Source organism: Geofilum sp. OHC36d9 (genome assembly GCF_052400685.1).
In the GTDB taxonomy this organism is placed as follows: Bacteria; Bacteroidota; Bacteroidia; order Bacteroidales; family Marinilabiliaceae; genus CAZHHH01.
Window position 1 is genome coordinate 115,744 of record NZ_JBQTGJ010000005.1, and the last position, 57,671, is coordinate 173,414.

At 42.8% G+C, this 57,671-nt stretch carries 28 protein-coding genes (2 of these 28 only partly in view); 7 read left to right on the plus strand and 21 right to left on the minus strand.

Going from position 1 to position 57,671, the window contains the following annotated elements:
* Positions 1-971, minus strand: partial view of a LamG-like jellyroll fold domain-containing protein gene (locus ACT3CD_RS07790; protein ID WP_444644528.1) — the 5' portion only. The gene continues 622 nt to the left of window position 1, outside the view; 971 of the gene's 1,593 nt are visible here — the first part of the coding sequence; the start codon lies at positions 969-971; its stop codon lies off the left edge, out of view.
* A 230-nt stretch (positions 972-1,201) separates the two neighbouring features.
* Positions 1,202-5,482, minus strand: a complete 4,281-nt coding sequence (locus ACT3CD_RS07795) for an ATP-binding protein (protein WP_444644530.1) — start codon at positions 5,480-5,482, stop codon at positions 1,202-1,204.
* Positions 5,483-5,904: 422 nt separating this feature from the next.
* Here ACT3CD_RS07795 and ACT3CD_RS07800 point away from each other — a divergent pair, with 422 nt between their 5' ends.
* The 3 genes from ACT3CD_RS07800 to rlmN all read left to right on the plus strand — a co-directional run bounded on the left by ACT3CD_RS07800 (position 5,905) and on the right by rlmN (position 9,187).
* A complete protein-coding gene (locus ACT3CD_RS07800; RefSeq protein ID WP_444644532.1) occupies positions 5,905-7,404 on the plus strand; it encodes a glycoside hydrolase family 10 protein in 1,500 nt (499 codons plus the stop codon).
* Between the two features lie 64 nt (positions 7,405-7,468).
* A complete protein-coding gene (locus ACT3CD_RS07805) occupies positions 7,469-8,140 on the plus strand; it encodes an FAD-binding oxidoreductase (protein WP_444644534.1) in 672 nt (223 codons plus the stop codon).
* Positions 8,141-9,187 (plus strand): 23S rRNA (adenine(2503)-C(2))-methyltransferase RlmN, encoded by a 1,047-nt coding sequence (gene rlmN, locus ACT3CD_RS07810; protein WP_444644536.1) that lies wholly within the window; start codon positions 8,141-8,143, stop codon positions 9,185-9,187.
* Positions 9,188-9,283: 96 nt separating this feature from the next.
* Here the strand turns inward: rlmN and ACT3CD_RS07815 are convergent, their stop codons facing one another.
* Positions 9,284-11,263, minus strand: a complete 1,980-nt coding sequence (locus ACT3CD_RS07815; protein WP_444644538.1) for a glycoside hydrolase family 97 protein — start codon at positions 11,261-11,263, stop codon at positions 9,284-9,286.
* Positions 11,264-11,552: 289 nt separating this feature from the next.
* Between ACT3CD_RS07815 and ACT3CD_RS07820 the strand changes: the two genes are divergently transcribed.
* Together ACT3CD_RS07820 and ACT3CD_RS07825 are read left to right on the plus strand one after the other, a co-directional pair.
* The gene (locus ACT3CD_RS07820; protein ID WP_444644540.1) at positions 11,553-12,500 is read left to right on the plus strand and encodes a bile acid:sodium symporter family protein; all 948 of its coding nucleotides are present in this window, start codon (positions 11,553-11,555) and stop codon (positions 12,498-12,500) included.
* Positions 12,497-13,867, plus strand: a complete 1,371-nt coding sequence (locus tag ACT3CD_RS07825; RefSeq protein WP_444644541.1) for a 1-acyl-sn-glycerol-3-phosphate acyltransferase — start codon at positions 12,497-12,499, stop codon at positions 13,865-13,867. Before ACT3CD_RS07820 ends, ACT3CD_RS07825 begins: the two co-directional genes overlap by 4 nt.
* Positions 13,868-13,875: 8 nt before the next feature.
* Here the strand turns inward: ACT3CD_RS07825 and ACT3CD_RS07830 are convergent, their stop codons facing one another.
* The 11 genes from ACT3CD_RS07830 to ACT3CD_RS07880 form a co-directional block, all read right to left on the minus strand.
* Positions 13,876-14,379, minus strand: coding sequence for a 3'-5' exonuclease (locus tag ACT3CD_RS07830; protein WP_444644543.1), 504 nt, complete (start codon positions 14,377-14,379; stop codon positions 13,876-13,878).
* 232 nt (positions 14,380-14,611) lie between these two features.
* Complete coding sequence (locus tag ACT3CD_RS07835) at positions 14,612-14,968, minus strand: helix-turn-helix domain-containing protein (protein ID WP_444644545.1); 357 nt, start codon at positions 14,966-14,968, stop codon at positions 14,612-14,614.
* Between the two features lie 1,177 nt (positions 14,969-16,145).
* Positions 16,146-16,292, minus strand: coding sequence for a hypothetical protein (locus ACT3CD_RS07840; protein WP_444644547.1), 147 nt, complete (start codon positions 16,290-16,292; stop codon positions 16,146-16,148).
* A gap of 364 nt (positions 16,293-16,656) precedes the next feature.
* Positions 16,657-18,810 carry a glycoside hydrolase family 3 C-terminal domain-containing protein gene (locus tag ACT3CD_RS07845; protein WP_444644549.1) on the minus strand — a complete coding sequence of 718 codons (2,154 nt, stop codon included), beginning with the start codon at positions 18,808-18,810 and terminating at the stop codon, positions 16,657-16,659.
* Positions 18,811-18,957: 147 nt separating this feature from the next.
* Positions 18,958-21,798 (minus strand): beta-galactosidase GalA, encoded by a 2,841-nt coding sequence (gene galA, locus ACT3CD_RS07850; protein WP_444644551.1) that lies wholly within the window; start codon positions 21,796-21,798, stop codon positions 18,958-18,960.
* 188 nt (positions 21,799-21,986) lie between these two features.
* Positions 21,987-24,398, minus strand: a complete 2,412-nt coding sequence (locus tag ACT3CD_RS07855; RefSeq protein ID WP_444644552.1) for a glycosyl hydrolase family 95 catalytic domain-containing protein — start codon at positions 24,396-24,398, stop codon at positions 21,987-21,989.
* Positions 24,399-24,638: 240 nt separating this feature from the next.
* Positions 24,639-27,467 (minus strand): TIM-barrel domain-containing protein, encoded by a 2,829-nt coding sequence (locus ACT3CD_RS07860; protein WP_444644554.1) that lies wholly within the window; start codon positions 27,465-27,467, stop codon positions 24,639-24,641.
* Positions 27,468-27,934: 467 nt separating this feature from the next.
* Positions 27,935-29,455 carry a cellulase family glycosylhydrolase gene (locus tag ACT3CD_RS07865; protein WP_444644556.1) on the minus strand — a complete coding sequence of 507 codons (1,521 nt, stop codon included), beginning with the start codon at positions 29,453-29,455 and terminating at the stop codon, positions 27,935-27,937.
* 83 nt (positions 29,456-29,538) lie between these two features.
* Positions 29,539-31,551, minus strand: coding sequence for a hypothetical protein (locus ACT3CD_RS07870; RefSeq protein WP_444644558.1), 2,013 nt, complete (start codon positions 31,549-31,551; stop codon positions 29,539-29,541).
* A 24-nt stretch (positions 31,552-31,575) separates the two neighbouring features.
* Positions 31,576-33,291, minus strand: a complete 1,716-nt coding sequence (locus ACT3CD_RS07875) for a RagB/SusD family nutrient uptake outer membrane protein (RefSeq protein ID WP_444644560.1) — start codon at positions 33,289-33,291, stop codon at positions 31,576-31,578.
* A gap of 10 nt (positions 33,292-33,301) precedes the next feature.
* A complete protein-coding gene (locus ACT3CD_RS07880; protein ID WP_444644562.1) occupies positions 33,302-36,409 on the minus strand; it encodes a SusC/RagA family TonB-linked outer membrane protein in 3,108 nt (1,035 codons plus the stop codon).
* Positions 36,410-37,162: 753 nt separating this feature from the next.
* Between ACT3CD_RS07880 and ACT3CD_RS07885 the strand changes: the two genes are divergently transcribed.
* Entirely contained in the window at positions 37,163-37,939 is a 777-nt protein-coding gene (locus ACT3CD_RS07885) for a hypothetical protein (RefSeq protein WP_444644564.1), read from the plus strand.
* 18 nt (positions 37,940-37,957) lie between these two features.
* On the opposite strand, the gene ACT3CD_RS07890 is transcribed toward ACT3CD_RS07885, so the two are convergent.
* Positions 37,958-42,088 (minus strand): two-component regulator propeller domain-containing protein, encoded by a 4,131-nt coding sequence (locus ACT3CD_RS07890; protein WP_444644565.1) that lies wholly within the window; start codon positions 42,086-42,088, stop codon positions 37,958-37,960.
* 228 nt (positions 42,089-42,316) lie between these two features.
* Here ACT3CD_RS07890 and ACT3CD_RS07895 point away from each other — a divergent pair, with 228 nt between their 5' ends.
* Positions 42,317-45,784 (plus strand): ligand-binding sensor domain-containing protein, encoded by a 3,468-nt coding sequence (locus ACT3CD_RS07895; protein WP_444644567.1) that lies wholly within the window; start codon positions 42,317-42,319, stop codon positions 45,782-45,784.
* Positions 45,785-46,057: 273 nt separating this feature from the next.
* On the opposite strand, the gene ACT3CD_RS07900 is transcribed toward ACT3CD_RS07895, so the two are convergent.
* From ACT3CD_RS07900 to ACT3CD_RS07925, 6 genes are all read right to left on the minus strand, one after another.
* Positions 46,058-47,629 (minus strand): RagB/SusD family nutrient uptake outer membrane protein, encoded by a 1,572-nt coding sequence (locus ACT3CD_RS07900; RefSeq protein WP_444644568.1) that lies wholly within the window; start codon positions 47,627-47,629, stop codon positions 46,058-46,060.
* A 21-nt stretch (positions 47,630-47,650) separates the two neighbouring features.
* The gene (locus ACT3CD_RS07905) at positions 47,651-50,722 is read right to left on the minus strand and encodes a SusC/RagA family TonB-linked outer membrane protein (protein ID WP_444644570.1); all 3,072 of its coding nucleotides are present in this window, start codon (positions 50,720-50,722) and stop codon (positions 47,651-47,653) included.
* A gap of 101 nt (positions 50,723-50,823) precedes the next feature.
* The gene (locus ACT3CD_RS07910) at positions 50,824-52,524 is read right to left on the minus strand and encodes a glycoside hydrolase family 9 protein (protein ID WP_444644572.1); all 1,701 of its coding nucleotides are present in this window, start codon (positions 52,522-52,524) and stop codon (positions 50,824-50,826) included.
* 32 nt (positions 52,525-52,556) lie between these two features.
* The gene (locus ACT3CD_RS07915) at positions 52,557-54,989 is read right to left on the minus strand and encodes a GH36-type glycosyl hydrolase domain-containing protein (protein WP_444644573.1); all 2,433 of its coding nucleotides are present in this window, start codon (positions 54,987-54,989) and stop codon (positions 52,557-52,559) included.
* A gap of 36 nt (positions 54,990-55,025) precedes the next feature.
* A complete protein-coding gene (locus tag ACT3CD_RS07920) occupies positions 55,026-56,645 on the minus strand; it encodes an MFS transporter (protein WP_444644575.1) in 1,620 nt (539 codons plus the stop codon).
* A 264-nt stretch (positions 56,646-56,909) separates the two neighbouring features.
* Positions 56,910-57,671: the 3' portion of an NUDIX hydrolase gene (locus ACT3CD_RS07925; protein ID WP_444644577.1), read on the minus strand. Its footprint extends 3 nt past the window's final position; only the last 762 of its 765 coding nucleotides appear in the window; its start codon lies beyond the right edge, outside the window — the gene reads right to left on this strand; the stop codon is at positions 56,910-56,912.

Genomic DNA, 57,671 nt, shown 5'->3' on the forward strand with positions numbered 1-57,671 from the left:
ATGTAAAAATAAAACCCTAATAAATCAGCGATCAAAGGGCCTGACAATCCGCCCTCCTGAATGGAAACCAAATCAGCACCACTATCACGTATAATATCGGCCACTCGTACGGGGCCAACATATTTACCTTCACGTGTTCCTCCATCCCAAATATTCCATGTCATCACCGTAATTGAATCCGCCATTACAGGCGATGTCATCGATTTATTGCCCAGGTCTTCCGCATAAACCGACTTTACCTGCAAAGGTGTCAGCACCCGGCTCCAAACAACAAATTCATCCATTTTGCCATTCCACACATCCACAATCGGATTAACAGAAAAAGGATCGCGTCCCAAATAAATATCAGATGAAGAGATAGCCAGGTTAAGATCTCCAACACTATAAGTGGCAACATTAAGACCATCATAAAAAAGCCGCACTTCACGATCTGCAAAATTCAAAGAAAAGCCAATTTGATGCCACGAGTCATCGCGAACTGGCTGCCTCACTGCAGTCGGCTGATAGGTGACAGAATTCACGCCGTCGGTCATTGCCCAACGCCAGGTTCCACAAGCCGTATTTTCCACAGACCAGCCCAACCAACCAAAGGTGTCGTCGCGGGTCATCTGCGAAACAATCGTATATTCGTTGGGATCATCAGGTTTCATCTTGATCCATGTTAAAACCGTCATCCCCGGATAGTCGCTCCAACGAAACTCTTCGTCACGGGTAAGAATCAATGGTTTACGGAACTTCGCCGACGCAGACAAATCCAAAGCACGCCCCTCAACGCCATCGCTGGCATAACTGACATTTTCACGTCCTCTAACCGATAGGGACAACGCGCCACTATTAGCAATCTCATTTTCGAAGCTAAACTTTATTAGAGGCGAAGTAGGAACATCCACCAGTTTGTCGATATGATAATTGCAGCTATAAAGACAGCCACAAAAAAACAGACCCAGCAGTAAATATTTTAGAGATTTCATAGGCACCAGAAAAGTAATAATATCACAAACTAATAAGTCACACCAATCTGCAAGGATGATAAATAAAGTCTATATGAAGTTCGTCTACAAAGTTTAACTACGACGTTACGCCTACTCTCAAAAGAGCTTCAAAGATCACACATTCTTATCGGCAACAGAAGCTTCCGGGCAGGCACTAAATATAGAATTTTCACAACCGTGATCCAACCACTGCACCTATGAGTAACAGACTAGAATCCCAGAAAATCTTTTCCGGTAAGAACAGTAATCATTGTCTGCACCGCCAGTTTCAACTGCTTTGACAAAGCCTCAAATTTAGGATCCCCCGACTTAAATGCCGTCTCGGCATCGATGGTCAGATGATATAAATCCAGTGCCTCCATGGTACCAACAATACCCTTTAAGGAGTGCAGCACACGTGCAATTGTCTCTTTATCGTTGGCATTGGTAAGCTCAGCAAGATAATTATCGAAGTAGCGGTAATCATGGCAAAAACCTTTTAAAAGCCTTTTATACAAATCGACACGTCCGCCCATGCGTCGAATGCCAGCCTGCACATCAAGACCTTCAATGTCCGGGAAATCAACATGCGAAACCTCGCTTTCAGATATACGCACCGCTGTCTTCTCTTCATATTCGCCAAACAGCAGACGATAAATCACCCCAAACAACTCTTCCGGATCGATGGGTTTACCTACCATAGCCAGCATTCCGGCCTGCAGGCACAAAGCTTCCACATCGCCAAAAGCTTCAGCTGTCATGGCTGCCACAGGCACCTTCTCCCACCCTTTTACAAGCTTTAGTGCTTTTGTTGTGGCGTAACCGTCCATTCCCGGCATATTAATGTCCATCAATATCACATCGTATGGACAAACACCATCAGACAGCTCTGCTTTTTCAATGGTTTCGGCACCACTGGCTGAAACATCCGTGACTATATTGGCCATATCAAGCAATTCAACCGCCAGACTACGATTGCTGGCTGTATCATCCACCACAAGCACCTTAATTTCGGGTTTAAGTTTTAAAAGTTCCCGGTAACTAACTTTTCCCGGCAATGCGCTGTCATCAATAACTTCTCCTCCCAGCACATCCATCAAACAATCGAAAATAAGGGAATAATTGGCCGGTTTATTTAAAAAGACAGGCCGCTGATTGTCTTTATTAAGCTGTTCTCTCAAATTGGCCTCATCAAAAGGCGTGGTCAACATCACCAGATGTTCAAAGGCGCCTGACGCATTCAATTCAGCCACCATTTCATCCACTGGTTTTCGAAAAATATTTTTATCCACGAACAAAATCCCAAAAGGCTCTGTCCCGGAAACTCTCTCCATCTCTTTTTTCAGCGCTTTATAAGAAGTAACGCGATGAACCGTAAATCCAAAATCCTTGAGCATGTGATGCAGGCTTTTGGCCGCCGACGCATTGGCATCAGCCACCAGAACCAACTCTCCTGTACCTTCAAAGGCATCTCGCATCTGCACCTTTTTCTGTACCTGCTGCTTACCCATTTGTGCCGTAAAGAAGAAAGACGAGCCTGAGCCATATTCACTTTCAACCCATATTTCGCCACCCATCAAACTCGTCAGTCGTTTACAGATAGCCAGACCCAATCCGGTTCCTCCATAACGACGCGTGATGGATACATCGGCCTGGGTAAAAGCCTTAAACAAATTAATGCGTTGTTCTTCCTTCAGACCAATACCGGTGTCGCGTATCGAAAACAACAATTCAACGTTATCCTCACGTTCCGATTTCACTCGTACCTTAACAACCACCTCTCCCTTATCGGTAAATTTAATGGCATTATTAACCAGATTGACCAACACCTGTTCCAAACGCAAAGCATCGCCCACCAAACTCAATGGCACATTGGCCGAATAATCGAAAACCAGATTCAAGCCCTTTTCATTGGCTCTAAACAACACAATATCGGCGAGATTTTGCATCACCGACTCCAGGTCGAAGTCTATAATCTCAAGTTCCAACCGCCCGGCTTCAATTTTCGAGAAATCCAGAATATCATTAATAATACCCAGCAAAGAGCGAGAGGAGGACTGAATACGCTTAAGATAATCAGCATGCTCAGGAACATTGATCTTCTCCATACCCAAATGCGTCCAGCCGATAATAGCGTTAAGGGGAGTCCGAATTTCGTGACTCATACGGGCCAGAAAATCACTCTTAGCACGAGTGGCAGCCTCGGCAGCATCCTTCGCTTTTTGTAATTCAACGGCACCTTCGTTACGGGCAATAACAATTCCAAGTGTTACCGAGAAGGCATTAAACAAAGTACGATGTGTCTCATTCCATCCCGATGGACGAACCGATTGACCGAAGCCGATAAAACCCCACAAACGTTTGTGGACAAACACGGGAACCATCATTACCGACGCCAGTTTCATCTGCAAAAGGAACTTTTCCTCACCGGGCTCAGCATGTTTCTGCAACAGCGTGACGTCTTTGTGATCGTTAAAACGGTAGAACCATGCCGGCGACAAAGCCTCATAGGTCAGGTCGCTCATTTCTTCGCGTGTCACGGGTTCCAGTCTGGAACGATCCCACTCCACAAAATGATTTACCACCATTTTGCCGGTAACAGGCGATAAAGCCTGTACAAAAGCAAACGCCCTGTCCACGCCGGCACCTTCGCCCATTATTCGAAGCGCACGCAATACGGCCTCCTTCTGATTTGGCGACACTATAAGTTCTTTAACAGCTTCCGACACCCCCTCCAGCAACCGGTCACGAATCATTAACTCACTCATGGCCTCTTTTTGGGCCGTAATATCAATAATTACACCTTGCAAAGTAACGCGTGTGGAATCGGCCTCATAAACCGGCATACCCTTTTCGTAAACCCACTTACGATGGCCGTACAAATCCTGAATACGGTATTCTATTTCATATGGTCGCTGACGCAATACCGCCTTGCCAATCACCTCTTTCAATTTGGGCAAATCGTCGCTCTCAACGAACGGCAAAATGGATTGACCCTCCTGTATAAATGCGTCAATACCCAAACCAATTAATTTTTCTACACCACCACTAACAAACAGCATGGTACGACGGGCATCGTTCATACAATTATAAACCACGCCCGGAACATTGGTGACGATGTTACGATAATTTTCACGACTCTTTTCAAAATCGGATAACATCTTACGCATCAACGTAATGTCGGTAGAAACACATCCCATTGCCACCACATCGCCTTCGGCATTATGAATCGGAAATTTATTTGAAAGAAAAGTGCGACGCCCCGATACCGAAGGATAAAACTCTTCAACCTGCACCGGTTCACGCTTAATTAATACATCACGATCGTTCTGTTCATTGACAGTCGCATATTCTGACGGAAGGAAATCGGCATCTCTTTTACCTATAATCCGATGGGCTTCTAAACCTAAGATCTCTTCCATCGGTTGATTTATCAAGGTATAGCGCCCCTCCAAATCCTTTACGTAAATAATTGAAGCACTATTATTTATAATATCATTGAGCAATTTACGATTTTCACGCAAAAGCAAATCCTTGGCAGCCTGCGACTCTTCATCCTTTCGCACTCTGCGCATATACACATAAGCCAGTGAGACTCCCATTACAAGGGCTAAAAACATAATGATCCCCAAAACATAAAGGCTAAATAAAGCCCACCGCTCCAGCGCCATGTTTTGATGGCGGTTTGCCAGTTCGCCCGACTGCTGAATGCTGATGGCACTCTGCTCCATCATCATCTGGGCATTCCCCAGTTCCGAGAGCGCGTTCACCAGCTCAATCATAACATCATGGTAACTGTTTAAGTCCCGCTTAAGCGACCGCAATACCTCTCCCTGTTTCGAATCCGGATTAACAAGATCGTCGGGTGGCAACAACAGACCTATCCGCGAAAAAATAAGATCCACTGTATCGGGATTAACTTGCTCCACCGGAAAGTTCCACATACGTTGCTCAGCCTCTTTCAACATCCACAACTGGTACAGCAAATCATTTCTGGCATCCGTTTCAGAGGCCCTTTTACCATTCACCAGTAAGGGCTTAGGCAGAGGATGACGTGCGTTAAAAAAGATGCGTTTAAAAAGCAAATTCATCTTATCCTGCGACAAATCCTTCTGCTTTTTTAAGTCGATAAATAGAACCCAATAACGATTAAATTCAGACATCCACCCCCCGACATTGGATAACTCATGCCTACTTTTGGAAAACAATTTACTCTGCCGGGCATCAATCAGGGCACTGTTAATTTCGAATGTTAAACTATCAACCCTATCAGCGTGTCTTACATCGCTGTTAAGCGAAAAATTACGAATCTCAATACGGGCCAGATATATTTTATGTAATAAATTATCTACCCGTTCGGTGCTTTCAATCCATCTGTTCAACTGCACCACTCCTGTAACCGTAGCACCCGCCACAATAACCAAAAGCATCAGGTTAAAAAGATAGCCTCTGAATACCTTAACACTTATAGAACCGCGATCGGATAAAAAGGATAAAAATGAGTGTTGCATGAAAATTCTATGTAACCTAGTTTAAAGTACAAACATCGGAAAAAAATAAGAAAGTGTTAAAACGAAAGCTCCCTAATTGTAAAAAAAGGCACGCCACATCGCAAAAAACGCCCTCAAAACAGTTTATAATTACACTATGTCTATAAAAACCTATTCTATGTTATGCTCGCCCGCAAAATGTTCATTTACACCGGTAAACTCATATTTGTCGGGCAACAAAAAAATCAATACATCCATATTACGATAATTTTCACAAAAAGCTTCAAAAAAAACGCTTTTATATTCAAACTATCTAATAACATGATTGCAAAATATTTAAGCCAAAAACACGCCAACAACAGAAAACATTTGACATTGTGCAGCAGCGCTAAAATTACAGGAAAAAGATTAAATTAGCTGAATTTAAAGCCAGTTAATAAATCATGAAAAACAGAACCCGCCTACTACTCATATCTTATTTGTTAATAACAGCCGTTATGAACGGACAGTCACCAACAAAACCCGAAGAAGAATTCAGAGGGGTTTGGGTGGCCACCGTAACCAATATTGACTGGCCCTCGGCCAGAGGTCTTCCGGTTAAGGCCTTAAAAAAAGAGGCTCTTGTCATACTTGATCTTCAAAAAGAGCTGGGCATAAATACCGTTATTCTGCAAGTACGACCGTCAGGTGATGCCATGTACCCATCCCAACTGGAGCCCTGGTCACGCTATTTGAGTGGCGAACAGGGCCAGTCACCGGGTCCCCATTTCGACCCTCTTCAGTTTTGGCTCAGCGAAGCCCATAAACGTGGGATGGAACTACACGCATGGATAAATCCATTCAGGGCTGCGCTCAACCTCACCGATTCATTGTGTGCCACCCATCCGGCCGTGTTGAATCCCGACTGGGTTGTTCCTTACGGCCCCAGGCTAAACTACAATCCAGGACTGGCTGAAGTGCAAAATTTTACACTCAGCGTAATTAAAGACCTACTCATACGCTACGATATAGATGGCCTTCACATGGACGACTATTTTTATCCCTACCCCATTAGGGGTGAAGTATTCAACGACTCAGCAGCTTATCTTAAAAGCCTTGATTTTGACGATCCCATGAGCATTCATGACTGGCGACGCGATAACATCAATCGTTTTATCGCTGCGACAGCCGAGCTGATCAAAGAAGTCAACCCACGGGTAAAATTTGGCATCAGTCCATTTGGGGTATGGCGAAACCAAAAGGACGACCCGCGTGGCAGCGACACCCATGCCGGCGTTACCTGCTACGATGACTTATATGCCGACGTTTTGAAATGGACCCGCGAAGGCTGGATTGATTATGTCATACCTCAGGTGTACTGGTCAACACGTGATGATATTGTGAACTACAACAAACTGGTGCAATGGTGGAACAACAATGCCAATAACCGACATGTATATATAGGACACAGCATTTACAAAATAAATAACTCGCAACCCAATTGGGACAATCCTTTGGAAATAGGCGAGCAAATAAATGTGTCGCGTCGACTTCCAAATATAAAAGGAAATGCCTTTTACAGCCACAAACATTTTATGCGCGATAACAACAGCCTCAACGAGAATCTGAAAAATATCTACTTCAAAACACAGGCTATCCCGCCTGCCATGCCGTGGAAAACACCGTCAGGGCCACCGCAGGCCGCCGGTAACTTAAAATACCGCAGAGGCATTTTGTCGTGGGATGCTGTCGCGCCCGAAAACAGCCAACTGAAATACCGATATCTGGTATGGCTCATGCCGGCAGATGGCTCAACGCCCATCTGGGCAATTACTAACAATAATTTTTTCAACACACGACAAATCACAGCCAAAAGCCGTCAAAAATATGAAGTGAAAATCATGACGCTGGATCCGTGGAACAACGCCAGCACATGGAGCGAAAATCAAAAAATAAAATATTGAACTTTTGGCAGTCCCAAAATGTTTACCATCATCAGAAAATTACCAATCATTAAATCAAACAGTCATGGCAAATGCCGCACGTCGTCGCAAGGAAGTCTTTCCTGTTAAAATAATGTCAAACACCGAAATCGCAACCGGAGTATTTCTCCTGGCAATGGAAAAACAATTTGATTTTAAAGCCGGACAAGTGCTTGCTGCAACCATAAATCCCGATGACGACCTTCGTCTCTATAGTATTGCATCGGGAACCGACGAAAACACACTTCAAATCTTATTTGATGTCAACCCGCAAGGTCAGCTGACTCCCCCTCTGTCGAAAATGAGAACCGGCGAGACACTATACATCTCGCAACCGTTTGGACGCTTTACCGACTCGCCCGACGATGCCTGGTGGATCGCAACAGGAACAGGCATCGCGCCATTTGTATCAATGATTAAATCGGGCGAAGCCAAAAAACAGAAGCTACTGCAAGGCGCCAGATATCTGACTCAGTTTTATTTCGCCGATCTGTTTAAGGAAAAAATGGGCAATCGTTATCTGCGTTTCTGCACCGGCGAATCGGCCCCCGACGTTATTCATGGCCGACTGACCAACTTCATTCGCGAAAGCAATGATATAATGCCCGACAGAAAATACTATCTTTGCGGAAATGCAAATATGGTTGTTGAAGTACGCGATATCCTCTTAGAAAAAGGTGTCCCCTTCGACCATATCATTGCCGAAATCTATTTTTAAATGACTGACAAAGACATCCTTTTCGGAAAAACCTTAACAGAACTTCAGGTTATTGTAAAAGATCTGGGTCTGCCGGGGTACACGGCTGCACAGATGACCGACTGGTTATACAAAAAGAAAGCAGACCACATTGACGACATGACCAACCTTTCGAAGAAAGCGCGCACGCTGCTAAACGAGCATTTCGAAATGGGACTTACGCAGCCGTCAAAAGTACAATCGTCGGTAGATGGCACAAAAAAATATCTGTTCCCCGCCCACCGCAATCTGTTCATCGAGGCCGCCTACATTCCCGAAGAGGATAGAAAAACCCTCTGCGTATCATCGCAGGTGGGCTGCAAAATGGGTTGTCTGTTTTGTATGACGGGCAAACAAGGGTTTCAAAGCCAGCTCACTGCCGGCGAAATAATCAATCAAATACGCAGCATTCCCGAAACCGACGAATTAAGTAATGTGGTTTACATGGGAATGGGTGAACCCATGGACAATATTGAAGAAGTGCTGAAAAGCCTTCAAATATTAACGTCGGAATGGGGTTTTGCCTGGAGCCCCCGACGCATTAATGTTTCAACAATAGGAGTTATACCTGCCATGCGCCGTTTCATCGAAGAGAGCGAAGCGCACCTGGCAATAAGTATGCACTCGCCGTTCGATGAGGAACGGAAAAAATTAATGCCCATACAGCAGGTTTACGCCATCGAACAAGTAATAGAAGCCATTCGTGCCTACGACTTTGGACGTCAGCGCCGCATTTCGTTCGAATACATCATGTTTGAAGGTATTAACGATACCGCCGCACACGTCAAAGGCATCACCAAACTGTTAAACGGAATACGTTGCCGGGTCAACCTCATCAAATTTCATCCCATTCCCGACTCTCCGCTTCAGGGCACTTCCCACAAACAAATGCAATGGTTTGCCGACCAATTAAGCAACAAAGGCATTACCACCACTATCCGGCGGTCACGCGGCGAAGACATCTATGCCGCCTGCGGTTTGCTTTCGACCAAAGAGCTGGTCAAAAAAGATGAAGAAAAAGATTATTAATCAGAACATCCATATCAGCACTACTCATTCTGCTGTGAAATAGGTGGGTGACCGGAACAAAAAAATATCCCGGTCACCTCACTCATATCTAAAAGGCTACTCCAACAAACGTAAAGTAGCTGCCCATCCGCCTCCGGATGCCATTTTAACGGTTAACTTATCACCATTGGTCACAATGACCTCCTTGCGTTTATAGTCGGTTGCTTCGCGATTGGCATTCACACCATCGCTAAAAATAACCGCTTCGTACCGACCTTCGGGGAGAAACGATAAATCCAGTTTTATTGTTCGGGCCTCCCAGTTAGTCATAGCTCCCAGGTACCAGCTGTTACCTTTACGTCGCGCCAAAGCCAGATATTCACCAACTTCACCATCAAGAGCAACCGTTTCATCAAATACGGTGGGAATTGAAACGATAAAACCGGTTGATTCGGGTTCGCGCATATAGTTGGTCGGTTTATCGGCCAACATCGAAAATGGCGATTCAAACACAACGTACATCGCCAGCTGATGGCAACGCGTTCCCTGACTGATGGGGTTGCTGAAAACAGCACGCCAGTTCAACTTATTGGCATTGTTCATAGCGCCGGGCGTATAGTCCATTGGCCCGGCCAGCATACGTATGTAGGGAGCCGTGACATCATAGGTCGGGAAATCGGTATAAGTAGTCCATTTCACCTGCTCCAACCCAAATACACCTTCATAATTCAGCACATTGGGATAGGTACGATTGAGACCGGTGGGTTTATAGGCGCCATGAAAATCGACAAACTGATGGTATTCGGCGGCTCTGCGTACCGCCTCATAATAAAAACTGACCACCATTTGGTCGTCGCGATTCATAAAATCAATCTTATAACCCTTTACGCCCATTGCGGCGTATTTGGCAAAAACCTCATCCATTTGATTTCGAAGAGGTGCCCAGCCGGCCCAAAGAACAATGCCAACACCTTTTTCTTTACCATGATCAATAATCGTCTGCAAATCAATTTCCGGAACAATCTTCATAAGGTCTGTACTTGCCGACCAGCCTTCGTCCAGTATGACGTATTCAATGCCATGCGCCGCCGCAAAATCGATGTAAAACAAATACGTAGAGGTGTTGATCCCGGCCTCAAACCCGACCCCCGAAATATTCCAGTCGTTCCACCAGTCCCATGCCACCTTTCCCGGTTTAATCCAGGATGTATCGCTAATGCGCGATGGGGAAGCCAGAAGATAAACCATATCATTGTTGAGCAATTCATAATCGTTTTGACTCACTGTAACAATGCGCCACGGGAAAGATCGTTTCCCGGTAGTTTGGGCAATATAGGGCGCATATTGAGTCACAATTGACTGCAAATTATTGTATCCACCGGGTTTTTCAGTCAAAGGATAGCCCGCTTGTTCACCATTAAACCCGTTGCGCTGCGAATTAACGGTTAAATAAAGTCCCGGGAAATCTTCAAGGTCGGCTTCAGTGATCACTGCTTTGGTCCCATTCTCATTTTCGACCAACAGCGGCAATATTATCAGTGAGTCGGCATCTATTTCATCAAATGATTCAACGGCATAAGGACTTTCATACGATGCCTGATACCGGTGTATGCTCTCGCGAATATATGGCACAAAAGCTTTATGTCCGTTGGGAAAATCAAAATTAGAGGTTTCATTAACAACCGTAATATCGTGATTAAAATCAGTGACAAAGCGGTAAGCCATACCAGCATCATATAACCGAAATTCCACGCTGTAATGGCCTTTAAAATGGAGCGTCAACTGCGAATAGTTATCAGGAATCACACTCTTTTTATAAAAAGGGGCATTAACAGATTTCAGAACTGCACTTTTCGTGCTTTTATTGAGATGGGGTTTTTCACCCAGTGAGCCATGCCTGAGCAACTCGATGGCGATGGCCGGCGATTGGGCAACGACCTCACCCTTAAGGCGCAACTCCCAGGCAATATTATCACCCACATCTACCTTAAGTTCCAACTGTTCATTGGGCGAAACTATTTTTAACGGCTGATTGCCAGCACCAAAAGCCACCGCACTGAACAGCATCAAAATTACAAACCATAGATTTTTTTTCATTCTTGTCTGTTTTAGCAATTTAGAAATCATACAAATAAACAGGATAGTCTGATGACCAACCATTTATCAAAAATATAAATCATACTCATATAAAGCTACTACAAAAACGTCAAACCCTATGCAAATCGTAGCAAAAACGGAGATAATATTGCTATTACATTAAGTTTTTATAAATTCGGCCCTTGAATATCAATTTCCTTCATCCCACATAAAAGATCCCTGAAACATAACAGCAAACCTTTCCGGGGAATCACCCGGAACAGACGTTTATTTGTCAAAAAAAAGTATAATGAAGGTTCTAGACCATATCACACTCAACTTTTCACCGCAAGGACTAATTATCCTTAATATAGTAATTGCGTTTATCATGTTTGGGGTGGCACTCAATATAAAATGGAGTCATTTCAAAGAAGTATTCAGCAATCCCAAATCGGTTATTACCGGCATGTTGTCACAATTCATTCTATTACCGGCCATCACATTTTTGCTGGTTCTGATAGTGAGGCCCACTCCAACGGTCGCATTGGGAATGATATTGGTAGCGGCCTGTCCCGGAGGTAATGTTTCAAATTTCATGAGTTATCTGGCCAAGGGCAACGTAGCCTTATCGGTCAGTCTTACCGCCTTATCAACTGTTGCTGCGGTGGTTATGACGCCGCTCAACTTCACATTATGGGGCAAATTATACCTTGATTTTTACAGCACCAAAAATGCGGGGGCGTATTTGGTGCCATTGGAGATCGAGCTATTTCAGGTGGTAGAAACGGTGTTTATGCTTCTGGGAATTCCGGTATTATTAGGGATTCTTTTCTCGAAATATATGCCGCTGGCCACGCAAAAAATAAAACGGCCCATCAAGAATATCTCTGTGATGGTATTTATTGCCTATGTCGTCATTCTGCTGGCCAATAATTTCGATCATTTCATCAACTACATCCATCTGATAATCTTAATTGTCCTTATACATAATGCGCTGGCGCTGGCAACGGGCTTTTCGGTAGCGACATTATTCCGACTATCACGCAGAGAACGACGCACCATCACACTGGAGACAGGCATTCAAAATTCAGGTCTGGCTCTGGTTTTAATTTTCAACCCCAAAATATTCCCGCCCGATCTGGCACTTGGCGGCATGGCATTTATTGCAGCCTGGTGGGGCGTGTGGCACATCATAAGTGGTTTGGCCATCGCCGGATTGTGGTCGAAACGAAAACTACCTGAAACCGAAACGCTATGAGTTACGAAAAATGGTCGGCAGGCTACTGGCTGCTGAAGCAATATATCAGGCTAATTGACTGGATGATTCACAAACGTATCATCATCAAAGGAAAAGAAAATATTCCGGCGAACACGCCCATTGTTTTTGCGCCTAACCATCAAAATGCGCTGAGTGATCCGCTGGCTGTATTACTCAACATACGTCAACAACCGGTCTGGCTGGCACGTGCCGATATCTTCGGGAAATCGAAAGTGATAGATGCCATACTTCGCTTTTTAAAAATCATGCCGGTATTTCGCTTACGTGATGGCATGGAAAACCTCGATAAAAATGAGAAAACCTTTGACACTTCAGTCAATGTGCTAAAAAATAATGCGGCGCTGGCGTTATTTCCAGAGGCGGCTCACACCGGGCGACGACAAATTATATCGCACAAAAAAGCGGTGCCCCGAATAGTGTTTATGGCCGAAGATGCCACCAATGGCGAGTTGGATATCCATATAATTCCCACAGGCATTTATTACAGTCATTACTGGAAATTTGACCGCACGCTCATTGTAAATTTCGGCACTCCTATCAGAGTTCAGAATTTTATGTCGCAGCATCAAACGGATCCGCAAGGCGCTATCCGCAAGTTAAAAGATGCCATATACACAGCAACACTACCTCTGATTCTGAACTTTAAAACGACCAGTTTCTACCCCGATTTTGAACACATCAGACAGATGTATGGCCCACATTTCCTGAAAAAAAGTGGTAAAAAACAAACTACCTACGAGCAGTATCTCTCCGATCGCGAATTGGCTGCCCGTTTGGATCAGTTAGAGAAAACAGAACCGGATGTCACCAAAGAAATAGTGGAAAAAGCCGACCGCTACTATTCTACCCTCAAAAAAGAAAGACTAAAAACGTTCATATTACAGGATCATCATCACAAAACAAATTTAGTTTGGGAGATGATTAAGTTATTGATCACATTTCCGGTTTTTATTTACGGAACAGTATTTAATGCAGTCCCGTTCTTTCTAATTGACCGGGTCGTCAGAAAATATATTAAAGACCGCACCTTTTGGAGTAGCGTGACGTTGGTTGCCGCCATCATCGTTTTCCCTCTCTTTTACCTTATCGATCTATTGCTGGCAAGTTCAATATTGCCGGGGTTTTGGTTAAAGATAACATTCATCGTAAGTCTTATTTTAACAGGAAAAATAGCGTTCAGATGGTATATCTGGTTGCGAAAAACCATGGGCCGTATTCGTCTGCTAAAGATAAAGTGGTTCAGACCCGTTTTATATAAGAATCTGCTGCAACAAAAAGACCAGCTGTTTAATCAACTGGACCTTGTGTTAAAAGAAGCAGCCCCACAAAAGGAGGCGAAAGCATAGCAAAAACGTCAGACCGTTGGTTCAACAATTTCGCGGGCAATCCAGGCACAGGCTTCGGCATCGGCAAGGGCATGGTGATGGTTATCTAAAACAAAACCACAATATTGGGCAACCGTATGAAGCTGATGATTGGGCAAATGCTTGTAAACCCGACGGGCGGCCTTTAAAGTGCAATAAAAATCGTAGTCGGGATAATCCATCCCATACATTTTAAAGACTGCTTTAAGACAGCTTTCATCAAATGGTTTATTATGGGCTACGAGCGGCAAATCAGCAATCAGGGGTTCAGCCTTCTTCCAGACCTGAGGGAATACCGGAGCATTGCAGGTATCATCCATTGTTAAACCATGCACACGCGTATTCCAATATGTATAATACTCGGGTTCGGGCTTTATGAGACTATAAAAACGATCGACAATCTCCCCTTCCTTTACAATCACAATTCCAACGCTGCACACGCTTGTGCGATGCTGATTGGCGGTTTCGAAGTCGATGGCGGCAAAATTGAGCATAACAAATAAAATTAACCTTTGCTAAAAACAGATATCAGGCATGACAAGGCCAAACCAAATGCAATGCAGCAAAGGTAAAAAATAATGACAACCCGTAATTTTGCTCATCCGATAATATTCGGGAGTGGCCAAAATTGAAACACACCCCTTTCAACCTAAGTGTAAAACAGCTCAACACTGGTCATTGAAATCCGTAACCAACAACGGTCACCCGAGGAAGTGGCAAATCCCCTCAACCATTCTGTTTTATAGACTCATCAATAAACGCCTGAATCCGATCGAGCTCCTTCAACGGAAGCGAATTCAATGTTCTGGTCAGATCGAACACCTTCTCGGCCTGCCGTAAGGATTGAAGCGGATGATTACTATCGATCGTTTCATCACCATCGGGTGTCCAGACCAAAAAATCATTGGGTGTACAGCGCAATAACAGACAGAGTTTCTCAAGCTCCTTTAATCCGAGTTGCCTGACCTTGTTGTTTTTAATTTTTGTCGAAAAATTATGAGAGAATCCGGCTTTAATCAGAAAAGAAAAAGGTCTTTCGACACCTCTGGCTTTAAAAATTTTGTTAAAGTTGTAGTTAATCATACCGAACCGGGTTAAATCGTGTTTGAAATATAAAGTCAACTACTGCGTTATGCTTGTCATAAAAACAGTCATTTACGAAAAGTAAACTCCTTGATTTTTATGACTTCGCAAGCCTTGTATTTGAACTTTATATTTCAAACACTTAGTTTATGGGCAAACTTTAAATAATACTTGTCTATAAAGTCAACTACTGCGTTATGCCTGGCATAAAAACAGTCATTTACGAAAAGTAAACGCCTTGATTTTTATGACTTCGCAAGCCTTGTATTTGAACTTTATATTTCAAACACTTAGTTTATGGGCAAACTTTAAATAATATTTGTCTATAAAGTCAACTACTGCGTTATGCCTGGCATAAAAACAGTCATTTACGAAAAGTAAACGCCTTGATTTTTATGACTTCGCAAGCCTTGTATTTGAACTTTATATTTCAAACACTTAGTTTATGGGCAAACTTTAAATAATATTTGTCTATAAAGTCAACTACTGCGTTATGCTTGTCATAAAAACAGTCATTTACGAAAAGTAAACTCCTTGATTTTTATGACTTCGCAAGCCTTGTATTTGAACTTTATATTTCAAACACTTAGTTATGGGCAAACTTTAAATAATATTTGTCTATAAAGTCAACTACTGCGTTATGCCTGGCATAAAAACAGGCATTTACGAAAAGTAAACTGACTTCGTCTTCTTCCTCCTTGCAAAGCATAATCAAAGCAATCCTGCGACAAATTTATAGTAACAGCAGCTTTGATTCTGCCTTTACTTCGTTCGTCAGTTCCTTGATTTTTATGACTTCGCAAGCCTTGTATTTGAACTTTTATTATCAAGCACCTGAGTTTTCCTGCTAACACCAGAAATACTGAAATTTAAAAGTAAAACATAATATTTAGTTAATCAAGGAATCAGCTCAGGCTTATGGCGTCTCAAAGCAATTTAATTGTTTTAAATGTCGTAAGATACGTGTGTCAATTGCAATTTATTGTTCATTTTTAAAACAAATATCAGTTTATTTAATAGAAATATCTTTTTATGTTTAAAAATAATATATTGAAGAGACATTAAAGTCTTTTCCCTTTGTATTCCTTTCTTTTCTCTTTATACACTAATCTATTACATTCACATTTCTATTTATTACATTCACATTTTTGTCTTTTACATTCACATTTCTTCGACTTCAAATAATATAATTATGTTTTCCTTTAACATTTATATCTTTTCCTGTATAATTTACATCTTTTCTTTTAATAAAATTATCTATCCAGTTATAAAAAATAATTAGTGCTTGCAAAAAGAGTCCAGCTTCTGCATTATGCATACTCATAAAATGGTCATTTAGGGAGTAAGCTCAAATTTTTCGGGCTACGGCGACCTTTAAAATAAAGCCTTCTTATCTGACACAGGAGTATTCTTGCAAGCGCTAAGCAGAACTTTATAGTTAGTGTTTGTCTATAAAGTCAACTTCTGCGTTATGCTTGTCATAAAAACAGGCATTTACTAAAAGTAAACGCCTAGAATTTGAACTTTATATTTCAATGGACAGACTCTAGTCAGACTCTAATTGCAACGATAAATATTGATTTAATGAATTGTCCGACTTCGCCGGAGCCCAAAAACATTTGACTGGCAGAGAAACCTGACGCATAGCCCAGTTAACCGAACAACCAGACCCTTACACGGGGATGATATTATTGCAGCTCCAGCGACCCTTTGAGCCGTATATCGGACGACGAAGCCCCAACTAAAATGTTGACCCGACCAGGCTCTACCACAAAAGAATTTAGCTGACTGTTCCACCAGGCCAAATCGTCTTTGTTAATACAAATATCGATTGTTTTGGATTCGCCCGGCATTAAAGTCACCCTCTTAAATCCTTTCAGAGCTTTGTTGGGCCTTTCCACTTGCGACTGAGGGAAAGAGACATAGAGCTGCACCACTTCATCGCCCGTTCGATTGCCCGTATTTTTCAGTTTCACTGCCACACTAATGCAATCGTCTTTGGCCGTAACCTTCAGTGATTGATAGCTAAAAGTGGTATAACTCAAACCAAACCCAAAAGGATAAAGCGGTTCTTTATCAAAATACATGTAAGTACGTCCCTTTCGGATGTCATACTCCATCATAGGAGGCAGCTGATCTTCCGATTTGGGCCAGGTTTGCGTCAACCGGCCACCGGGATTATAATCACCAAACAAGACATCAGCCAAAGCGGTTCCGGTTGCCTGAGCGTTGTGCGTTAAATGCAAAATAGCCGGCACATGCGCCTGCGACCAGTTAATTGCATAAGGGAAACTACTTTGTAGCACCAAAATAGTATTCGGGTTTACAGCCAGAACGCGCTGCACCAAAAATTCATCATACAAAGTCAGTGATTTACGGTCGCATGCTTCCTTCCCCTGCGCGGGATCGGGACTATCGGCCCACTTTCCATTGGTTAACGGATTATTGCCTAATATCACGATCGCCACATCAGCAGATTTGGCGGCATCAACAGCCGCATTGTAATTGTTATTGGGTGCAAAAATGACGCTTTGGGCTCCCACCTTATCTTTTATCCCGTCCAATGGCGTAATGCGATAAGGCGGCAACCCACTGTACCAATCGATGAGCACCGTATCGGCGAGCCATCCAATCACAGCAACTTTCGTGACATGCGCCGCCTCCAACGGCAACACCCCCTCATTTTTTAACAGCACAATTGATTCACGTGCCATTTTCAGGGCCGTCTGCCGGTGTTTAAGCGTTGTCCAGGGATCTGCACCGCCCTCCCGGCCAATGGAGGCATACCCCACACTATCGGTTGGATCTAACTGGCCCAATTTAATCATAACCCTGTAAACGCCTTTCAGAGCCGCATCAATATCCTTTTCAGAAAGATACCCATTTGCCAAAGCGCCGTAAACACCTTCCCTGTAGTCATCCAAAAACTGATTAATACCAGCTTTAATGATGGCCCCGGCTGCCGTATTCAAATCCGGGAAAGCCTTATGGCCGGATACCAGCAGCCGGTATCCACCGCCGTCGGTACATATAATACCATTGACGTCCCACAGGCCCATGGTAATATCATGATGCATGGGGTTGATATGTGCCGGCACACCATTAATGGCATTATAAGCGGCCATGTATGCGTTAGCGCCGCCCAGCATCACCGCCCTTCGGAACGAAGCAGCATAATACTCGTGAAACAGCCGTTCGTCGAAATTGGAAGAAGAACTATCGCGTCCGGCTTCGTTGCTATTGGCCAGAAAATGCTTGAGCAAAGATGCCGTCCGCCAATATTTGGGATCCTCGCCCTGCAACCCGCGGGTAAAAGCGGCCGCCAGGGTTCCCACCAAAAAGGGATCCTCGCCAAAACACTCTTCGGTGCGCCCCCAGCGAGGGTCGCGACCCAAATCGGCATTGGGCGCCCGCACAACGAGTCCCCCTTTGTGCCATTTGGGATTCTGAAAAATATAACGTGCTTCGATACTTTCAATTTCGCCGGCCAGACGAATGAGATCAGGGTCCCATGTTTCGCCCATGCCATAAGCCTGCGGAAACTGCGTGGTTGGCACCTGTTGGGCCCCCTTGGGGGCCCAGTTAGCCGGACCGCCCATTGCCACGCCGTGATACCCTTCGATATGACGAGCCCCTCGCACGCCCAACCGGGGCACCGAAGGATCGGTACTCAACGCAGACACCTTTTCGTCGAGAGTCATGAGAGATAAAAGATTATCAATCCGTGCTTCGGCATCCAGGTCAGGATTCTGAAAAGGATAGGGCTGCGCCGTAAGCGTGACACCACTAAGAAACAGCCATAAAAAAACGCCAATCACATTAAAACCAATATTTTTAGTCATTGTTAATAATCTAAATCAATTCAACGATGGAACTCTTCGGCACATTCACAAAACCCATCCACTTATGAGAAGACAAAAAAACGTTTCCATCAAAAAAGAATAATTAAAACTGAATAACAATATTCAACCTCACAAAAACCAACTCAGCTATTTCCCGGCTTCGATGACCAAGTGTGCGTCATCGAGTTCGGGAGAAGTGGCCGTCAGCACAATTTCACCGGGTTCGCCGGTACTCTGAACGAGAACCTGAGCCAGGCCATTGAAAGTATTACGGCGCCATTGTTTAGCGTCGATAGACACCTTTATAGAACCCGGACTGTTATTCATTTCATCCCAGGGATTGGTTTTGACCAATGGACGACCAATTATCACCACACTATTAAAGCCTTCGTGAAGCATCGATTGATCGAGCAAAAACAGATAACGATCAGAATCATCACGCACCGCTTTAGCCACTTCGTGACCATTAATATAAAGCGACTGATTTGTGGCCACGCTTCGAAACATCCATTCAATTTTGCCGGACAACAACGGTGACGACAAGGAGAAACCGCCTCTAAAAACCATTTTCACAGGTTTCGATCCTGGGTCGAGCCCGTGGTCCCTCAAAGCAGGTTCCCACAATTTGGCATCAAAACCGGGTTGAATCACGTCGTTAATACTGACTTCGTCGAGCGGTTTCTGCACCCAATTGATTAACGGCACGGTAACAATAGAATCAATAAACTGATCGGGTTCATGAGATGCAGGATCTCCATTGCCAACTCCGATGATCTTACCGGGTCCTGCAATAGAAAAAGACACAGGGAGGTTCGCATCGGGCACATCACGCCCCTTCTTATCCTTAAGAGAAACGGTGACCACAGAAAGATCCCGACGGTCCGCCTTTATCCGGTTACGATCAGAAGATAAAGCGACAGATGCAGGATTACCTGTGGTCTCAACCTTACTTTCGAGCACTTTTTTCCCGGCTTTAAAACCGACTGCTTTGAGCGTCCCTGGTTTATATTTCACCTGCCACGACAAATGACTATTGACAGCCATCTTTTGCCGTCCCAGACTCTTATTGTTAAGGAACAACTCTACTTCGTCCATATTGCTGTACACCCAGACATCAATAAGCTGTCCCTCTTTACCGGGCCAGTTCCAATGCGGCAAAATATGCAACACATCCTGCTTACTCCACCACGACTTGAGGTAATAAACATTATCTTTTGGGAACCCGCACAAATCCATCATTCCAAAATAAGTACTGACCGAAGGATAAGTATACGGCGTTGATTCGCCACGGTAATCGAAACCGGTCCAGATACACATACCAGCCAAATAATCGCGGGCCGCATAATGTTTCCATCCATGTTCAATACTAAAAAATCCGGATGGGGTATCCCGATCGTAGGCCGCCAGATATTGTTTCTCCTCATCGTCAAAATAAATACCACGTGTTGTATTGGTCGAGCCCTCTTCGGTACCCAATGAGGCCTGCCAGGGATTTTTCTCATGAATGGCATCGGTACTTCCATGTCTGAGATAATTGAATCCCATGACATCAATCACTGTAGAAATGCCATTATTCCAGTTTCCGCTCACCGCAGCATTGATAGCTCTGGTGCTGTCAATGGTTTTGGCAAAAGCCTGCATAAAGGCCGCGATACGCGCCCCTCTGTCGTTTCCCTCAATCATCCACTCCTCATTACCAATGGACCATAACACCACACTGGGATGATTGCGGTCACGTTCCATCAGACGTTTAAGCTGAAGTAACAGTTCATCTGTCGTTCCCATGAGACGATTCTCATCAAGAACCAGCATCCCGATGCTGTCACAGGCATCGAGCAAAGCAGGAGATGGCGGATAATGGGAGGTACGATATGTATTATTGCCCATTTCCTTAAGTTGGCGCAGCCGCCATTGGTACAACGCATCGGGGATGGCCGATCCGACACCGGCATGATTCTGGTGATTATTCGTACCCTTAATCTTCACGTGTTCACCATTCAGAAAGAAACCTTTATCGGGTGTCCATTTGATGGTACGAATACCAAACGTTGTTTTATACACATCCACCACCTTTCCATCCTCTAAAATTTCGGTGACCAATTTATAAAGATTGGGATGATCCAAATTCCATAACACCGGATTTTGGACTGTCAACCGGCACACAAATTCAGATGTTTCCATAGAATGAAGGTCGCCATCGGCCTCATTTGTGGCCACCACATTGCCGGTACGGTCAACAATACTGTTTCGAATGTTAAACCCTGATGCTGTCAAACGCTTATTGGTCACTTTAACACGAGCCGAAACAATGGCTTTCTGCGCATCCAGTTCAGACGTAACATAAGTACCGTATTGCGGCACGTACAATGGCGCTGTTTTAGTGAGCCAGACATTACGGTAGATGCCGGCACCTTCGTAAAACCAGCCTTCTTCCATGGTTGCATCAACCCGCACAGCCACCACATTATCGCTACCGTAATTAAGGAACTCAGACACATCGAAAGAAAAACTTTGATAGCCACTTTTTTCGTGACCGCAATAAAAACCATTAACCCATACCTGAGCATCCCGGTACACGCCATCAAACTCAATAAAAATACGTTTCCCATCGTCGTCAGCGGGAATAAAAAAATGTTTTCGGTACCACCCCACGCTGGTATCGGGATAGCCGTGCCCCACCGTTTTGTATCCGTGGCTGTGACTTGCTTTTGCATCAAATGGCATTTCGGCCGCCCAATCGTGCGGCACATCAATATCGCGCCAGGTTCGGTCATCAAACGCCAAAGCAGTGGCGCCATCGCCGTATCCGGCCTTTGCCAGATAAGTAAAATAACCCGTGCCGGTATTAAAATCACGGGCCGCATCAGAGGGATGCCCGTAGGCAAATTTCCAGTCAAAATTAAAAATCTCATGCGAGCGCGGTGAAGAATCCGCTAATGCAGGCAAAGTCATCAAAAACGTGGCCAGTATTAATTTCAATCTATTCATCAATTTCATTTTTTCAATTGTTTCAGATTCTATATTGTCCGTTAAAAATTAAATTCTTCATTTAAATGCTTAAGCCGCACGGGCTTTCACCTTTTGTACTCATTAACGTTCTTATTTCTGACTTAAAAGTGGAGACAAACCAGTGTGACTATGACATAACACATACACACGATCAACCTTCGCATTTCTTAATAGGTCAAAGTCACCGTTACCGGAACCCCTTTCTTCATCCGTAAAAAGAAATAATTTTTAGAACAGTCCACCTTTGAGGCAGCCGCTTTTGGCGATGCGACAATCCGGGAACAAACTTTTGGCAACTTCACCATAACGCGCTGGTCGATGGCCGAAGTAAACCGCACCACCACGTCGTTCCTGCTCCACTCCAATCGGTTGACGATAATTTGTCCGCGCAAGGCAATTCCTTCAATGGCGCCCGTTTCCCAGTTTGGGGACAAAGCCGGGAGTAGACTGATGCTTCCAGGTTCAGAATAAACCAGGGAACGAATAATAACGGCCGGAAATCCGCCACTCAAATCCATGTTGAACAAATTGCCTGCATTGTGATAGGTCGCAAACGACGGCGCCCAGTAATACCCGGCCATCAGATCAATTATTTCACCCGTAAGAGCAGCATCGCCTAAATTAGCCGCCACCATTCCTTGTTGTGCAAGCCCAAATACCATTTCGCCACCATGATTACGACGTCTCTGATCCATTCGTGCCTTCAGGGTTTTATGCGCCGCATTTCTTAAAACCGTATCCGTGACAAACTCAGGCGCCATTCTGTCAAACAAAGCATACAATTGAGACACATGCCGATGGCTATGATTCTCCTCAAAATTCCTGGGCAACCACTCAGCCAGCTCCCCATCCGTATTAATGCGATAGTCGGGCATCAGTGTTAACATCTGTTCCCACTTATGAATTTGCTGAGACGTCTCCCCAACTATCTTCCCGGCGTCGATACAATTACGCAGCAAGTCCTTAGCGACCATCACATCCATGGTTGCATTCACGACAAGTTGCGACGGACTGTTTGCGGGATTATTTTCGGGGGAATAGGACGGGGAAAAAAGATATTTACCATCGTCACCCTTAATCAGAAAATCTTCATAGAACCAGGCCGCCTCTCTCATAAACGGGTATATATGCTTCTCCAGCAGATCGGGATTCCCAGTATACAAATAATAATCGTAAAGGATTCCGGCCGTCCAACCTGCGCCGGCCGTCCATAACGACAATGTCCAAGTTTCATCAAAATGAATATTCCAGCCATGCGAGCTTGAATGCGCCGGAACCACAATTCCTCTCGTCCCGAACAAACGACGTGCATTATCGCGATACCACGGCATCATACGCTCATGGTAATGCAGATACGCGGCCATGAGTTCCGGGGTATTGGCACTCAGCAGGTGCGAAACGGCCACCTCTACGTTCCCGTCGTGGGTAAAACCCGAGGACCATGGCGGCGTCCATGTGCCACTCCATATCCCTTGCAGGTTAGGCGGATTAATGCCTGTAGATGAGATAATATTGTAACGCGCGGCATCAAACTCTTTCTGAATCATTGGCGGAGTAACGCCCTGCCGGGCTGTCTCCACAAAAGCCTCGGATTGCAAATCCGCCTTAGCGTCTTTCCCCAAGGATAATTTCACCCGGCCAAACAATTCTCCATGGGACCTTTTCTGCCCTTCCAGCAAAGTCGCGTAATCGGGTTTAATAGTCGTCAGCCATTTCTGCAAATACGACTGTAAAGACGCCTTATTCTTAAAATCGGGAGCCACCGCCATGAGAACCAGCACCTCATCAGCATCGGTCACCACAATATGACTGTCTTCCGTTTTTTTGGTTCCGCCCACATTATAAACCAGAGCCGTTGCTTCAAAACCATAGGGAATTCCCTTAAAATGATGATTAAAAGCAGTCGAACAGGTTAAATAATTATCTTTAGCCGAAACGTTGGTATATTTAATGGCATTGTTAATATAGTCCCACTGATCCCAGTTTACCGGATGCTGACGCAGGGATAAACGGACATTCACCTTTCCGGAGGAAGTAATCTTCATGACCATAACACTGTCGGCCCGGGAGACAAATAAAGAACGCTGATATAACTGGCCATCCTGACGCCATTGCACTTTTGCCTCACCGGTTTCAAAATCGACCATACGAATATAATCAACCACATTGCCCGGCGTCATCGATAACTTGATATCACAAACCGGAACATAAGGATCTATCCAATGCTTTTCGCCATACCCTTCCTTCATACTCTGTTCCACCGGAATACGTGCCGCCTCCACAAACTTTCCCCTGGCCAGCAAATCACGTATTTCCGCCAGGCGGGAAGCCTGATCAATGGGTTGTAATGGCACACGCTGCGGCAAATACGAAAGCGCATGGTTCACAATTATGGTTTCATCGTGCGGCTCCCCAAACATCAAAGTACCCATGGTTCCATTACCGCTAAGCAAAGCATCTTCCCAACGCGGTGCCGGCTTCCAGCTGACAAAACCACGGTCGGGCGGCGTGAAAGACTGAGCCTGAATGGCCACACCAATAAGGGAACCTAAAACAAGGAGCAATAAGTGTTTGAACATGATAAATAATTTAATTAGTGTTTGGAATATAAAGTCAACTACTTCGTTACGCTTACTCTCAAAATGGTCATTTACGGGAGTAAACTCACATTTTTCGGTCTTCGCCAACCTTGAAAATAGAACTGCCTTATCTGACACAAAAGTTTCCTGCAAGCACTAAAATAGGGCTTGCAGGAAAACTCAAAATACAAAAGCAAAGACCCGTTTCATCATAGAATACGAGTCTTTGTTAAATCTAAATTATTTAAGCTTCACATCAATACGCTTACCATTATACCCGACCAGGGTTCCTTTGGCCATGTCAGGATTAAACCCTGCCGGGTTATCCTTTGACACAAATACAACAAGGAACTTACGGGATTGTAACATTCCGTTAAATTCGCCCATTCTGTCACCAATAGTAAGAATCTTCTGCGTATCGTCATAGGCCATTGGAATTACGGCATACTTACCATCTTCGTAGTTATAATTGACGCCCTCATCTTCGTACAATTTAAAAGCGCCATCGGCACCGGTATATACATACACAGTAATGAGGTCCGCCTCTTTTTGGGAAGCATACTGTACTTCGGGGCCAGCCGTAATAATTGAGCCTTCGGGCACAAAGACCGGCATTCTCTCATAAGGGGCAGCCACACTTTTGTGAACGCCGCCGGATTGAAATTCACCCGAGTAAAAATCATACCAACCTTTTCCGGCAGGAAAATAGACGTCACGATTACGGGCTTTATACTGATACACCGGGCAAACCATTAACGAAGGTCCAAACATATACTGATCGTCAATATCATACACATTGGCATCGTTGGTAAAATCCATTGCCAAGCCACGCATGATGGTATAATTGTCAAACCAGACAGCACCTGTTAAGCTATAGATATACGGCATCAGGCGATAACGCAGCCGATCGTAATACAACATAGACTTATAGGCAGGATGAGAAACAGGGGCTATATTATACATTTCGCGCAAGGGATACTGGCCATGCACACGAAACAAAGGGGCAAATGCACCAAACTGAAACCACCGGGTATTCAACTCCCGCCATTCGTTCATATCATCACTACCTTCTTTGGCACTTTCGTAACGTTTCTCAACACAAAAGCCACCAATATCCATCGTCCAATAAGGCAAGCCCGACATTGAAAAATTAATGCCGGCTGGAATCTGAGCCTTCATATCTTCCCACACGGTACCAATATCGCCACTCCAGGTCACCGTTCCATAACGCTGCATACCTGCAAAACCGGAACGGGTTAAAATAAAGACCCGCTCATTATTGCCATCTCTGCGTTGGCCTTCATAAATACCTTTGGCATTCATCAGCGCAAAAGCATTAAAATATTTTGTAGAAGGGCCATAATAGGTGGGATTCATCAACGCTTTACGATAGGCCATACTGGCATTTGAAAGAATATCGGGTTCGGTGGCATCCAACCACCAGGCGTCCATACCAATATTATAAAGTTTATCCCGAATCTGCTGCCAGAATATTTCACGGGCACCGGGCGCATACGCATCGTAAAATGAGCCCATGTGGCCGGGGGCAATCCAGTCGAGGATGCTGTCTTCAATAGCTTGCTGATACATCCAGCCTTTGGCATCAAACGCCTTATAATTATCGGTGGTAGGATAAAATTTGGGCCACACAGAAATCATGATATGGCCATTCATTTCGTGCACCTTATCAACCATAGCTTTGGGATCGGGGAACCGGGCGGGGTCAAAATCATGACTTCCCCACTGATCGACGGGCCAATAGGACCAATCCTGCACAATATTATCGATTGGGATGCGGCGTTTACGGAACTCCGATAAGGTATTCAGCAATTCATCCTGCGTTTTGTAGCGCTCCCGGCTTTGCCAAAACCCCATGGCCCACCGGGGCATCACCTGCGCTTTACCTGTCAGCTCACGATAATTACTGATAACGCCGTCCATATTATTACCTTTCATGAAGTAATAGTCGATCTGATCGCCCATTTCCGAATAAAAGGAAATGTCATTCTGCAGCTCAGGCGACCGGGGGGACAATGCTTTCAACCCAATGTAAGACACACCACCGTCGGGGATCCACTCTAATTTAACGGGGTATTTTCTCCCTGCATCCATCTTGATCTGAAATTTAGCCACAGATGGATTCCAGGCTGTTCGCCACCGGTCGGCCATCAACACACCGTCAATCCAAATTTTTGTATAGCCGGCATAATACAATAGAAAATGAAACAGACCACTTTCAGAAGGCTCGATTTCACCTTCCCAGATAATTTCAGCATTGGAAAAATCGAATCCTTGAGGAAAATTATTAATCGTCTCCAGATTTTCGTAGTCTATTGATTTTTCCTGCCGCACGGCAAAGACATGATTCGTCGTTAAATCGTCGACATAAGTCGCAGTAATTGATCCTTCCTGCCCCTCCTTGTTAAATAGTTTAAATTGGGACATCTGACCGTATGGGCGTGGGTCGCCAAATCGTGAAAACGAATAATTATCCCACAGCAAACCATAATTTTTAGTAGAAACAATAAAAGGGATTGAAACCTTGGTGTTATACTGAAACAACTCTTCGTTTTTACCTTTATAATTCATTTCGTGGGCCTGATGCTGTCCCAAACCATACAGAGCTTCCTGGTCGGAAGATTCAAACACCTGCTGCAACTCATACCCATTCACGCCATCAACTTGCATGGCTTTAAATACCTTTCCTCCCTTATTTTTTTCCTGAAGAATAACATTACCATCGGGATCAAGAAAACGAACAACGCCGGTTTCTTTTGAGACTTCCACCTGTACAGCAGCCGTTGACAGCACCATTAAATCAGCCGATTCAGCCACTTCAAAAGGAACCTTTCCAGCTTTCGGTAACACCACCAGACTTTCATTATTCACGAACTGGTCAGGCGTTGACGTCACACGAATAATTTCATCACTAAAGGGTTCAACCCTTACCATTTTAGCCTCACCCGTACGGGGAAAAACAGTCAAGGCCTCATCATCGGTCTGCCAGCCAGGTCCTGCGCAGGAAAAATAAGTTAAAGCAATTAAGCTAAAAAACAGAAGATATTTCATGTGTTTATAATTTGTTTGTTTATGCCACATGGAACTCGCCGGGATAAATCATCCTCTTGAGTGTGAAATGATTCCCATGGCTCGTTTCATGTGTTTAAAATTTAATTTGCCAGATGGAACGCCCAGACAATAATCATCCTTCTTTGAGAGACATCCTTCCCATGGCCCGTTTCATATAGTTAATCACCTCAGAATGCTTTATCCAAAATCCAGCCCTGTAAAACCCGTATTTCATAAAGCCTGAACGAAACAGCATAAAAATAGTCTAAAAACCAGATTGATTCTAATATGAATTGCTCAGATAAAAATACTTTCTTAAACTTTTCTGTAAAGTTCAAAGTTCAGCTTCTGCATTACGACAGCTCTCACATATAGTTATTTACACCAGAAAACTCATATTACCAGAGCATCACAAGCCACGAGTTTGAACATTTAGCTCAAATTCCGGACTTTACGGACAGGCCAGTCTATTCCTGCACCCCGTCAGCACCCTTCATTATGGCATTCAGGGCCCCCTGATCGATTACCTCACCCGAATTTCTGTTAAACAGAGTAAACCCATTATTTCCGTCACTCCCGTTATCCCAGTAAACCGGCACCAAACCATTTTCCAGCGCCTTGCGTGTGACATATTCAAGATAGTATTCGCGGGCCTCATTATGTAGTTCATACGATTCGCCAATCAACGACGTACGATGAATGGCACCATACTCCCCTATAACCACAGGTATGCCATTGTCAACAAACATTTCTTTCATCATGCCAAAGGCTTCATTCACCCAATCTTCCTGCCCCCAGGCGGTAACATCGCCACCGGCAAACGGCTCGCCCCACTGCGTATCGTACGGGCTATTCTCCTTCAAGGCAAATTCATAAGGGTCATAATAGTGCACTTCGGCCATCAAACGATTATCAATAACATCATCCGGCATCACGAAATAGTTATAAGTATACGTAATATTGGTATTGAAACCCTGCACCACCAGATGACGGTAGTGGTTACGACCGCCTGTTGCACGAACCGCTGACACAAAGGTCTGGTTAAATGAATTTTGCACCTCTACATATTCGGCAGAAGGCGTTCCATAATCATTTTCCATCATCACTTCATTGGTTCCGGCAAAAATCAACCGATCGTCATAATTACGAAAATGAATCGCTATTTGCTGCCACAAAGCCGCCAGCTTATTATTTATAGCAACCTGATGCTCATAATCGGGATGATTCATCCAACCGCCGTCCCAATGGATATTAACAATGACAAAAAGATCATTGTCGAGGGCATAGTTAACCACCTCTTCCACCCTATTGAGCCACGCATCTGATATTTTGAATGTTTCCTGGTCAACCAACTTATGCGACCACGAAACCGGCATCCTGATCGTTTTAAAACCAGCCAGCCTAACAGAATCAATAAGCGTTTTGGTAGTAGCAGGATTGCCCCATGAGGTTTCATCACCTGAAAACACACCATTGTTCACAACAATGGCTTCCAACGAATTACCAAGGTTCCAGCCAACGCCCATTAAAGCAGACAACTGAAGAGACGACAGATCCCGCATATCAGTATTATCAGGTTCAATCCAGGCTTCGGGCGATGTTCCAGGGTCTTCTTCTCCGGCACTCTTCCCGGCTTGAGTGATTGTTATGAATATATCATCGTGCCCCTCAGCAAAGATCTTCAACATTCCGGAGCGTTCATTCTCAGAATCGTTTTCATCGATAGTAATCTGGACTTTGACATTGCCGGCAGAAGAAGAGATGGCCGGACGTGCCCATGAAATATCAGAAAAATCGATTTGCCATTGGCCATTGCTTGTCACCGTTAAGATTTGCTGGCCACCACCTGCGTCAACAATCAACGACACCGGATCGGCACTTAACTCTATTTCGACAGGGTCAACAGATTGATTTGAATTATCATCGTCATCGCAACTTACCGCCCAAAACGACAACAGAAAAACAAAATAAACTAGTAGTCTATCCATCATATTATTCAACTAATTAGTCTTAAATAATAATATGAGGTGATCAAAAACACATTTTTTAAATCACCCCATATATTAAAATTTTACTGTATCAGATAGTGAAAAATGGTTGTTTCGCCTTCCTTACTGGTATAGCCCAGCCAAAGTCCTTTTTCCGCAATATTGGTATAATTAGAGCCATCGTGCGATACCAAAAACCAGACCCCGCCTTCATCACCTTCAGAACTGAGCCATCGTGCTGTTGTACCGGCATAACTGACCAATGGAATATCGACTGTCAACGTTTCATTTTCTGCGTCCACTAAAACGGTTCCGGACTGACTGTAAGAATCATTCACGGCATCGGTCGTCCAAACTGCTTCACCATCAATGGAATCCACATGTTCTGTTATCAGTTTTTGAGCCACAGTCAGCAGGAGATCTTCCCCCGATAGAGAGAATGTTATTGAGGCGGATGTTGCGATATCAGCCACCGCTTCATCCCATACCCAGCCATTTGAAGTATAGTCGGCAAAAGTCGATGCACTGGTCCAGCCACCTGCAAAATCAGGTGCAACACCAACCCAATCAACAAACCATTCGGTGTCAGGGATAAAAGTACGTGTTCCTGTCCCAGTAAGCGCTTCGACAATAGATTGCTTTAAAAGTTCTACGGGATCATCCGCTTCAGCCCCGCCCATTGAAGGCTCCAAATGATAAGCCGTATATTGAACGTCTTCGGCACTATATACACCAACCCACATACCAGCTAAATTACCCAGCTGATCTTTTTCGACAGAAAGTATACGCAACTGATTGTCAGCGGTGAGACCAAAACTGGCCCAATTAATAATAGTAAACTGGGGCGAAATGCCTGTGAAGGTATAAATACCCTTATCGTCGAGCGTGTAAGTTCCCTGTTCTTCAGACCCATCCGGGGCCACATAAACGACCGTTCCATCGACCGAATTCATGGTTAAAGAGAACCCTCCGTACACATCAGGATCAGGAGTGCCCAGCCAATCGGGATAATCGGAAGGAACGTTCCACCCATTTATTCGTGAGCCATCCAGATTGGCCCAATCGATGGGATTCTGCTCAGACAATTTCCAGGTGATAGAAGTTGAAACAACCTTCGAAACATCGTCCATCCAGCCGTCGGGCAACTGCGGTTCGGGATCCGGCACATCGTCGGGTACCCAATTATCGGAATAGTCCTTAGAGATAAAATTATAAACCAATAAAGTAGCGCCTTCGCCTGACAATACAGGATCACGTAATGCAGCCAGCTGCATGGTATTTTCGGTCAATGACATTAATTTAAGATTGCCCCAATCAATAACAACCCCATCGCGATTCAGGTCATGCAGTGGTCCGGCATCGGTCATCCTCAACGTCTTAGCACTAGCATCCAAAAAATAGGTACCTTGTTCAACTCTGTCTAAAGTTTTGTGATCAACTGAAACAGTTGCATTCCCTTTCAAACTAAAAGTCATAGATCCAAAGTCTGCGGCATCCATCAACCAGCTATTACCTGCCCAGTCGGGCTCCCAAAACCAGGAATCTTCAATTCCTAAAGCTGCTTTGACCTCAGTATCGCTTTTACCGCTTTTATACAGAGCCATACTTTCCCAGCTGTCTTCTGTACCATAGAAGAAAAGCGGTCCGATAAAATATTTACTGACACCATCTGCATCAAGGTCAAGAAGCCATGTTTTTTCCTCTCCAACGCCACCTGACAACCAAGTCCACAACGGATCATTTACATAATTAAGGTTGGTGGTGGTTAGTACGAGCTTAAAGGTATCTGCCTGAACAATACCGCCTCTGCTTTGCGCGCCGTAAACAAAATTATACTCCCCTTCGAACGGAATGCGCACAGTATCCTGAACACGTATACTACGGCCCATGGGTGTTATCCAAAACGGCGTCATTCCGGGATTCTCACTTTTAAGAATAATCATATTCGGATCCTCAGCATCCTGAGTGATGGAATATTTCAGATTCTCTTTCAGAATGACGTCTCCAAGTTCATAATCCTCAGGTTGACAAGCATTAAATAACAATGCAAAAACAGCCAAAAAGAGGAAACTTATATTAAAAATTCGTGTCTTCATATCAAATACATTTAAATTGATTGATTACCAGCCTGCATTAGGTTTTAATACACCATTGGAAAGTGTTAACTGTGTTTTAGGAATCTGAAACAGGCCTTGTTTTTCAATGATGTCAGATGCGTGAATTGTTACTTTATCGGCATTGTTACCCGACAGAACGTCGACGCCATCTTCCTCTGCAATAACAGAGGCGGCATAATCAAGGCCCTGGCGCAATAAATCCCAATATCGGAGTCCTTCAAAAGCAAACTCCCGCTCTCTTTCCTTCATAATATTCTGAGCCGTAGGTGATACCTCACTGTAATTTTCGTTAACAACCCCATCGACCGTATAAGCACGTTTACGAACCAAATTCAAATAATCGCCGGCATTGGCGCTACCCAATTCGGCAGCCATTAATAACACATCGGCGTAACGAACCACAATATAATCCTGGTATTGGGACATTTGAAAATCGCCTTCTCCCAATCCTGTAACACCATCGACCAACGTCCACTCGCCCGTATCCTCATCTTTCTGCCATTTGCTTAAGGGAGTGTATTTCTTGACCGTATAACCGGTATATTCCCGTTGCTCTTCCGAAGGAAAAACAGCATCAATCCCTTCATCCACAAAATCGATAATGGAGGCTGTTTTTCTGACATCTCCGGTCCCGAAAAGTGCCGGCACTTTCGGATTTACGGTACAAGCCCCCCATCCTCTTCCGTACGGAAAAACATTGGTTTTACGAATACCCATCATAACCAACCAACGATTACCGTCAATATTACCATTATAATCCTGCGTGGTATTAAATTTTTGAGCCAACACCGTTTCGCTGTTACCTCTACCTGCGTATGTTTTCGTAGTAACTTTATCGCCATTGACCTCTTCGACAGTTGTACTTGCGGCTTCCCAAAGATTCTTAAATTCCGGGATCAAATCATAACCGCCTCTTTCAATCACATCTTCCAGACCTTGCAGGGCCGTCGCTTTAGTTACTTTCCCCACCAAATCATCTTCCTGATAGCGGCCGGTATAATAGAGATAAACCCTTGCCAACAAAGCTTTGGCGGCAAAACTGGTAATCCGGCCGTCGTTCTCCGCAGCCTGGGATTTGGGATATGCATCTTCGGGAATATTCTCAGCACCAAACAACAAATCATCGGCAATAAGGCTGTAAACCTCATCGGGACTAACCTGCGGAACATTTTCATCGGTCGGTTCAGTCAACAAAGGAATATTTCCAAAAAGCCGCACCAGGTCAAAATACAACAACGCCCTCAACACCCTGGTCTCGCCTTCGACACGATTACGCGTTTTAAGCTGCGTTGCTTCGTCCCCATTCCAGGAAATACCATCCAATTCCTGCAACAATTTGTTACATCTGAATATTCCGGCATAATAGGATTCCCATAAATTATTTCCCAAATCGGTATGCGTCGCATCCTGCGACAGATCGAACCGATCAACAATTTGATAATTACGCTTATCAACAGTACCAGTACCACCGAAACACTGATCAGACATCACCTCCGACAAAATGTAAAAAGAGAGATCGGCATCGGAAGCGGTACGTTGCCAGCCATCATAACAACCGATAAGGGCCAGTTCAGCATCACTCTGCGTATCATAAAAATTAGTATCAAACAAAGAAGTCTCCGATTCAACATCCAAAAAGCTATCGGAGCAGGAATACAATCCGGCTGCCAGGAAGCTTAATGCGACTAAATATATTTTTGTCCATTTCATAACCTTCATTCTTTATATATTAAAACTTAACATTTACACCAACAAGATAAATTCTTGGGCGGGGGTAGTACCCCAAATCGATTCCTGACACCCAATTACTTGTACCATAACCTATCTCGGGATCCATTCCATCATATTTGGTAAATGTAAAAGCATTCTGAACCTGTGCATAGAGTCTGAACTGGCTCAAATATTCCCAGTTAATCAACCGGCTGAAATCATACCCCAAAGAGATATTGCTAATTCTCAGAAAATCGCCATCCTGCAAATACAAATCAGAAAAAGACCAGTTTATATTTGTTTGAGTCACGCGGGGTATTTTGTTTGAAGTCCCTTCTCCAGTCCAACGATCTAAAATAGATGCGGTATAATTGGCCTTACTATTAGAATGGTTGCGATAAGATTGAACAATTTGATTTCCGGCAACGCCATTGGCCGTTACAGAAAAATCAAAATTCTTATACGCCAGAGAGAGGTTGAGTCCATAGGTAAAATCAGGAACACCGTTCCCTAAATCGACTTTATCATTATCATCAATGACGCCATTCTTATCCTGATCGACAAACCTAACGTCACCAGGTTGTACATCAGCCTGAGCAACCCCATAACCGGCATTTTCCCAGGCCATAATGTCTGCCTCATTTTGAAAAATACCTGCCGTTTCAAGGCCCCAAAAATAACCAATAGCATGTCCGTTTTCGGCACGATAAAACTCCTCGGAATTATCGTACAGCATATTTGTTTCGCCATGAATAATGCCGTCTTCGGTGGGAATATTCCCCACTTCATTTTTATTGTAGGCGCCATTAGCATTAACAGAATATTTAAAATCGCCAATATTATCAGACCAGTTCAAAGCCAGTTCAATACCAGTATTCTTAACATCACCACCATTGATGAATGGCGCACCAGTACCTACAGTCCCTAATATGGGCGCCTCAACCAACCAATCTTTAGTTGTTTTGATGTAATAATCGGCATTAACACCCAAACGACCATTCAAAAACCGGGAATCAATACCCACATTAACCTGTTCAGAAGTTTCCCATTTAACATCGGGGTTAGCCAGCCGACCGGCATAGGCCCCTTTAACGTTGGTTCCCAACTGATTTCCGAACACATAATAACCAGCAGGATAATCAGAGCTGTAATTGGTAACAATCATTGGAGAGGCATATTGAAAGTCATCAATATTTTGATTACCAACCTGTCCCCAACTTGCCCGCAGTTTCAAATAGTTCATCCAATCAGAAGCCGAAGACATAAAATCTTCGCTGGAAATAACCCAACCGGCAGAAACAGAAGGGAAATAGCCCCATCTGTTATTTTTCTGAAACTTAGAAGAACCATCGGCACGAATGGTCGCATTAAACATGTACTTTTCCATGTAATTATAGCCTAATCGGGCAAAATAAGAAGTTCTCCGATTTTTCACTTCCGGGCCACCGCTGATGGTTCTTTTTTCCGTGACGCCATCCACCACATCATTATCATCATAGTGAAGTTCAGCTTGTCCGGTGGTGTTATCAATATAAGCGTGATCCCAGTTATCGAACTGGGTCAGCAAATCCCAGTTAGAAGCCGACAGATTGGTACCCTGATACTGTATAGACTCCATACCGGCAAGAATATTAAACTGATGGTCGTTGATACCAAAATCATACGTAGCCGTATTTGTCCATGTTAAAGTATGTCCTTTCGACATACTTTGAGTAACAGTGGTATGCTCCTCATTATACGAATAGACAGAAAACCGGTACAAAGGATTATAGCTACGATATTCACCTGCATAATAATTAATACCAAATACAGTTTTCAATTTCAAACGTTCAATCGGTTCAAGCTCAGCGTATATGTCGGCGAGCAATTTCTGATCGTCATTGGCACTCTTATTCCCAGTCATCATAGAACCATACGGGTTACCATCAGCATCATACCATGGGGAATCAGAGGTATCATTATAAGGGGTCCCGTATTTATTGTTATCACTAAAAACGGGAGATAACGGGGATGTGGCAAACGCTCCTCTTAAAGTATTGTTGTATTGGTTACCAACAGCAATCCCCCTCTTGTTAATATAATTAAAATTCAAATGTTGCCCCACCTTGAGCGCATCGGAATAGAGTTTATGCTCAGTGTTAAGTCTGAAGCCATATCTTTCGTAATTTGAGACATCGGCACCACCCACAACGCCTTCTTGTCCGGTATAATTTAAGGATAAAGCATAAACAGAAGCTTCTGATCCGCCAGAAATACCAATATTATAATTCTGCGTAGCGGCATCGTCCACAAACATTTGTTCAATCCAGTCTGTATCAGCAGCACCTTCAAAAACAGAAGAATTGAACAAAGAAGCGCCTGAATTAACAGCCTGCTCCTGCATAATCGTAATATACTCTTCACGATTTAGCATATCGGTATATCGGGGCACTTGCTGAACCCCATAATAAGCATCGAAAGTAACTCTACCAGTACCGGCCTTTCCGGTTTTTGTTGTAACCAAAACAACCCCGTTGGCAGCCTGAGAACCATATATTGCAGCAGATGCCGCATCCTTTAACACATCGATACTCTCGATATCAGAAGGGGCAATCGTTGAAATATCCCCTTCTATTCCGTCAATGACATACAACGGACCTGAATTACCGATGGTTCCCAAACCACGCACCGTCACCTTCATATCGGCGCCTGGCTGGCCTGAAACAGAAGAAATAGTTACACCCGGCGTTTTGCCCTGCAATGCCTGAAGCGGTGAAGTGGTATTCATCCTCTGCACCTCATCACCTTTAACCTGAGTTGTAGCCCCGGTATTCAATTTCTTTTTCTGAACACCATATCCAACCACTACCACCTCCTCAAGGTCGGTAAACTGAGATTGAAGCTCTACATTAATCACAGATTGACCCGCCACCAATATTTCCTTTGGTGCCATACCAATAAAAGAAAACACCAATGTTGCATTTTCGCCCACAGTAATGGCATAAGAGCCATCCACCTGTGTTATGGTACCGTTTACAGTTCCTTTCTCCAAAACTGAAACGCCGGGAACAGGCTCGTTTGTTTCATCAGTAACAACGCCTGTCACAGCATATTGAGCAAACAGCCCAACACCTGTGATTAAAAACATTAGTAAAAAAAGCGTTTTTTTTAACATAACATTAAATTTAAATTATTTTCTGGGAGCGCTCACCTCATATAAGTCTTTCGCACATTAATAAGCATCCCAAAAGTATTTTAACACTTTTTAAATATTAGTATTATTTGTTGGCATTATAGGTGGGATTTGTTCGCGACAGGTATGAAAATGTCTTCAAAAAGGGTGTATGATGTTTAAAAAAAACACGTCAAAGCACAATGTAACAGTACATTATAATAGTCCATCAAAATCAGCTAAAAAGGAAACAAATACGACCCGTGAAACAATCACAAATAATGAATCAACACTAAAAGATCCTCCATTAATCCTAACATCAAACATCTAACATACAAACAAATAGAATCAAAAATTCGAATTAGGGCTACCCTCATATCTCCAGTGTAAGATAAGAAAGCTTCATTTTTACGAATTTCATACGCAAACAACTGTTTTACAGACCACATAAACTTCTCTGCCCAATTTCCATTGGTATTTAAATTTTTCTGAAAGAAAACAATCCTTAAAGACTAAAATATTTGAGTTTACTGGGAGAACTGAACATATGGAGAGCACGTTGAATGCAAAAAAATGATTTTTACAGACAATCTATTTTTAGAGCACCTCTATAAATATCCTGTCTACCACAGCTTCATTAAAGAGGTATTTGGCATAGAATTTGGGCTTATGTTACGCCTATTAAACCATCATTTTAAACCAATACACTCGCATCATAAACTAAACCTCATGAAATTAATCAGGACTATTATATATATCCTTTTGTCGATGAATTTATTAAGCGGGTGCATGACCTATCAATATGTAAATTTGGTTAGTGTTGAAAAGGAGGACTCGGTTAAAAATATAACCTCTCAAACCGATTCACTGGAATTTTCGTATGAATTTTCGGGTAATGGAGGCTTCGTATCCATTCAGATATCGAACCATTCAGAACGGCCACTATTATTAGACAAAGCCAAGTCGTCGGTTATTCACGACGATTACTCAACTCCATTTTGGAGCGGGCAATCAGAAATAAACACAGAATCAACAACTACCCGATCAATATGGGTGGACAGTGAATCATCGGGCACCACAACAGGGACCTTATCGTCAGAGCCTGAAATGTTATTTATTCCGCCTCATAGCAAAGCCATTTTATCAGGACCTCAAATAGAACAAGAATTCTTTGCATTACCTCCCAAACAACAATTAACAAAGATTCCGCTGGGACTTTCATATGGATATATGTGCACTTACGAAGGACAAGAGAGTCCCGGATATTATCGTATATTCTTAACTTTAGTCTATCACGACTCCCCGGATCAACCTTTCTATATCGATAAAACATACAGAATTGCAGACATTACCCGAACGTCAGTTCCACCTCAGGATTTTCCATCAACCACACAACAACAGTTTCACATCAAAAAAATGACAGGAGGAGGCAAAATTATGGCAACAGCCGGTTTGTTGGGCTTATTCACCGTAGCCATACTGGCAGAATCGGAAACCGAACAATAGACAACCCCCGAAAACTACTCAGGATGTTCTTTTAATATACACCGATGGCGAAACGCCATATTCATCTTTAAAATAGCGCGAAAAAGACTTGGGATCGTTGAACCCAACTTTAAATGCAATTTCAGAGACAGAAAGCTGACTCTTAGCCAAATATTGAGCCGCACGTTTCAGACGCATGATACGGATAAACTCAATGGGTGTTTTCCCGGTTAATGCCACCATTTTGTTATACAGATGGCCACGGCTAACCCCCATCGCCTGACTAAACTTTTCGACGGTAAAATCTGAATTGGCCATATCCTTTTCCACTAAAGAAATGGCTCGTTTAATAAATTTGGCATCCAGTGAAGTAATACCTATTTCACCCGGTTCGATTTCAAACTGTCTCTTTCTTAGTTTATTTCTAACTTGTTCTTTAATCTCAAGATGCTTTTTAATTTTAAGCGCCAGCACTTCGTAATTAAATGGCTTGGTGATATAATCATCGGCGCCGGCGTCGAGACCTTCGAGTTCCTGTTCGGTTGACACACGGGCTGTTAAAAGTATGACAGGAATATGCGAAGTATGCGCATCACTCTTCAAACGACGACACAACTCAAGACCGTCAATACCAGTCATCATAATATCACTGATAATTAAATCCGGTAATCCGGTAGCGGCCTTTTCGTAGCCATCGTCACCATTTGCAGCCTCCACAATCCGATAAATCTGTCCCAGATTCTCTTTCAGATAAAACCTTAAATCCTCATTATCCTCAATAATCAGCAACAAAGGCCCATCATTTTTCGGAGTCTGATGCTTTAATGGCTGAATGGGTGACACTCGATTCGAATCATTTTGAATCGCCATTATGGGGGATTTGATAAGAGCGTCAGAATTTAATTGAATAGGTAATTCCACAATAAAAGAGCTCCCTTTTCCTTCTTCACTTTTCAGGTATATCTGCCCGCCATGGGCACGCACAAACTCGCGCGCTAATGCCAATCCGATACCACTACCCTGATATGCAACGCCATCGGCATCTTCCCCGGTCTGGAAAAAACGTTCAAAAACACGTTCCTGCATATTAGCAGGAATACCAATTCCTTCATCTTTCACAATAATCCGAAGAAATTTAGCCGACTCAACCGCGCTTGTCGGCTCTACCAGGCCTACTGTCAAAACAACTTTTCCCTTTTCGTGTGAAAATTTAAAGGCATTGGAAAGCAAATTCACTATCACCTTTTCCAACTTATCTGCATCGAAACACATCTCCAGTGAATCAATTTCACAAACCATTTTAAATTCTATCGATTTGGAATCGAACAAATCAACAAAAGAAGAAGTCACTTCGGAGATAAAAGCAACAACATCCCCCTCCGACAATTTAAGGGTAATACCCTGAACCTCCATTTTTCTAAAATCGAGTAATTGGTTCACCAGGGTCAACAAACGCTTTCCATTACGCATAATCAAGTTCAGTTGCTGCTTAATGGATGCATCGGTCGTTTCTTTAATTAATTTTTCGAGAGGCGTTATGATCAGTGTCAGAGGTGTTCTAAATTCATGACTAATATTGGTAAAAAACCGAATCTTCATATTATCAAGATCATGAACACGCTGATGCTCACGAACTTCTTGCTGCCTTGCAAATTTAACAGCTTCACTGCGTCTTATTATATAAGTTAACAATACCAGCAGCAAAACAAAAAGGACAAAATATAATGAGTAGGCCCACCGTGTGGCATAAAACGGAGGGATAACGACCACACTCAAACGTGTCTCGTCATTATTCCATGTGCCATCACTGCCCGATGCCTGAACCCTGAAGGTATAAGTTCCCGGGTTCAGGTTGGTATACGTTGCCGTACGGTTCGCCGCATCCGTTTCAATCCAATCGGTATTAAAACCGTCCAACCGGTATCTGAATCTGGTTCGTTCAGGGTGAAAATAATTGAGGGCAGCAAACTCGATCGAAAACACATCCTGGTTATGCTTCAGCGCTATTTCGGAGGTAAGGTTCAAGGCTTTCATCAACACCTGATTACCCTTTGTATTATGGCCTATTTCAACACTTTTATTGAGCAGACGTAAATCGGTCAATAACACATCAAAGTAATCATGATTACCTTCAATTTGTGAAGGGTTAAAAATATTAAAACCATTGGCCCCACCAAAAATCAATTCGCCACGGGAAGTTTTTAAGGCAGAATGCTCATTAAATTCAAGGCCCTGCAAACCATCAAGCCGATCGAAATTACGGAAGCTTATCAGCCCGGTAACCGAGTCGGTTACCAAATTTGACAAACCATTTAAAGTTGAAATCCAAAGATCTCCATTATCATCATCCAAAATAGAAATAATATTATGATCGGGTAACCCATCTTTTTCCCTAAATACCTTAAAAGATAAAGCATCACGATTCAATAAATTCAGCCCATTTCTGGTACCAACCCAGAGCCGTCCACGAACATCTTCGCATAAAGACAAAACCGTTGCGTTGCTTAAGCCCGACTCCCTGTTACCATCGTAATTAAACAAGGAAAATCGTTGCGTGTTAATGTCGAACTTATTTAATCCGCTAGAAGTACCAATCCATATATTTCCATGAGCATCTTCCTGCAGCGCTAAAATATAATTGGAGCTCACCGAATTAAAATCGCCCACCCGATGATGTACAAAAACACCCGTCGACTCATCGTAAAAATCAAGCCCTCCCCCCAAAGTGCCAATCCATAGCCGACCTGACCTATCCTCTAAAATTTGCCAGATACGATTATCGGCTAATGATGTCGGGTTATCTGGCTGATGCCGAAAAGTGGTAAACTGCCCCTTTTCATAACAACTTAATCCGCCCTGATAAGTTCCTACCCATAACCGGTTACGATGATCAACACACATCGACACCACCACATCGTTACACAAACTATTGGGATCGTCACTGCTATAACGATAATGTTTAAACGTACCCAAATGACGATTATAATAAACCAAACCTTCGCCATTGGTTCCAATCCAAAGATTTCCATACATATCTTCGGCAAAACAATTCACATCGTTATTAAAAAATTTAGCCTCGTCGTGAGGCTGACTACGAAAGAGTGCAAACTGAAACAAATTACGATGGTAATAATTGATTCCATTTTTAAATGTTCCCAACCAAACCAGCCCATCACGGCTTTTAAACAAAGAATTTATGCTATTGCCACTTAAACTGGTCACATCTCCCGGTATATTTGTTAACACCGACACTTTACCACTGGCTTTATTAACCAAATTAACCCCACCATGATCGGTTCCAATCCATATTTGATTCTGATCATCTTCGATTATCCCTGATATGACGGCGTTTGACAACGATCCATTGGTATCCGTATAGCGTGTTTGTCGATTACTTTTTCGATCAATAAAAACAACTCCACCACCATTTTTAAACGAATAAGTCCATAAATCATCCTCAGAATCGATAAACAGGTGAAAATCGGGCTGAATGTCGCCCATTTCCCAGGCGAATTTGGGTTGAATTCTTTCCTGAACCAAAAGCCTCCGGGGATCTATCACATCAATAACGCCCGAATAATTCACGGCATAAACCAGTCCCTTCGAGTCAAATGCAATATCAGTAATCCGGTTGGATGACAAGGCTTTTGAGCCACCTGTGTGAGATTGAAATCGTTGCAAAGAATCAGTCGCAGGATCGTACCTAAAAAGGCCACCCTGCGAATATCCAATCCAAAGCATTGAGTCTTCACTCATTCGAACGACGTTAATATTGTTTCTGGACAAATCGGGATGTTTCGCAAACAAAACGTGTTGTCGGCTAAAGGATTCAAGTGCCGGATCATAGAAGAAAAGCTCATTAGTCGTAAATAGCCATAAATAGCCTAAATAATCCTCACAAATTCGTTGAATACTATTTTCAGGAAGAGAGCTTGCATCACCGGGAATATTTTTAAATATTTTAAAAGAAAACCCATCGTACCTGTTAAGACCAGAGACGGTGGCAAACCACATAAACCCCTGACTATCCTGGAAAATAGTATTTATCTGATTATTGGAAAGCCCCCATTCTGTTGTTATTCTTCGAAATTGATTGGCCGTTTGTTGCGCCATTGCCTGAAAAAACAGGAAAAAGACAAAACAAAAAGCAAATAATATCCGCGTAAACATAAAACGTTTTGTTCTTAAATAACACATCCTGATAAGTATCACCACCAAATATTACATTAAATCTAAAAACAATATTAATTTAGCCTTAGACAATCATTTAATGTCGGTTAAAAAAAAACATTAAAATACGACCAACAGATTAATCAAAAGGAACAGACTGAAATGTAACAAAAAAAATAAACAATCGTTTACTGATTGTAATTAACAATAACGCTGAATCAACATTGGATGAATCTTTGGAGACCACATAAACCTTGCATATACCTACTGTTTTTTGCCGCACTGAACCTTAACTACATAATTGTTTCAGGCTCCAATAATTTTCAAAACAAAGAGCAATCCTATGTTCTGACGCATTATTCAGGACAAAGTAAAATTCCGGGACAATCGATTCAGGCTGTTTTCGAAGATTCAAAAGGTCTGTTGTGGTTTGGCATTGAATCCATCGGTTTATCAAAATACAATGGAAAAAATCACATTATCTACCAAAACCTCCCCAACGACTCAACATCACTAACCAACAATTTCCCGCTCAAAATAACAGAAGACAAGCAAGGCTACATTTGGGTAGCTACAGCCAATGGATTGAACCGACTGGATCGTAATACCGGGTATTTCACTCGTTTTTATCACACTACTGACACCAACTCAATATCGAGCAATGTTATTAACGATTTAACCGTTGACCAACATGGCTTTTTATGGATTGCTACTGCCAACGGCGTTAATGTATTCAACCCGGAACGCAATGAATTTATCAGATTGTTAAATAATAAAAAAACGGAGCTTCCCTCTCAGGATAATCATATTCACACCATATTCATAGATCCAGACAATAACGTTTGGGTCGGCTCAGCTCTAAACGGCTTATATCTGATAAACCACAAAAGTTATCAACAATTTACCAAAGAGTGGCTCTTAAAACCAGCAAAAGAACTAACGCACCATCTGACAGTTATTAACAACTGGAAATCGGGGCAGGATATGCCCCGGACCGGTGATATCAGAGACATTTACGCCCATAACAGCGATACTATTTGGCTGTCGACCCAGCATGGGCTATTCTATTATTTACGAAAAAAGGCAACCTTTCACAGAATAAGATTTAAGCAACAACTCAATACCAATTTAAACTACTGCACCTACCAATCAATATTAATTGATTCTCACAACATACTGTGGGCAGGATCCACCGACAATGGTCTGGTTATAATTGATTTAAACCAATCATCCATCAACCCTATTCTCCTCCGCGCAGAAGACAACTCACGCATCCACCTTAAAAGCAATGCAATACGTGAAATCATTGAAAGCAAATCAGGCCTAATCTGGATTGCCACCAAATTCGGAGGTTTGCACTATTTTGACCGACGACAGCAAACATTTCCTATATTAACAAGAGGAACTGAAACACAACCTGGGCTGAGCGATGACTACATTACTTCAACAATTGAAGACCGTTATCAAAACTTATGGTTTGGCAGCAAAAATGGAGGACTCACATGTTATAGCCGCAAAAACGGTCAATTTACTTATTTTAAAAAAAACGACACGAAAAATTCGCTTCCGAGCGACCGGGTTGAATGTTTGGCCATTGACAACAACCAAACGTTGTGGATTGGAACCGAAAGAGGCTTAGCCGCCAAACAGGATGGCACTACAAATTTCAAACACTACCTTCACATGCATGTACGGAACCTATTTTATCTGGCTCCGGACCATTTGTGGATTGGCACAACCAACGGACTCTATCGTTTCTCTATTTCCAAAGGTATAATAGACCCGCTTCCCACTCAACATAACGAATTTTTCGACACACAAAGTAATATTGGCATAACGCGCATTATAAAAGACAAAGGCGACGTCTTCTGGATCGGAACCAGCAACAATGGTCTTTTTGAATACCATGCCTCACAGGACCGTCTTATTCAACATTTACACAACAACAATGATTCAAACTCCATAAGTGGCAATCAGGTACGAGCTTTGCATATTGACACCAACGGGGACCTTTGGATTGGCACCAAATCAGCTGGACTTAATCTATACAATAGAGCAGATAACAACTTTATACATAAACTGACCCCCTCCACATTGCCTTCCTTCACGATATACCAAATACTGGAAGACGACGATGGTCAACTATGGTTGGGAACACATGATGGCATTACTTACTTTAATCCAAGAAATAACTATTACCACAATTATTCCATAAGCCACGGACTTCAGAACAACATTTTTGAAATCAATGCGCATTGTAAAACACATGATGGATTATTAGTGATGGGAGGCAATTCAGGAGTTAATATTTTTGAGCCAGAAAAGATTTCATTTGCCAGCTACATTGCGCCACTTGTAATATCCAATTTCAGTATATTCAATATACCCAGAGCAATTGACATTGACAGCACAAAACATTTCATTCTCAGCCGTCACGAAAATTACATCTCCTTTGAATTTGCGCTATTGGATTACACAAGCCCGGATGAAAACAGATATCAATACATTCTGGAACCAATAGATAAAAATTGGATAGAAGCCGGCAACCGCAACTTTGCATCCTACACCAACCTGCCTCCCGGCGACTATAGCTTCAAGGTTAGAGCCATTAACAGCGGTGGTATACATAACGACAAAGGAATCGAATTAACTTTTCATATTCCGACATCGCTATGGAAAAAGCCCTGGTTTTTAATTTTACTTTCCATTCTGGTTATAGGCATTGCCTTAGGAACCTATCGGCTAAAAATAAATGCCGGCAAACGCCGCGAGGCAGAACTCCGAAATCTGGTGCAAAAACGAACACAAGATTTGTATGCTGCCTATCAAAAGCTCATGAATTTTAACAAAAAAATTGAGCAGGACAACAAAAAACTAATGAATCAGCACGATCAGATAACGCGTCAAAATCAAGAACTGGAAATGCACCGTCACCACCTTCAGGAACTCATAAAAGAGCGGACGAAGGATCTGGAGGCTGAGAAAATAAAAGCACAGGAGAGCGACCGGTTAAAATCAGCCTTCCTGGCTAACATGAGTCACGAAATCAGAACCCCACTTAACGCAATAATGGGATTTATAGACCTTTTGCAAACTGAAATGTTTGACGAAAAAGAACGCCATGAAATCAATCATATTATCCATCAAAACAGTCAGGACTTACTCCAATTGATAAACGATATTATTGATATCAGCATAATAGAATCCAACCAACTGGTCATAAAAATGGCGGACGTTCATTTTAACCAATTCCTAAAAGAATTATATCCCACCTACCTTGCCAATAAAGAACTAAAATACAAAAATATTGAATTAATATGCGCCCCTCCTGATAACAGTGATGACCTGATAATAAACACCGACTCACGGCGGGTTCGTCAAATCTATATAAACCTCATTAACAACTCAATAAAATTCACTGAAAAAGGATACATTAAGTACGGCTACGAAATAGATAAAAATAAGGGGCACCTCAAGTGTTTTGTAGAAGACACAGGCATTGGCATCAGCAAAACCAACCAACAATTTCTATTTAAACGATTTTATAAAATTGAGCCACAACAGGATAAAATCCATCGGGGAACAGGTTTAGGATTATCTATCTCAAAACACCTGTGCGAGTTAATGGGTGGTGAAATATGGGTGGAATCTGAGCAAAACAAAGGAACAACCTTCTATTTTACATTACCTTTTTAGCCAGAGTTGTATCAAGCCATAGGTAATAATCCTTGGCACCATAAAAAATAAAGAGAAGTCTCATGTGACACCAAAACTAAGGCTCAACGACCAATGAGCGCACATCATATCAGCCACAATTATTTGCCTATTAGCCAAATTAGATATCACGCAGTTTCAGGAAGGTCACAAAACAAGCCATAACAAGCCACAAAAATTCTCCCATAGATGTTGAATAAATTTAAATTCCACTTCTATGGGAGAATCATTTTAAACTACCAGTTTAAGACATTACTAATGTCCCGGATTTTGGTCTTCCTGACTAATAGCCGTATTAGCCGAAATTTCGGATTGAGGTATGGGAAACAGTTCATGTTTATTACTCATAAAACCCATCGCTCCCAATTCCTGCTCGGCAAGGCCCCAACGAATCAGATCCCAGTAACGACAGCCCTCAAAGGCAAGTTCCAGTTGACGCTCTTTAATAATTGCTTCGCGCAAGTCTGCCTGAGAAATAGAGAGAGGGAGTTCATCGAGTTCGGCCCGTTTTCGCACCTTATTTATTTCAACAACCCCAAGTTCCGGCTTATCATCTTCATTATAAGCTTCAGCGGCCATCAACAGCACATCGGCATAACGGATCAAACGCCAGTTAGTGCTATAATTCAATTCGGCAGCAGCACCGCCTCTGGAATTTGTTTCTGAAGCAAAAGTGGCATATTTTAACCGCAAATAGCCTTCATAATCATGCGCGGGAACCGCATTCCCATCCTCGTCTTCATCGGCCACTATTGAACCTCCGGCATCAAGAAACTCCGTTTCGCTCATAAGTGACGCTTTGTAACGTGGTCCGTTATCACCCATCTCATTAAAAGCACTTCCAATTTTAGCTGTAGGCAAATTAAATCCCCAACCAGGAATAATACCAATTTTATCCAAATTAGAAAAGAAAGGAGAACGAGGCCCCATCAACTGAACATGAATATTTGACTCCTGCTCGCCATTCCATCCAAAATTGCCCCAGTCATAGCCTTCCTGCTGGGTATACTCTAATTCAAAAACAGACTCCACACCAAATTCACCAACACGACGCCAGATATTATCAAATACAGGTTCAAGATCATACTCAGTTCCTTCTGTCAGTATAACCTGGCTCAATACCTCATGCGCCTCAGACCATTTTTCCTGATAAAGATAAACCTTACCCAACATTGCCTGAGCTGCTCCTTTGGCTATACGGAACTTATGATTATCAGAATAAGTCGACTTTAATGATAATACAGAAATAGCATCTATCAAATCCGTTTCTATTTGCTCATAAATGGTGGCTTTTGCAACACGTGGCATGTTATATCCTGAATCATCAGTCGCATTTTGAGTAAAAAACGGAACATCTCCAAACATCACCACCAGTTCAAAATAATTCCAGGCTCTCATAGCTTTTGCTTCAGCCACAATTTGTTCTCGGAAACTATTTGATGTTCCCACTCTTTCAATAATCGTATTACAATGATTTATTGTTTTGTAGAAACCTTCCCAAATAGCCGTAGTGACAGTATTATCGGCCTCATTCTTAAAATCATCAAGATTTTGATATGAAAGTTGGTCAGATGCTGAAGACCCGGCATTCACATCATCGGCCGGCAGATTCTTCACAAAAAAGGCACTATTCCAGTCACGGCCATAATTCCATTGCATCAGATTATACCCTCCCACCATCATCGACCAGACTTCATCGTCATTAGCAGGAAAGTCGGAACTTTCAATTTTCCCGGCCGGATCAATTTGCAAAAAGTCTTCGCTGCAGGCCGACAAAAGGAACAAAAACAGAATCGGCAAATATTTAAAAAAATTATATCGTTTCATAATAATCAACATTTTAAAGGATTAAAAATTAACAGACAAACCGAACATCACTTTTCGGGGAATGGGATAAACGCCCCTGTCGATACCCTGGCTCAAGTTATTGGTACTACCAGCTTCAGGATCCAATCCTTCATAATTTGTAAATGTAAAGAAATCGTCTAACGACATATAAACTCTGGTTCGGCCTATGCCCCACTGTCCGATTACCTCTTTGGGCAAAGAATAACCCAACTGAATTTGTTTAATACGCATGTAAGAACCGTCCTGAACCATTAAATCGCTTCGATAAATATATTCGCTATCGCCATTAGCCCGGGGCATAGAAGCCTGCTTATTACTTTCAGTCCAACGATCTTCAAAGAAGTAAGTAGGTTTATTAGAAGTTGGTCTATCGGGACGATACCAGGCTGTATAAATGTCATTCCCCCGGGTGCCCTGTAGAAACAAAGCAAAGTCGATGCCCTTATATTCAAGACTTAGGTTAGCACCATAAATTAAGTCGGGGTGCGGATTCCCAATATTGGTCAAATCGGCAGAAGTGATTTTTCCATCCTTACTGACATCAACAATATTAGGTAATCCTGTTGTTTCGTTAATCCCATTGGTCTTGTATCCATTAAAATACCAAATAGGTTCCCCTTCGGCAAACCAGGTCAAATCGTACCCCCTAACATTAGCACCGGCAATTGGGGTGTCCTGAAGCAAATCAGTCACTTCATTTTTCTGCGTCGAGAAATTGGCATTGGCACTAATTCGAACCTCACCGATCATATCATTATACCCGACTTCAAATTCCCAACCTTTATTAGAGACATCTCCTCCATTAATGTAAGGAAAATTATACCCCATTGAGGCAGGATATGTTCCTTCGACAATTAAGTCACGGGTATTCTTTTGGTAATAATCCACAGAAAAATTCAAGGTACTATTAAGCGTTCTCAAATCGACCCCTATAGAAAGCTGTTCTGAGCGCTCCCAGAGCAACTCTTTATTGGTCAATCGATCAATTTCGGCACCTGTGTAATAACCATCCTCAGCCGGATAAGGATAAAAAATATTATAAGCAATCCAATACTCTTTATCCTCATTACCCTGAAGGTTGGAAATACTACCATTCTGTCCCCAGCTAGCTCTGACCTTTAGATAATCCATAAAAGGCGCATTCCAAAAATCTTCTTCAGAAATGACCCAGCCACCGGAAACAGCCGGAAAAACAGCTCCTTTTTTATCCTCCGGATAAACACTTGACGCATCGCGTCGAAGAGAAGTCTCAAACAAATATTTTCCGAGATAGCTGTACGACAAACGCCCAAACACAGAAGTCATTGTTCGTTCCTCTATATCGCCTGTAACCTTGTCCTGCTCCCGCGATTTTGAATAGCTATGATAGGCATATTTATCACCTTCGCGCACCATCGGACCTGAATACATATACCAATTGGGATGCTGATATTTCTCGGCCGAATAACCTGCCATAATCGTAGCATCGTGATCGCCGGTTAAAAAATTATAACTGGCAAAATTTTCCCATTGCCAGGTAAAATATTTATGAATATCATCACTAAGCGTATTTGAGCCATTCTGACTCTCTGACGAAAAATAGTATTTTTTATTCCAGTTATGATCCTGACTGTAAAGCATATCCAACCCCAGCCGAGAGGTAAACACCAATCCTTTCATGGGGGACACATTAACAAACATGGTTCCCATTAGCTGATCACGCGTAATCTTATTATTATAAGTCAACAACTTCGCAACAGGATTCCCAATTTCTCCATCCACATTAAGTGGCAACGCATAGTACCGCCCTTTCTCATCCATGAGAACAGTTTGTCCATCAGCAATGGCATCGAGAACCTTCTGCGATTCATCTCCCTTCTCATAATAAACCGGAGTTATGGGATCAATGAGTAGCGCATTATTCAAAACACCACGGTACTCATCATCTTCACCGATTGATTTACGATTGGAATGCGAATAGGTAAATGTGTTACCGACTTCCAGCCAATCCTTTATTTTATTGGATCCATTGAAACGGAAAGACAAACGCTCATACGAAGCTTTATCGCCTCCCACAACACCATCCTGTTGATTATAAGAAACAGAAGCCAGATAACTTGATTTATCAGTACCACCGGAAAAACTCAAACGATGTTTTTGCATCGGCGCCGACTCAAAAATCTCGTCCAACCAGTCGGTGCCATTACCAGTTCCGGCAGGAACCACAATATTGGCGCCTTCCTGCTCACTCATGTACTGAGTGTACTCGGTGGCATTCATTAGCTCCATTTTGCTTTTCACACTTTGAACACCATACTGAAAATCATACGAAACCTTACCTTCTCCTTTTTTACCTCTTTTGGTTGTAATAATAATAACCCCGTTTCCACCTTCCGATCCATAAATAGCTGATGACGATGCATCTTTCAGCACCTCAATAGACTCAATGTCGCCCGGTTCAATATTGTCAATACTACGGGTTTTCATACCATCCACAATATACAAGGGATCTGAGTTAAGATTGGAACCGGTACCACGTATTCTAACCTTAGCGCCCGCGCCTGGAGATCCAGAAGTTGGAAGAATAGTCACACCAGCCGTACGGCCCTGAATAGCCTGTTCGACGCGTGTAGCCGGTGCTGTTGAAATCTCATCAGCCCCAACGCTGGAGATGGCGCCGGTCACCAAAGATTTTTTCTTAACACCGTATCCAACTACAATAACTTCCTCCAAATCGCTGGCAGCAGTGGACAGAACAACATCTATAACAGACTGGTTACCAACAATAACATTTTGCTCATCAAATCCAATAAAACTAAATTGAAGCGTTGCATCGGATGATGCATTAATAGAATATTTACCGTCTATATCGGTAACGGTCCCTTGTGCTGTTCCTTTTATGACGACATTAACACCAGGCAGCGGGGTGCTTTCTTCATCGGTCACAACACCGGTTATCAACTGTCCGCCGCCCTGCCCATAAGCAGACGATAAAATCATAAAGGCAGCAAAAACTGGCAGCAAAACTCTGCCAACTTGACTTTTGACCTTTTTTAACAGGTCATTTTTCCCATAAAAACAATTTTTTTCCATAATTTTGGAATTCTTAATTTAACATAAATACAACACGAATTAAGACGGCATTCAGTCGGTACAATCGCCAAATTTTTCCGACTGAATGCTTTTTTAATCTACTATTTAATCAACAAAGCATCCAACCCTCCGGCCAGATATACTAAAGGAGCATTCCAATTAATTGCTATTTCGTTGGTTGAATAACTACAAGCTAAATCGACATACGATTTCGCCGGGAACAAACTGCGTTCTGCATTGGGACAGTCGGCAAATACCACTGTATTGGGTCCTCCGGCAAGAAAACCAGGCACTGGTTCAACCACTCCGTCGGCAATGGAAGGTCGATGGTGAATATTCATCACTTTTTTATCGCCGAAACCGGTTACAAAACAGTAACCCGTCGCATTGCGACCCAACAAATAATCGATATCGGAAAGAGCCGAATGCCAATAGTCATCGCTACCCGTTAATTTGCAGGCAAAAAGTTTCAACATTGCTTCGTTGGCTACCCGGGAATTGCTGCCCCATTCGAAGGAAGAAAGGCTTATGCCATAAGGTGATGTTTTTGACACCTCAACCAATTCGTCGACCAAAGACAGAAAATCAGATTTCAGTTGATGAATCCAAACATCATCCTTCAAAGAAACGTCATCAAGCAAAGACAAAACACCTAAAGCATCCACCTGGCTCCAACCAGGGATCGATGGCCGCTGGTAATAAGACTTTGCAGCCTCCAGGTACTTTTGATCACCCGTTGCCAGAAATAATTCGGCAGAGGCCCAGAACCATTCGTCCGTCAAAACGTCATCATCGTAAGCACCAGTGCTGACATCGCCAGGCTGAAAGTATAATAAATCAGGATTTTTCAGAGCCCAATCATATGCTTTGATAGCCTTGAGCAAAGCTTCCTCCCCCATCTCCACCAAATCGTTATACCGACACAAAATACCAGCACTATGGGCAGCCAGAGCTGCAAAATCGAGTGTTGCAGAGGTGCTTTTAGAGACCACGAAACGCTTGTTAACAGCCTGATGCGGCATCACAAAATCCTCAAATTTCAAAGTTGTCAATTTATGATATACGCCACCATCGTTGGGATCCTGCATCGTCAAAACCCATTTTAGATTATAAAGCGTCTCAGTTAATAAATCAGGATGAGCCGAATCGGCATCAGGTAATCCTATCCGCAACTGATCAAAGTAATCCGGAAAATCCTGTAAAGCTCTCAACAAAGTATAGGTACTTATGCCACTATTTACAATGTACTTATTATAATCACCGGCATCATACCACCCCATGGGTGATGAGATAACCGTTCCTGTCGGACGATTTTCATCAGCAGCCGAGGCATGCACATATACAATCGTATCAGGATGACCAGCCAAACGGGCCCATGGCCCACCAAACACCGAATCAACAGCCATGCCTGAACGATTATAATAAAACGCTTTCACGGCTGCTTTAGCCACATCAGTAAAAGGTTGCTCTAACACATTAATTTCCCGTTCCGCTCCATTCATCACCAAACGATACTGCCCCGGGACATCAATCGCAGATAAATTAACTTTACGCACCGAATCTCCACTTAACGGCCAATAAACAGGGGCGTCAGCAGATGCGCGCAGAACCTCTCTGCCGGAAGCATTTCTAACGATGACTTCGGTAACATCCGGACTGACAAGAACCATTTTAGGTGCATCCACCATATAACCCACCTGATTATATAAGATGACCGGCTCAGATAATTCGCCCTGACTGTCACAAGCCGCACACCAGAGTGTGATCATTGAAAAAAGAAAAAAAGACTTTAATGTGTTCATTGCATAACAACTTTAGATACCTGTCGAAAAATTTATCCTAAAACAACATCAACATTATACACGCCTTCAGGCATAACTGGAATTAGATTAGTATCCAACAATTTTCCGTCGACGCTTATTTTTGCCACCCCTTTATTCACGCTACGCGGGTTTGCAACTTTAATTTTAAAAGTGGCGCCACGAAACTTACGAACAACTTCAAATCCCTTCCATCCCTTTGGAATACAAGGGTCAACTAACAAACCGTCATACTGTGGTCTGACCCCTAATATGTAGCGCGATACAGCATAAAAATTCCAGGCAGCCGTCCCGGTTAACCAAGAGTTCTTCGCTTCGCCCGGTTTAAACGCATCTTTACCTGATATCATCTGAGCATACACATAAGGCTCTGTTTTATGCAAATCGCTAATACTTTCAAGATACGAGGGACAAATCTTCTTATAATATTCCCAGGCCTGATCGCCGCGACCTAACATCGTCTCACCAATAATAATCCAGGGATTATTATGACAAAAAATACCGGCATTTTCCTTATAACCTGCCGGATACGTTGATATCTCACCATACTCAACCACATAACGCGTAAATGCCGGATTATTCAATACAATGCCATAGTCACAATCGAGATGCTCTTTCACAGAATCAAGGGCTTTTTCAACCAAACCCGCCTCTCTTCCAATTTCAGCCATTGAGCACCAACCCTGTGACTCAATAAATATTTTGCCTTCTTCATTCTCAGCACTTCCCACCTTCTTTCCGTAAAAATCGTAGGCTCGTAAATACCAATCGCCATCCCAGCCATCTTTTATCACAGCCTGAACCATATTGTCAACATGCACCTGAGCCGCCTCCGCCTCCGTCTCCTTACCTATTTGACGGCACAACTGAACGTATTCCCGACCATACATCACAAACAGGCCTGCAATCATCAACGATTCAGCTGAACCTCCCGATTGGTTCTCCGTAGTTTGAAACGATTCATTGGGATTGGTAGAAAAACAATTCAGATTAAGACAATCATTCCAGTCGGCACGACCAATCAAAGGCAAACCATGAGGTCCTAAATTGTTTACCACATGATAAAAAGAAGCCTTCAAATGCTCAAAATGCGATTTGGCATTGTTTTCATCATTATCAAAAGGCACTATTTCATCCAACAGACTAAAATCGCCCGTTTCTTTAATATAATCAGTTGTGGATAGAATGAGCCATAATGGATCGTCGTTAAAATTACCACCAATGGCATCATTTCCCCGCTTGGTTAAAGGCTGATACTGATGGTAGGCACCACCGTCTTCAAACTGCGTTGAAGCAATGTCAATAATACGTTCGCGTGCCCGTTCAGGAATCTGATGCACAAACCCAATTAAATCCTGATTGCTGTCGCGGAATCCCATGCCACGCCCAATGCCCACTTCAAAGAAAGAAGCCGAACGCGACATATTAAATGTTACCATACATTGATACTGATTCCAGATATTGACCATACGATCCAACTTCTCATCGCCACTTTTAACCGTATAAACACTCAATAACTGATTCCAATAAGACTGAAGTTCATCAAAAGCAGCATTCACTTTGGCACTGGTGTCAAACCGTTGAATAAGGGCTTTGGCCTTTGTTTTATTGATAACATTCTTTGACTCCCATTTGTCATTATCGTCGTTCTCAACATATCCTAAAACAAAAACCAACTCCTTGCTCTCACCAGCTTTCAGTTCAATCTCCAAATAATGAGAAGCAACAGGCGACCAGCCATGTGCATGCGAGTTACGGGGTTTCCCCTCCAACACAGCCTGGGGTTCACTGTATTCATTATACAAACCTACAAAACTCTCCCGATCGGTGTCAAACCCCTGTATCGCTTCATTAACATGATAAAAAGCATAATGATTACGACGTTCTTTGTATTCTGTTTTATGATAAAGAGTTGAACCATCAACCTCCACTTCTCCTGTGCTAAAATTTCGTTGCAGGTTATTTTGATCGTCTTCGGCATTCCACAAACACCACTCCTGAAAAGAAAACAATTTAATTTTTTTGGTCTCGGAAGAGCTGTTTGTCAACTTCATTTTTTGCACTTCACACCATGATTTAAGCGGAACAAAGAACAATACTTCTGCTTCCAGACCGTTTTTAGCCCCGGTAATACGGGTATAGCTTAAACCGTGACGACATTCGTATTTATCCAGAGGCGTCTTCACCGGCTTCCATCCCGGCGACCAAATGGTGTTATTATCATTAATATAAAAATAGCGACCACCGTTATCCATCGGCACATTATTATAACGATAGCGAGTCAATCGTCTAAACTTGGCATCTTTATAAAACGAATATCCGCCGGCGGTATTGGAAATCAAAGAAAAGAAATCTTCATTACCAAGATAATTAATCCAGGGCCAAGGCGTCTGAGGATTATTAATAACATACTCCCTATTGTCATCGTCAAAAAATCCGTATTTCATAATAAAAAAATTAATAGTCGTTGTTGTTTGTCTTTACTATATTTCTGAAGCCAATTCGTTGGCTCTTCGTTTATTTAATTCTGTTGTTATTTCATCCATCTTAGACTGATTCAGCGGATAAAAAATCATTAAAACAGCCCCCACAAAGGCTATAATAGCCGGTAGCCAACTCATCAGGAGCACGATTCCCGGTATCGCGCCTTCAATTGCAACAGAATCCTGTCCATTATAATGATAGGCTGCCAGAACCATTCCAATGATAGCACCTGCCACCCCGCCCCCAAATTTTGTTGAAAAAGAACCAGCCGAATAGATTAAGCCGGTGGCGCGTCGCCCATTTTTATATTCAGAGTAGTCAGCAGCATCGCCTAACATGGCAAAAAATAGTGTTGGGAATATGGCTGCCCCAAATTCAGAGACAATACCAATTGCAAAAATACTTGTTATATCGCCGGGGCCACAGAATACCAAAAGTGCGTTAACAGCCCCCGAAAAAATAAACGCATAAATAAAAAGCTTTCGCTTCCCAAAACGACGCGCCAAAAATGATGTTGCCATAGCACCGGCAATAGAGGCTACCATTAACGCCACCATATAAGACGCGGCCAATAGCTGATTATGAATATAATGGGCAAAATAAATAACGACAATACCCTGTTTTATGGAATTGTAAACCTGAAAAACCAATCCAACAATCAGTAGTACAAGCCAAGGTTGGTTCTTAACCAAATCAACAAAATCCTGTTTAAGATTACTTTTCTGAGTTTTGGGCACCTTTATACGCTCTTTTGTGCTCACAAAAGTGATAAACAAGGCCAAAGACAAAACTATAGATAACAGATAAATGGCATTACTGTACCCTTTTTTTTGGTCGATAATAGTAAAATTATCAGGCTGTAAGCCATTCTCACCTGTAACAATAAAAGAATACGGCTTTCCACCCTCCATTGAAAAACTTTTACTCTTGGTAGGCACATTAACACTATCAGGAATGGTCTCATCATTCCATACAAAAGTAGCAATACCATGCTTTGTGCTAACATTAACATTTTCAACATCCGCATCCACCGAAATCATAAGTTCATACTTATTCTGACCCAATTCATCCAACGTTACGTTAGGCTGAATATCACCATAGTATGCCACAAGATAAAGCAAAGCCCCCTGCACAATCATGCCTCCTGCAAAAGCCCCCACCATACGGAAAGAGCCAATACTGGTTCGCACCTTATCATCACCAGTCATTACAGCCATCAAGGCACCATAAGGTATATTATTGGCAGTATATACCAGTGTAAATATGATATACGTAGAATAGGCATAAATAATTTTACCAACCGGGCTCAAATCAGGTGTTGTAAACAGCAGAGACAAAATACCACCCAACGGAATCGCCGTCCACAAAATCCATGGTCTGAATTTTCCATATTTAGTATTGGTTCGGTCGCCGATCATGCCCATCACAACATCGCTTACACCATCCCCAAAACGGGCAATTAGCATCAGCAGTCCTACAGCAGCAGGATTTAAGCCAAACACATCTGTATAAAAAATAATTAAAAAGGTAGAAACACCCCGCCAGGCAATGTTTGCAGCACCATCGCCCAAAGCGTATCCGATCTTCTCCTTCAGGGAAACCTTTTCCAATATATTCATCCGTAAATATTTTGTTTGTCAGAGTCTGAGACGACTCTATATTTATAATTTGCACAAGTGATTGTGCTTTTTCGCAAACAGATTCGCTTCATATCTTTATATTTTGAATTTTCTGTTACCAGATAATACGCTCCAGATACTTCCACATGAAAAGTTATTCTCACATGGTTCGTTTTATCAAATTATTAAATCTCTTTCATTTGAGAGACAGTTCTATCAGACGATTTGTAATGACACACCACAAAAGCATGTATTTACACTTAACTATATAGCAAAATCCATTAACTCTTTACGCGAATTTTCATAAACCTGTCTGTCAAACACATACAAACGAGCAGGCTTATGAGCAACCCCAGTTTGCTTCTCCTCTAAAGGGATCAAATATTTCATCCGTGCCACTTTTTTTCGAAAATTTCTCTTGTCAAGTTCAACGCCCAATATCACTTCATATAAACGTTGCAGTTGCGACAGCGTAAATTTCGGAGGAAGAAGTTCAAAACCAACAGGTTCATTCAACAACTTATGTCGCAACGCCTCCAGTGCTGACGCCAAAATATCCATATGGTCAAAAGCCAGATCGGTAATCTCAGAAACCGGCATCCATCGAACATTTCGACCTTTCCATTCCAGCGTTACTTTGTCGGTAGCCAGCAATGAAAAATAGCCTACTGTAACAATTCGTTGGTCGGGATTACGGCCACTTGCCGCCAACCAAAGGCGGTCATTCTCGCGACTAATCCGATTCGGCAATCCAAACGTTTTAAACTGTTCAAGAAAAATCCCTTTCAATCCGGTTAAATCGAAAAGAATACGAGCCGCCGCTTCATCCAAGTCCTCATCTTCGTATATATGATTCCCAGCTAACGTCAAATCGGTAAATAGTTCCTCGCCTGTTTCTTCATTTACCATCACACGGTCAACCAAAAGCACATTTAATGTTGTAAAGTCAAAACCAAAAATGACACAGTCAACAGATATCTGATCATTTAAAACCCGGAAATCATCACTAAGATGTTTGTCGTCATC

Coding starts and splice junctions, on each gene's coding strand:
- ACT3CD_RS07795 (WP_444644530.1), bottom strand. CDS start 5,482: ATGCAACACTCATTTTTATCCTTTTTATCCGATCGCGGTTCTATAAGT.
- ACT3CD_RS07800 (WP_444644532.1), top strand. CDS start 5,905: ATGAAAAACAGAACCCGCCTACTACTCATATCTTATTTGTTAATAACA.
- ACT3CD_RS07805 (WP_444644534.1), top strand. CDS start 7,469: ATGGCAAATGCCGCACGTCGTCGCAAGGAAGTCTTTCCTGTTAAAATA.
- rlmN (WP_444644536.1), top strand. CDS start 8,141: ATGACTGACAAAGACATCCTTTTCGGAAAAACCTTAACAGAACTTCAG.
- ACT3CD_RS07815 (WP_444644538.1), bottom strand. CDS start 11,263: ATGAAAAAAAATCTATGGTTTGTAATTTTGATGCTGTTCAGTGCGGTG.
- ACT3CD_RS07820 (WP_444644540.1), top strand. CDS start 11,553: ATGAAGGTTCTAGACCATATCACACTCAACTTTTCACCGCAAGGACTA.
- ACT3CD_RS07825 (WP_444644541.1), top strand. CDS start 12,497: ATGAGTTACGAAAAATGGTCGGCAGGCTACTGGCTGCTGAAGCAATAT.
- ACT3CD_RS07830 (WP_444644543.1), bottom strand. CDS start 14,379: ATGCTCAATTTTGCCGCCATCGACTTCGAAACCGCCAATCAGCATCGC.
- ACT3CD_RS07835 (WP_444644545.1), bottom strand. CDS start 14,968: ATGATTAACTACAACTTTAACAAAATTTTTAAAGCCAGAGGTGTCGAA.
- ACT3CD_RS07840 (WP_444644547.1), bottom strand. CDS start 16,292: ATGAGTATGCATAATGCAGAAGCTGGACTCTTTTTGCAAGCACTAATT.
- ACT3CD_RS07845 (WP_444644549.1), bottom strand. CDS start 18,810: ATGACTAAAAATATTGGTTTTAATGTGATTGGCGTTTTTTTATGGCTG.
- galA (WP_444644551.1), bottom strand. CDS start 21,798: ATGAATAGATTGAAATTAATACTGGCCACGTTTTTGATGACTTTGCCT.
- ACT3CD_RS07855 (WP_444644552.1), bottom strand. CDS start 24,398: ATGTTCAAACACTTATTGCTCCTTGTTTTAGGTTCCCTTATTGGTGTG.
- ACT3CD_RS07860 (WP_444644554.1), bottom strand. CDS start 27,467: ATGAAATATCTTCTGTTTTTTAGCTTAATTGCTTTAACTTATTTTTCC.
- ACT3CD_RS07865 (WP_444644556.1), bottom strand. CDS start 29,455: ATGGATAGACTACTAGTTTATTTTGTTTTTCTGTTGTCGTTTTGGGCG.
- ACT3CD_RS07870 (WP_444644558.1), bottom strand. CDS start 31,551: ATGAAGACACGAATTTTTAATATAAGTTTCCTCTTTTTGGCTGTTTTT.
- ACT3CD_RS07875 (WP_444644560.1), bottom strand. CDS start 33,291: ATGAAGGTTATGAAATGGACAAAAATATATTTAGTCGCATTAAGCTTC.
- ACT3CD_RS07880 (WP_444644562.1), bottom strand. CDS start 36,409: ATGTTTTTAATCACAGGTGTTGGGCTGTTTGCTCAATATGCTGTGACA.
- ACT3CD_RS07885 (WP_444644564.1), top strand. CDS start 37,163: ATGAAATTAATCAGGACTATTATATATATCCTTTTGTCGATGAATTTA.
- ACT3CD_RS07890 (WP_444644565.1), bottom strand. CDS start 42,088: ATGTTTACGCGGATATTATTTGCTTTTTGTTTTGTCTTTTTCCTGTTT.
- ACT3CD_RS07895 (WP_444644567.1), top strand. CDS start 42,317: ATGAATCTTTGGAGACCACATAAACCTTGCATATACCTACTGTTTTTT.
- ACT3CD_RS07900 (WP_444644568.1), bottom strand. CDS start 47,629: ATGAAACGATATAATTTTTTTAAATATTTGCCGATTCTGTTTTTGTTC.
- ACT3CD_RS07905 (WP_444644570.1), bottom strand. CDS start 50,722: ATGGAAAAAAATTGTTTTTATGGGAAAAATGACCTGTTAAAAAAGGTC.
- ACT3CD_RS07910 (WP_444644572.1), bottom strand. CDS start 52,524: ATGAACACATTAAAGTCTTTTTTTCTTTTTTCAATGATCACACTCTGG.
- ACT3CD_RS07915 (WP_444644573.1), bottom strand. CDS start 54,989: ATGAAATACGGATTTTTTGACGATGACAATAGGGAGTATGTTATTAAT.
- ACT3CD_RS07920 (WP_444644575.1), bottom strand. CDS start 56,645: ATGAATATATTGGAAAAGGTTTCCCTGAAGGAGAAGATCGGATACGCT.